47 protein-coding genes and 3 pseudogenes (1 of these 50 running past the window's edge) are annotated in these 57671 nt (G+C 70.1%); 12 read left to right on the top strand and 38 right to left on the bottom strand.

What is annotated here, in order from left to right; translation table 11 throughout:
- The 3 genes in view from AC27LF_RS39185 to AC27LF_RS39175 are tightly spaced (at most 29 nt apart) and all read right to left on the bottom strand, a layout consistent with a single transcriptional unit that may run on beyond the window.
- Nucleotides 1–764, bottom strand: the 5' portion of a protein-coding gene (locus AC27LF_RS39185; RefSeq protein ID WP_479664137.1) for a condensation domain-containing protein. Its footprint begins 961 nt before the window's first position; 764 of the gene's 1725 nt are visible here — the first part of the coding sequence; the start codon lies at nucleotides 762–764; its stop codon lies beyond the left edge, outside the window.
- 29 nt (nucleotides 765–793) lie between these two features.
- Nucleotides 794–5305 carry an amino acid adenylation domain-containing protein gene (locus AC27LF_RS39180; protein ID WP_479664136.1) on the bottom strand — a complete coding sequence of 1504 codons (4512 nt, stop codon included), beginning with the start codon at nucleotides 5303–5305 and terminating at the stop codon, nucleotides 794–796.
- Nucleotides 5271–6800 (bottom strand): acyltransferase domain-containing protein, encoded by a 1530-nt coding sequence (locus tag AC27LF_RS39175; RefSeq protein ID WP_479664135.1) that lies wholly within the window; start codon nucleotides 6798–6800, stop codon nucleotides 5271–5273. The genes AC27LF_RS39180 and AC27LF_RS39175 overlap by 35 nt, the downstream gene beginning before the upstream one ends.
- 163 nt (nucleotides 6801–6963) lie before the next feature.
- On the opposite strand from AC27LF_RS39175, the gene AC27LF_RS39170 reads away from it, so the two are divergent.
- Entirely contained in the window at nucleotides 6964–8331 is a 1368-nt protein-coding gene (locus AC27LF_RS39170) for an IS4 family transposase (protein ID WP_479664145.1), read from the top strand.
- A 93-nt stretch (nucleotides 8332–8424) separates the two neighbouring features.
- Here the strand turns inward: AC27LF_RS39170 and AC27LF_RS39165 are convergent.
- The 3 genes and pseudogenes from AC27LF_RS39165 to AC27LF_RS39155 all read right to left on the bottom strand — a co-directional run.
- A pseudogene (locus AC27LF_RS39165) lies at nucleotides 8425–9747 on the bottom strand (beta-ketoacyl synthase N-terminal-like domain-containing protein); the annotation flags it as partial.
- Nucleotides 9748–9800: 53 nt separating this feature from the next.
- On the bottom strand, nucleotides 9801–11000 hold the full coding sequence (locus tag AC27LF_RS39160) for an NAD(P)/FAD-dependent oxidoreductase (protein WP_479664134.1): 1200 nt from the start codon (nucleotides 10998–11000) through the stop codon (nucleotides 9801–9803).
- Between the two features lie 69 nt (nucleotides 11001–11069).
- A complete protein-coding gene (locus AC27LF_RS39155) occupies nucleotides 11070–12320 on the bottom strand; it encodes a DegT/DnrJ/EryC1/StrS family aminotransferase (RefSeq protein ID WP_479664133.1) in 1251 nt (416 codons plus the stop codon).
- A 208-nt stretch (nucleotides 12321–12528) separates the two neighbouring features.
- Here AC27LF_RS39155 and AC27LF_RS39150 point away from each other — a divergent pair, with 208 nt between their 5' ends.
- Entirely contained in the window at nucleotides 12529–14397 is a 1869-nt protein-coding gene (locus tag AC27LF_RS39150) for an AMP-binding protein (RefSeq protein WP_479664132.1), read from the top strand.
- Nucleotides 14398–14463: 66 nt separating this feature from the next.
- On the opposite strand, the gene AC27LF_RS39145 is transcribed toward AC27LF_RS39150, so the two are convergent.
- Genes AC27LF_RS39145 through AC27LF_RS39125 form a run of 5 tightly spaced genes read right to left on the bottom strand, consistent with a single transcriptional unit; the run spans nucleotide 14464 to nucleotide 21292 of the window.
- On the bottom strand, nucleotides 14464–15156 hold the full coding sequence (locus tag AC27LF_RS39145; RefSeq protein WP_479664131.1) for an alpha/beta fold hydrolase: 693 nt from the start codon (nucleotides 15154–15156) through the stop codon (nucleotides 14464–14466).
- 38 nt (nucleotides 15157–15194) lie between these two features.
- The gene (locus AC27LF_RS39140) at nucleotides 15195–16313 is read right to left on the bottom strand and encodes an FAD-dependent oxidoreductase (protein WP_479664130.1); all 1119 of its coding nucleotides are present in this window, start codon (nucleotides 16311–16313) and stop codon (nucleotides 15195–15197) included.
- A gap of 58 nt (nucleotides 16314–16371) precedes the next feature.
- Nucleotides 16372–18075: an ABC transporter ATP-binding protein gene (locus tag AC27LF_RS39135; RefSeq protein WP_479664129.1), complete on the bottom strand. Its 1704-nt coding sequence runs from the start codon at nucleotides 18073–18075 to the stop codon at nucleotides 16372–16374.
- A gap of 56 nt (nucleotides 18076–18131) precedes the next feature.
- Nucleotides 18132–19985, bottom strand: coding sequence for an ABC transporter ATP-binding protein (locus AC27LF_RS39130; protein WP_479664128.1), 1854 nt, complete (start codon nucleotides 19983–19985; stop codon nucleotides 18132–18134).
- Between the two features lie 38 nt (nucleotides 19986–20023).
- The gene (locus AC27LF_RS39125; RefSeq protein ID WP_479664127.1) at nucleotides 20024–21292 is read right to left on the bottom strand and encodes an MFS transporter; all 1269 of its coding nucleotides are present in this window, start codon (nucleotides 21290–21292) and stop codon (nucleotides 20024–20026) included.
- A gap of 222 nt (nucleotides 21293–21514) precedes the next feature.
- Here AC27LF_RS39125 and asnB point away from each other — a divergent pair, with 222 nt between their 5' ends.
- On the top strand, nucleotides 21515–23326 hold the full coding sequence (gene asnB, locus AC27LF_RS39120; RefSeq protein ID WP_479664126.1) for an asparagine synthase (glutamine-hydrolyzing): 1812 nt from the start codon (nucleotides 21515–21517) through the stop codon (nucleotides 23324–23326).
- Between the two features lie 59 nt (nucleotides 23327–23385).
- Here the strand turns inward: asnB and AC27LF_RS39115 are convergent, their stop codons facing one another.
- Both AC27LF_RS39115 and AC27LF_RS39110 read right to left on the bottom strand, forming a co-directional pair.
- Entirely contained in the window at nucleotides 23386–23811 is a 426-nt protein-coding gene (locus AC27LF_RS39115) for a MerR family transcriptional regulator (protein WP_479664125.1), read from the bottom strand.
- Between the two features lie 530 nt (nucleotides 23812–24341).
- Nucleotides 24342–24551, bottom strand: a complete 210-nt coding sequence (locus tag AC27LF_RS39110) for a hypothetical protein (protein ID WP_479664124.1) — start codon at nucleotides 24549–24551, stop codon at nucleotides 24342–24344.
- Between AC27LF_RS39110 and AC27LF_RS39105 the strand changes: the two genes are divergently transcribed.
- Nucleotides 24540–24839, top strand: a complete 300-nt coding sequence (locus tag AC27LF_RS39105; RefSeq protein WP_479664123.1) for a hypothetical protein — start codon at nucleotides 24540–24542, stop codon at nucleotides 24837–24839. The two genes, AC27LF_RS39110 and AC27LF_RS39105, sit on opposite strands and share 12 nt — an antisense overlap.
- An 81-nt stretch (nucleotides 24840–24920) precedes the next feature.
- Here AC27LF_RS39105 and AC27LF_RS39100 read toward each other — a convergent pair whose 3' ends face one another.
- The 4 genes from AC27LF_RS39100 to AC27LF_RS39085 are packed head-to-tail and all read right to left on the bottom strand — an operon-like array spanning nucleotide 24921 to nucleotide 29867.
- Entirely contained in the window at nucleotides 24921–26459 is a 1539-nt protein-coding gene (locus tag AC27LF_RS39100) for an ABC transporter ATP-binding protein (RefSeq protein ID WP_479664122.1), read from the bottom strand.
- On the bottom strand, nucleotides 26456–27313 hold the full coding sequence (locus AC27LF_RS39095) for an ABC transporter permease (RefSeq protein WP_479664121.1): 858 nt from the start codon (nucleotides 27311–27313) through the stop codon (nucleotides 26456–26458). Before AC27LF_RS39095 ends, AC27LF_RS39100 begins: the two co-directional genes overlap by 4 nt.
- Nucleotides 27310–28320, bottom strand: coding sequence for an ABC transporter permease (locus tag AC27LF_RS39090; RefSeq protein WP_479664120.1), 1011 nt, complete (start codon nucleotides 28318–28320; stop codon nucleotides 27310–27312). Before AC27LF_RS39090 ends, AC27LF_RS39095 begins: the two co-directional genes overlap by 4 nt.
- Nucleotides 28317–29867: an ABC transporter substrate-binding protein gene (locus AC27LF_RS39085; RefSeq protein ID WP_479664119.1), complete on the bottom strand. Its 1551-nt coding sequence runs from the start codon at nucleotides 29865–29867 to the stop codon at nucleotides 28317–28319. The genes AC27LF_RS39090 and AC27LF_RS39085 overlap by 4 nt, the downstream gene beginning before the upstream one ends.
- 301 nt (nucleotides 29868–30168) lie before the next feature.
- Between AC27LF_RS39085 and AC27LF_RS39080 the strand changes: the two genes are divergently transcribed.
- Genes AC27LF_RS39080 through AC27LF_RS39060 form a run of 5 tightly spaced genes read left to right on the top strand, consistent with a single transcriptional unit; the run spans nucleotide 30169 to nucleotide 36084 of the window.
- Nucleotides 30169–31164, top strand: coding sequence for a TauD/TfdA family dioxygenase (locus AC27LF_RS39080; protein WP_479664118.1), 996 nt, complete (start codon nucleotides 30169–30171; stop codon nucleotides 31162–31164).
- A 29-nt stretch (nucleotides 31165–31193) separates the two neighbouring features.
- Complete coding sequence (locus AC27LF_RS39075) at nucleotides 31194–32219, top strand: ornithine cyclodeaminase family protein (RefSeq protein WP_479664117.1); 1026 nt, start codon at nucleotides 31194–31196, stop codon at nucleotides 32217–32219.
- Entirely contained in the window at nucleotides 32210–33583 is a 1374-nt protein-coding gene (locus tag AC27LF_RS39070) for a type III PLP-dependent enzyme domain-containing protein (RefSeq protein WP_479664116.1), read from the top strand. Before AC27LF_RS39075 ends, AC27LF_RS39070 begins: the two co-directional genes overlap by 10 nt.
- 39 nt (nucleotides 33584–33622) lie before the next feature.
- A complete protein-coding gene (locus AC27LF_RS39065) occupies nucleotides 33623–34651 on the top strand; it encodes a cysteine synthase family protein (RefSeq protein ID WP_479664115.1) in 1029 nt (342 codons plus the stop codon).
- A 5-nt stretch (nucleotides 34652–34656) separates the two neighbouring features.
- Nucleotides 34657–36084: an MATE family efflux transporter gene (locus AC27LF_RS39060; protein ID WP_479664114.1), complete on the top strand. Its 1428-nt coding sequence runs from the start codon at nucleotides 34657–34659 to the stop codon at nucleotides 36082–36084.
- A gap of 25 nt (nucleotides 36085–36109) precedes the next feature.
- Here AC27LF_RS39060 and AC27LF_RS39055 read toward each other — a convergent pair whose 3' ends face one another.
- The 13 genes and pseudogenes from AC27LF_RS39055 to phnG all read right to left on the bottom strand — a co-directional run bounded on the left by AC27LF_RS39055 (nucleotide 36110) and on the right by phnG (nucleotide 46121).
- Nucleotides 36110–36484 carry a PLP-dependent transferase gene (locus AC27LF_RS39055; RefSeq protein ID WP_479664113.1) on the bottom strand — a complete coding sequence of 125 codons (375 nt, stop codon included), beginning with the start codon at nucleotides 36482–36484 and terminating at the stop codon, nucleotides 36110–36112.
- 388 nt (nucleotides 36485–36872) lie between these two features.
- Nucleotides 36873–37094 carry an aminotransferase class V-fold PLP-dependent enzyme gene (locus AC27LF_RS39050; protein ID WP_479664146.1) on the bottom strand — a complete coding sequence of 74 codons (222 nt, stop codon included), beginning with the start codon at nucleotides 37092–37094 and terminating at the stop codon, nucleotides 36873–36875.
- Nucleotides 37095–37162: 68 nt separating this feature from the next.
- A pseudogene (locus AC27LF_RS39045) lies at nucleotides 37163–37324 on the bottom strand (cysteine desulfurase NifS); the annotation flags it as partial.
- Nucleotides 37325–37424: 100 nt separating this feature from the next.
- Nucleotides 37425–37828: pseudogene (locus AC27LF_RS39040) on the bottom strand (ISAzo13 family transposase); the annotation flags it as partial.
- Between the two features lie 684 nt (nucleotides 37829–38512).
- Nucleotides 38513–39706 (bottom strand): phosphonate metabolism protein/1,5-bisphosphokinase (PRPP-forming) PhnN, encoded by a 1194-nt coding sequence (phnN, locus tag AC27LF_RS39035; RefSeq protein WP_479664112.1) that lies wholly within the window; start codon nucleotides 39704–39706, stop codon nucleotides 38513–38515.
- Nucleotides 39703–40875 carry an alpha-D-ribose 1-methylphosphonate 5-triphosphate diphosphatase gene (locus AC27LF_RS39030; RefSeq protein WP_479664111.1) on the bottom strand — a complete coding sequence of 391 codons (1173 nt, stop codon included), beginning with the start codon at nucleotides 40873–40875 and terminating at the stop codon, nucleotides 39703–39705. Before AC27LF_RS39030 ends, phnN begins: the two co-directional genes overlap by 4 nt.
- Nucleotides 40872–41585, bottom strand: a complete 714-nt coding sequence (locus AC27LF_RS39025) for a DUF1045 domain-containing protein (protein ID WP_479664110.1) — start codon at nucleotides 41583–41585, stop codon at nucleotides 40872–40874. The genes AC27LF_RS39030 and AC27LF_RS39025 overlap by 4 nt, the downstream gene beginning before the upstream one ends.
- Nucleotides 41582–42301, bottom strand: coding sequence for a phosphonate C-P lyase system protein PhnL (phnL, locus tag AC27LF_RS39020; protein ID WP_479664144.1), 720 nt, complete (start codon nucleotides 42299–42301; stop codon nucleotides 41582–41584). The genes AC27LF_RS39025 and phnL overlap by 4 nt, the downstream gene beginning before the upstream one ends.
- 2 nt (nucleotides 42302–42303) lie before the next feature.
- Nucleotides 42304–43083: a phosphonate C-P lyase system protein PhnK gene (phnK, locus tag AC27LF_RS39015; RefSeq protein ID WP_479664109.1), complete on the bottom strand. Its 780-nt coding sequence runs from the start codon at nucleotides 43081–43083 to the stop codon at nucleotides 42304–42306.
- Nucleotides 43080–43943 (bottom strand): alpha-D-ribose 1-methylphosphonate 5-phosphate C-P-lyase PhnJ, encoded by an 864-nt coding sequence (locus AC27LF_RS39010; protein ID WP_479664108.1) that lies wholly within the window; start codon nucleotides 43941–43943, stop codon nucleotides 43080–43082. The genes phnK and AC27LF_RS39010 overlap by 4 nt, the downstream gene beginning before the upstream one ends.
- Entirely contained in the window at nucleotides 43940–45025 is a 1086-nt protein-coding gene (locus tag AC27LF_RS39005; RefSeq protein ID WP_479664107.1) for a carbon-phosphorus lyase complex subunit, read from the bottom strand. Before AC27LF_RS39005 ends, AC27LF_RS39010 begins: the two co-directional genes overlap by 4 nt.
- Nucleotides 45025–45651, bottom strand: a complete 627-nt coding sequence (phnH, locus tag AC27LF_RS39000; protein ID WP_479664106.1) for a phosphonate C-P lyase system protein PhnH — start codon at nucleotides 45649–45651, stop codon at nucleotides 45025–45027. The genes AC27LF_RS39005 and phnH overlap by 1 nt, the downstream gene beginning before the upstream one ends.
- Nucleotides 45648–46121 (bottom strand): phosphonate C-P lyase system protein PhnG, encoded by a 474-nt coding sequence (gene phnG / locus AC27LF_RS38995; protein WP_479664105.1) that lies wholly within the window; start codon nucleotides 46119–46121, stop codon nucleotides 45648–45650. Before phnG ends, phnH begins: the two co-directional genes overlap by 4 nt.
- 157 nt (nucleotides 46122–46278) lie before the next feature.
- Between phnG and phnF the strand changes: the two genes are divergently transcribed.
- Both phnF and AC27LF_RS38985 read left to right on the top strand, forming a co-directional pair.
- Nucleotides 46279–47046, top strand: coding sequence for a phosphonate metabolism transcriptional regulator PhnF (gene phnF, locus AC27LF_RS38990; RefSeq protein WP_479664104.1), 768 nt, complete (start codon nucleotides 46279–46281; stop codon nucleotides 47044–47046).
- Between the two features lie 63 nt (nucleotides 47047–47109).
- Nucleotides 47110–47970 (top strand): endonuclease/exonuclease/phosphatase family protein, encoded by an 861-nt coding sequence (locus tag AC27LF_RS38985; RefSeq protein WP_479664103.1) that lies wholly within the window; start codon nucleotides 47110–47112, stop codon nucleotides 47968–47970.
- A gap of 154 nt (nucleotides 47971–48124) precedes the next feature.
- On the opposite strand, the gene AC27LF_RS38980 is transcribed toward AC27LF_RS38985, so the two are convergent.
- The 5 genes from AC27LF_RS38980 to AC27LF_RS38960 all read right to left on the bottom strand — a co-directional run bounded on the left by AC27LF_RS38980 (nucleotide 48125) and on the right by AC27LF_RS38960 (nucleotide 54185).
- Nucleotides 48125–49009, bottom strand: a complete 885-nt coding sequence (locus tag AC27LF_RS38980; protein ID WP_479664102.1) for a MurR/RpiR family transcriptional regulator — start codon at nucleotides 49007–49009, stop codon at nucleotides 48125–48127.
- A gap of 60 nt (nucleotides 49010–49069) precedes the next feature.
- Entirely contained in the window at nucleotides 49070–50755 is a 1686-nt protein-coding gene (locus AC27LF_RS38975) for an ABC transporter ATP-binding protein (RefSeq protein ID WP_479664101.1), read from the bottom strand.
- Nucleotides 50752–51645, bottom strand: coding sequence for an ABC transporter permease (locus tag AC27LF_RS38970; RefSeq protein WP_479664100.1), 894 nt, complete (start codon nucleotides 51643–51645; stop codon nucleotides 50752–50754). Before AC27LF_RS38970 ends, AC27LF_RS38975 begins: the two co-directional genes overlap by 4 nt.
- A complete protein-coding gene (locus AC27LF_RS38965) occupies nucleotides 51642–52643 on the bottom strand; it encodes an ABC transporter permease (RefSeq protein ID WP_479664099.1) in 1002 nt (333 codons plus the stop codon). Before AC27LF_RS38965 ends, AC27LF_RS38970 begins: the two co-directional genes overlap by 4 nt.
- A gap of 81 nt (nucleotides 52644–52724) precedes the next feature.
- A complete protein-coding gene (locus AC27LF_RS38960) occupies nucleotides 52725–54185 on the bottom strand; it encodes an ABC transporter substrate-binding protein (protein ID WP_479664098.1) in 1461 nt (486 codons plus the stop codon).
- Between AC27LF_RS38960 and AC27LF_RS38955 the strand changes: the two genes are divergently transcribed.
- The gene (locus tag AC27LF_RS38955) at nucleotides 54169–54324 is read left to right on the top strand and encodes a hypothetical protein (RefSeq protein WP_479664097.1); all 156 of its coding nucleotides are present in this window, start codon (nucleotides 54169–54171) and stop codon (nucleotides 54322–54324) included. The two genes, AC27LF_RS38960 and AC27LF_RS38955, sit on opposite strands and share 17 nt — an antisense overlap.
- Nucleotides 54325–54354: 30 nt before the next feature.
- Here AC27LF_RS38955 and AC27LF_RS38950 read toward each other — a convergent pair whose 3' ends face one another.
- The 3 genes from AC27LF_RS38950 to istA form a co-directional block, all read right to left on the bottom strand.
- Entirely contained in the window at nucleotides 54355–55173 is an 819-nt protein-coding gene (locus tag AC27LF_RS38950; protein WP_479664096.1) for a YmdB family metallophosphoesterase, read from the bottom strand.
- Nucleotides 55174–55714: 541 nt separating this feature from the next.
- The gene (gene istB / locus AC27LF_RS38945) at nucleotides 55715–56545 is read right to left on the bottom strand and encodes an IS21-like element helper ATPase IstB (RefSeq protein ID WP_479664095.1); all 831 of its coding nucleotides are present in this window, start codon (nucleotides 56543–56545) and stop codon (nucleotides 55715–55717) included.
- Nucleotides 56545–57671, bottom strand: a 1127-nt coding sequence (gene istA / locus AC27LF_RS38940) for an IS21 family transposase (protein WP_479664094.1), incomplete at its 5' end; no start/stop codon positions are given. The genes istA and istB, both read right to left, overlap by 1 nt.

Here is a 57671-nt window from a genome sequence, read left to right as displayed (position 1 = left end):
ACGGCCGGCTCGACGGCGGACAGGTCCAGTTCCACGAAGCCGTGACTGGGCTCGCCCGGCGCGGGTGGCTCCCCACCGAGTTGCAGCGGCTCCGGCGGGGTGAACGCCGCCAGTTCGTTCGTCCAGAAGTCCAGGCTGTCCTTGCCGTCCTGGCCGCGCCACCAGGCCACATAGTCGCGGTAGGGCCGCATCGGCCGGAAGTCCGGTTCGTGGCCGAGGCACAGCGCCTGGTAGCCGGCGATGAAATCGGTGACCGCGAGGCCGAAGGACCAGCCGTCCATCAGCAGATGGGACAACCGCCAGGCGAAGACCCAGCGCTGCGCCTCGGTGCGGATGACGGACAGCCGCATCAGCGGTGCCTTCGCCAGATCGAACCCCTCGACCCGTTCTCGGTCCAGCCAGGCGGTGATCCGCCGCTCCTGATCGCCGGGCGGCGTGTCCCGCCAGTCCAGCACCTCAAGCGGCAGGTCGGCATGCCGGTGGACCACCTGCAGCGGGGTGCCCTCCGGCCGCCAGTGGAAGGAGGTGCGGAGGATGGGGTGACGGTCGACGACCATCTGCCAGGCACGCCGGAAGGCCTCCGGGCGCAGCGTGCCGTCGAAGGTGAGCAGCAACTGTTCGATGTAGACGCCCGCCTCGGGACGGGCCTGTTGTTCGAACAACAGGCCCTGCTGGATGGGTGTCAGCTCGTAGAGATCCTCGATGCCCTTGGCCGCGGCGGTCCGGGTGTGCACGCCGTGCTCGGCCGTTCGGTCGTTGCCCATGTGCTGGTGCCCTTCTCTCGGACAGATCGTCAGTGGCCTTCGAGGGAACCGAGGAACGCGCTCAGCTCGTCGCCGTCGAGTCCCGCCAGCGGGAAATCCGACGGCTCGTAGCTGCCCGAGCGGACCGTGCGGCAGTGCTCCACGATGCTGCGGACCGCTTCGGGGAACGCTCGGGCGAGTGCGGCGACGGCGGCGGCCGGCTCGGCGCCGTCCGGGTGCTGCCAGCACAGCCGCAGTTCACCCGCGACCACCGCGCCCGCCACCGTGGCGAGCGTGCCGGCAGGGGCCGAGGTCAGGCGCGGCCCGGGGAAGCCGGCGGGCGCCGGCGTGCCCGCCACCGGGAGCCAGTCGTCCTCCGCGACCTCCCGCAGGGTCACCCGGGGCCCGTCTTCGTCGCCGGCCGCGGCGTGCCGGAGCGCGCGTTTGACGGCCGGCAGCACCGAAGCCAGGTCCTCGGGCGACTCCGGGACATCGAGGGGCACCTGTTCCGTGTACCGGCCCAGTGCGCCGTCGGCCGACGCCGGTCGCAGGGACCGCTCCACGTTCAGCGCGGTCCCGCCGAGCGTCTGCCGCGCCGCCAGGGACAGTGCGACCGCGACCGCTTCCCCGAGCGTGAGGTGGTAGGCCGCGGACGATGTGTCCCGCAACTCGGACACCGTCTCCGCCGTCAGCACGGTGACCTGTTCGCCGGTGAGCGCGACAGTCTCGTGCGCCGCGGCCGCAGTGGTGGGCGGCGTACCGGCGGCCCAGGCCGGGAAGGAGCCCGTTCGGACCGGCCAGTCGACGCGCTCCTGGCCCGCCGCCAACTGCCGGTAGGCGTGGGCGAAGTCGACGGTGAGGGCCCGCCAGGAACTGTCGTCGAGGACGGCCGCCGCGGCGACCCACACCAGCCGGTCGGGGCAGGTGCCCGTACGGGCGAGGGCGAGCTTGACCGGGGTGTCCGCGAAGGGGGCGTGTTCGGCCGTCATCTCCTCGATGATCTCGGTGAGCGCGTTCTCCCGCCGGTCCTCGGGTATGCCGGTGAGATCGATCTCGGAGACCATGACGTCGTCGGTCGCGCCGCCGTCGAACTGGCCTGGCCTGCCGTCGTCCAGGGAGGTGAACCGAAGCCTGAGCGCGGAGTGCTGGGCCGCAGTCGCCCGCAGCGCCCGCGTGGCGACGTCCAGATCGACACCGGTGTCCAGGGCCGTGACCAGCCATGCCGTGATGCCGTCGGCGGCGAGCGCGGACTGGTGCGCGGTGAGCGGCACCGCAGGCAGGAGGGTCGCGCCGCTGGTCTCGGTCTGCGCCACCCGCCGCGCGAGGGCGAGGAACGAGTCGCTCTCGAAGAGGTCCTGTGGGGCGATCAGCATGCCCTGCGCACTGGCCCGGCTGACCAGTTGGATGCCCATGATCGAGTCGCCGCCGAGTGCGAAGAAGTTGTCCGTGGGCCCGGGTCCGTCCACGCCGAGCACCTCGCTCGCCAAGGCCAGCAAAGCTGTGACGGCGGGGCGCAGGTGCTCATCCGTCCCGTCCGCGGCGCCGCCGGCTCCACCGGCCCGGCCGCCGACGCGGTCGGGGGCGGGCAGGGCAGCGCGGTCCACCTTTCCGTTGGCGCTCAGGGGGAGTTCGGGCAGGGTGACGATGTCCGCGGGCACCAGGTAGGCGGGCACGGTCGCGGCCAGGTGTTCGCGCACGGATCCGATCAGATCCGCCGGATCCGCGTCGGCGTGGGCCGCGACGACGTACGCGACGAGGCGCTGCTGTGTTCGTCCGCCGAGTGCGGTGGCGACGGCCGCGGCCACGTCCGGGTGCTGGGCGAGGGCGTGCTCGACCTCGCCGAGTTCCACCCGGAAGCCACCGATCTTGACCTGGAAGTCCTCCCGGCCCAGGAACTCGATGGCCCCGTCGGGCAGATAGCGTCCGAGATCGCCGGTGCGGTACAGACGTTCGCCGGTGCTCGGATGGGCGATGAAGGACTCGGCGGTTCGCTGCTCGTCGTTCCAGTAGCAGGCAGCGACCCCCGCGCCGCCGATGTACAGCTGGCCGGCCGTCCACACCGGGGCCGGTTCCATGCGGTCGTTGAGCACGTGGAAGCTCTGGTTGCGCAGCGGGAAGCCGTACGGGATCGATGTCCAGTCGGCGGGGACCTCACGGACGGGATACGCGATCGACCAGATGGCCGCCTCGGTGGCACCGCCCCGGCTGACCACATCCAGCCACGGTACGAGGGCGCGGGCCCGGTCGGGGAGGCGTACGGGGATCCAGTCGCCGCTGAGCAGCGCGAGCCGCAGGGGCAGTGTGTCCTGCCCGGGCGTGTTCTCCAGGTGGGTGACGAACATGTCCAGCAGCGCGGGCACCGAGTTCCAGACGGTCACGCCGTGCCGTGTCACCAGCTCGGCCCAGCGGCCGGGGTCCCGTCCGGCCTCGGGTCCGGGCAGCACCAGGGCGCCACCGGCACCGAGCACCCCGAAGACATCGAACACGGACAGGTCGAAACTGAGCGACGACAGACCCAGCACCCGGTCTTCGGAGGTGATACGGAACCGCTCGCAGACGTCCGCCAGGGTGTTCAGGGCGGCGGTGTGCGTCTCGGCCACGCCCTTGGGTGTGCCGGTGGAACCGGAGGTGTAGATGACATAGGCGACGTCGTCCGGGCGGCCGGGGCAGCGCCAGTCCGACACGAGGCCGGCCCGCCAGTCGGGCGCCCCGGACACCGGCAGCGTGGGCACGCCCTGCGGCCAACGGCTCTTGTCCGCGGTCCCGTCGGTCAGGACGCACTCGATCCCGGCGTGTTCGATCAGCCAGGCACGCCGGGCCGCCGGCAGGTCCGGGTCGACCGGCACGTAGGTGCAGCCGGCCGCCGATGCGCCCAGGACCGCGACCACCTGCCGCCAGCCCTTGGCGAGTCCGACGCCGATCACCGTTCCGGGCCCGTGACCGCGGTCCCCGAGAGTGCTCGCCAGTTCGATGGCACGGCCGGTCAGCTCCGCGTGGGTGAGCACCCGACCGTCGGCGAGAACGGCGGGCCGGCCGGCCAGCGCCGGGTCGGTGCCGGCGCGCAGCACCCGCTCGCACAGCAGGCCGGACGGCAGCGGGCCCGCCGTGTCGTTGGCCCCCTCCCGTACCCGCAGCTGCCACTGTGGCAGCGGTACGGCGGGCGGCCGCAGCCAGCCCTCGGGTCCGGCGAGGCTGATCAGCAAGTCCTGATAGGCATCGAACATCTCGGCCATCATGCCGTCGGGGAACAACTCGTCGACCGCATGCCAGGCCAGCTCCAGCACACCGCCGAACTCCAGCACGAAGTGGTCGATGGTGACCTGCGGAGTCTGGGAGACAAAGCGATTCTGCTCACCCAGCCAGGCCACCGGGGAGGGCACGCGTCCCGGATCCTGTTCGGTGGACAGGGCGCTGGTGAACACCACGGGCATCACCGCGCCGCTCGTGTCCCGGCGGACCCGGTTCAGCTCGCGCAGGATGCGCACGCCGCTGATGTGACGGTGCTCGAAGTCCTGCCATGCCTGCCGCTGCAACTCGCTGGCGAGTTCGCCGAAGGTGCCCAGCGCGCGGGTGTCGACCTCCAGCAGTTCGAAGGACGCGAACTCGCCGACGACGCTGTCCACGTCGGGGTGGAAGGGCAGGCGGTTGACCGCGGTGAAGTTCAGCGTGAAGTGCTGGTTCTTGCTCCAGGTACCCACCACCGCGGCGTAGGCGGCGACGAGCGCGCTGGACGGGGTGACCCCGTGCTCGCCCGCCTGCTCCTTGACCCGCGCCCACACCTCGGCGTCCAGGCGGGCATGCCGGCGCACGAATGTCGGCCTGGTCAGCTCACCGGGGGCGACCACAGTGGGAAGTTCCGGCGCGGGCGGAAGGACCCGCACACGCGCGCGCCAGTACTCAAGGGAACGCTCGTACAACGGGGTGTCGTGCAGGGCCTGTTCGGCCAGGGCGTAGTCCCGGAAGGACAACTCGGGCGGCTGCGCCGGGCGGTCGGGGTCTTCGTAGTACTCCCGCCAGGCCGGGAGAATCTGGTAGAAGAAGCTCGCCACATCCGCGCACAGCAGGTCGAAGCTGATGTGGGTCCGCAGCCTGCCGTCGGGGAGCCGACTGGTCCTGATCTCCCACAGGGGCCAGGTGTCGGCAGGCCGCACCTCGCTGCCCATGCAGTCCGTCACCGCGGCCAGCAGCGACTCGGCGCTCGCCGGGTCGCGGCCGGCCAGGTCCAGTTCCTCGAAACAGTAGTCGGGGACGTCTTTCAGGACACGCTGCCGGCCGTCGGGCAGGACGACGACACGCAGCATCTCATGGCGCCGGACCACTTGCTGCCACGCCCGTTCCAGCCGCTGCGGGTCGAGAGTGTCGCTGTCGAACTCCAGATACAGGTGGGGAGCGACGTTCCCCATGTCGAAACTGCCCAACCGTCCGATCCACTGGGCCTGCTGCATCTCCGTCAGCGGGAACGGCTCGTGGCGGTGCTCCAGGTCGGGTACCAGGACCGGCAGATTCTCCACGGCCGGGTCGGCGGGCTCACTCTGCTCCAGCAGGGAGGCGAGCGCGGCCACGCTGGGATGCGACAGAAGAGCGCTCGGAGCCGCCGAGCCTGGAACGCATGCGGTTGAGCATCTGCGTGGCGAGCAGGGAGTGGCCTCCCAGCTCGAAGAAGTTGTCGTGGACGCCGATCGGACCGAAGCCGAAGAACTCCTCCCACAACGCGGCGATGTCGCGCTCCGCCTGGGTGCGGGGCTCGGTGTAGGCGGTCAGCAGGTGCTCGGGCCGGTTGCCGCCGTCCTGCTCCACGTCGGGCCCGGCGGCGTCGGGGATGTCGACGTCCGGGCTGACGCCGGTCACGGCCCGCGGTTCGATCCAGTACCGCCTGCGCTGGAAGGGGTAGACGGGCAACCGCACACGCTGCCGGGCCGGTTCGAGACGGGTCCAGTCGATGTCCCGTCCGGCGAGCCAGAGTCCGGCCACGCCGGTCAGCACCACGTCGATGTCGGGTTCGGCCTGGTCGGGCCTGCGCATCGTGGCGACCACGGCCGTGCCGGCACCGGCGGTCTGCCGGGCCAAGGTGCCGAGCGCGTTGCCAGGGCCGACCTCCATCAGAACGCAGCGGCCCAGGGTCGCCACCGCCTGGTTCACGGCCGCGCCGAACCGCACCGGCACCCGCATGTGCGTACCCCAGTAGCCGGGGTCGGTGGCCCGGTCGGTGCTGATCCACTCGCCGGTGACGGTGGACACGAACGGCAGCGAGGGGGCGCCCAGCCGGACGCCCGCGACTCGTCGGGTGAAGTCCGGCACGATCGGGTCGATCATGCCCGAGTGGAACGCGTGCGAGGTGTGCAGCAGACGAGCGGTGACCTCCAGCTCGGCCAGCCGTGCCCGCAGGGCGGCGATCTCGTCGTGCGGTCCGGAGACCACACAGAGCCCGGGCGCGTTGACGGCGGCGACCGAGAGTCCGGGGGTCAGCAGCGCTGCCACCTCGTCCTCGTCGGCAGCGACGGCGAGCATCGAGCCGGACGGCAGCTCCCGCATCAACGTGCCGCGCGCCGCGACCAGGGCCAGGGCGTCGCCCAGTTCCATCACGCCGGACAGGCAGGCCGCCACGAACTCGCCCAGACTATGTCCGATCATCGCGTCCGGGGTGACCCCCCACGCATCCAGCTGCCGGGCGAGCGCGTACTCGGTGACGAACAGGGCGGGCTGGGCGAGTGAGGTATTCTCCAGCCGCCGGGCGGCCTCCCGCGCGTCTGCGTGCGCGGGGTACAGCGCCTCGCGAAGGTCGGCGCCCAGCAGTGGTCGCAACAGGCCCGCGCAGGCGTCCACGGTTTCTTTGAACACCGGCTCGTCCCGGTACAGGCCGTGCCCCATACCGGGGTACTGGGTGCCCTGGCCGGGGAAGAGGAAGACGGTCTTCACCGGGCCGGGTGGCGCTGCGGCACTCGCCACGCGTGCCGGTTCCGCACCGCCGAGCAGGTGCGCCGCTTCCCGGGTGTCCCGGGCGACGAGCGCGCGGCGGAAGCGCAGCGATGCGCGGCCCGTGCGGGTGGTGTGGGCCATGTCGGCGAACCGGACGGCCGAAAGGGCAAGGCCATGAAGTTAGGGATCGGGTTGGTGGCTGTAGGTGGGGTCTCTTCTGGGGGAATGCCGGACGTGAGAAGCGGAGCCCCGGTAGAACTGGCTGGTCTGCCAAGACAAGCCGTTCACAGCACCGGAGGCTCCGCTGTCGGGTCAGTGTGTCATCAGCCGCGAGATCGCGGTAGCCGATGGTCTTTTCGCTCCGGGTCATCTGGGCGAGCTGACGCAGATCGTCCCGTTCGAGATGGTCGACGCCGCCCTGGCCGAGTGCGGGGCCGTCCAGCAGCGGTTGCGGAAACTCCCGGCCCGGGTGGTCGTCTACCTCCTCCTGGCTGCCGCTCTGTTCGAGGAGTGCGGCTATCCGGCCGTGTGGGCCAGACTGACCTCCGCACTGCACTGCCTGCCGGTCCCGAAGGTCACCGCCACGGCACTGTGGCACGCCCGCGCCCGGCTCGGGGTGCGCCCCGTGCGGGCCCTGTTCGACCTGCTGCGCGGCCCGGCGAGCGCGATCCGCACCACGGGGGCCCGCTGGGCCGGTCTGCTGGTCGTCGCCGTCGACGGCACCTACCTCGATGTCCCCGACACTCCCGCCACCCGCGCCCGTCTGGGCAAAGGCTCCAACCAGTACGCCACTTCGGGCTATCCGCAGATCTGCCTGGTCACCCTGGTCGCCTGCGGCACCCGGGCCGTGATCGACGCGGTCTTCGGCCCGCGTACCAGCGGCGAGAGCACCCACGGCAAGCGCCTGGCCCGCTCCCTGCACGAGGGCATGATCGTCCTGCTGGACCGCGGCCTGTCCTCCAATGCCTTCCTGGCCACGGTCGCGGACACCGGCGCCGCGTTCCTCGCCCGGCTGTCCGCCACCCGCAGACCACCCGTCCTGCACCGCTACGAGGACGGCTCGTTCCTGTCCCGGATCGGCCGGCTGGAGGTCCGTGTCATCGAGTGCGAGATCACCATCGCCACCACCGCCGGGCGCACCACCGGCGTCTACCGGCTGGCCACCACCCTGCTCGATGCCCGCCGCTACCCGGCATTCGAGCTGGTCAAGCAGTATCACGAGCGGTGGGAAGTGGAGTCCGCCTTCTTCGCGATCAAGAAGTCCATGCTCGGCCGCCGGGTCCTGCGCGCCCGGACCATGTCCGGTATCGCCCAGGAGGTCTACGCGCTGCTGACCGCCTACCAGATGATCAGGATCGCCATCGCCGACGCCACCGCGACCCTCCCCGACGCGGACCCCGACCGGGCCGGCTTCAGCATCGCCCTCCAGACCGCCCGCGACCAGGTCGTCCAAGCCGCAGGCGTGATCGCCGACACCACCGTCGACCTCGTCGGAACCATCGGACGAGCCGTCCTGAACCAGCCGATGACAGCACGCCGACTCCGCGTCAGCCCCCGCGCCGTCAAACGACCACTGTCCCGATACGCCTACAAGAGCCTGCGCGTGGACCGACGCACCTACAAAGCCACCATCAGCATCGACATCTTGTTGACAGGACCCAGCAGCCCATAACTTCACGGCCTTGGCCGAAAGGGCCCCGGCGTCCGCTTCCCCGGCCAGGTGATCGGCGAGGTCCGTGGTCGCCTGGTCCAGCGCCTGCGGCGACTTGGCGGACAGCAGGATGAGCTGCGGGGCGCGCCGAGGTTCGGGCGCCGGCCGCGGCAGCGGAGCCTGTTCGAGGATCGCGTGGGCATTGGTGCCGCCGATGCCGAAGGAGCTGACGCCGATGCGGCGCGGGTGGGTGCCGTTCTTCCACGGGATCAGCTCGGTGTTCACGAAGAACGGGGTGCTGTCGAAGTCGATCCGTGGATTGGGGCGCTCGAAGTGCAGGCTGGGGACGAGTTCCGCGTGCCGCAGCTGCAGGACGGCCTTGATGAGGCTGGCGATGCCGGCCGCCGACTCCAGGTGGCCGATGTTGGACTTGACCGAGGAGACCGCGCAGAAACCCCGTTCCCCGGTGTGTTCGGCGAAGGCCCTGGTCAGTGCGTTGATCTCGATCGGGTCGCCGATCCGGGTGCCCGTTCCGTGTGCCTCGACGGCGGTGATGGTGCGGGCGTCGACGCCGCTGGACGCGAGTGCGGAGGCGATCAGCCGCTCCTGCCCGGCCGCGCTGGGAGCGGTGTAACCGACCTTGTCCGAGCCGTCGTTGTTCACTGCGGTGGTACGCAGGACGGCCAGGACCGGGTCGCCTTCGGCGAGCGCGTCGGCCAGTCGCCGCAGCACGACGACACCGACGCCGTTGCCGAACACGGTGCCGCGCGCGGCGGCGTCGAACGGTCTGCAGTGGCCGTCGGGTGAGTGGATCAGTCCTTCCTCGTACAGGTAGCCCACCCGGTGCGGGACGCGGATGCACACCCCGCCCGCCAGCGCGGTGCCGCACTCTCCGCTCAGCAGCGCCCGAGCGGCCTGGTGCACCGCCACGAGCGAACTGGAGCAGGCCGTCTGTACGGTGACTGCCGGGCCGGTCAGGCCGAGCAGGAACGCGGTGCGGCTGGCGAGGTAGTCCTTGTCATTGTGGATCTGCAGCTCGAACACCGCCGGGCTCATCACGATCCGGTTGCCGCCGAGCAGGTTCGACATCAGGTAGGCCGACATGCCGGCTCCGGCGAACACGCCGACGTCGCTGTCGGTACCGGGGCCGCGCCCGGCGTCCTCCAAGGCGTGCCAGGCCGCCTCCACGAACAGGCGCTGCTTGGGATCGAGGAGGGCCGCCTCGCGGGCGGTGATCTGGAAGAAGGCGGCGTCGAACTCGTCCGCGCCGTCCAGCGGCGCGGCCCGCCGGACGTACTCGGGCCGAGAGGACATCTCGGGCGGGATGCCCTCGGCGGCGAGCGTCTCCTGCGACAGGGTGCTGATCGACTCGACGCCCTCGCGCAGGTTGAGCCAGTACCTGTCCAGGTCCGGCGCCCCCGGGAACCGGCCGGACATGCCGGTGATGGCGACGGCTCCGGCGGTGGTGTCGGATGTGCGGCGCGGGTCGGTCACCGGTGTGCCTCCTGCGGTCCGGTCGGCGCGAGACGTGCGATGTCGAAGTCGGTGCGGCCGTCGATGGCCAGGTCGGAGCAGATCCGTCCGATCAGCGGCACGAACTTGAAGCCCCAACCGGAGCTGTAGAGCACGATGTTGCTCCCGCCGGGGACGAGGCCGGCGGCGAGGCCGAGGTAGAACTGGCGGCGTGGATCGGCGGGCAGGACGGCCAAGCAGCTCGATGTGTGCGCGGGTTCCGGGTCGAGTGCCGGCAGGTGGCGCCCCACCCAGGAGCACAAGCGGTCCACGTGGCGGGGATCGGGCCGTCCGGTCGCACCCTGCGCGCTGTCCAGGGGGTGCACCTCGAAGTCCGGTCCGAGCCGGACCAGTTCACTGGGCGACCACGGGTTGCGGCCGAAGCCGTAGAACAGGTTCGTGTCCTCCTCGGTCGGCTGCTGGAAGACGAACCAGAACGGGAAGTCCACGTCGGCCGTGCGCCGGCGCAGTGACACGAGCGCCATCTCGTACAGCCGGATGTCGAGGGTCGCGCCGAGCGGAGCCAGCAGATCGTTGACGCCCGGCCCGTTGGCCAGGACCACGGTGCCGGCACGGTATGTCTCGCGGTCGGTCCGTACGGTGACGCCGTCGGCGTCGGGCAGCAGTTCCAGGGCCGTCTCCCCGCTGCTCAGCACGCACCCCTCGCGCTGTGCGAGGCCGTAGAGCGCGGCCAGAGTGCCCCGCACGTCGATGGTGCCGCCATCGGGTTGCAGGAATCCCTCGTAGTGGGCGGGCAGGTCTGTGAACCCGAACCGGTTCTCGATGTCCTTCGCCGTCAGCCACTGGTACGGCACGTCCAGCCTGTCCATGATCCGTGCGGTCGTCGCGATCTGCCCCTCGTTGGTCTCCACGTCGATGTCTCCGAACCACAAGCTGCCGATGTGGTGCACAAGCCGGCGTTCGGCCAGACTCTCCAACCGCCGCCACATGGGCAGGGCTTCCATGGTCAGCCGGAACAGATCCTCCTGTGTGTACTGGAGCCGCCAGTGCCGTTCCGCACCGCTGGTGCCCGCCTGTTCGTTGAAGAATCCGTACCGGTCCAGGACGAGGGTGCGCCGACCCCGGGCTGCCGCGTGCCACGCCGTCGACAGGCCGACGGGGCCGCCGCCCACGATCACGATGTCGAAGCGGCTGGGGGAGGAGCCTGTGTTCGTCATGTCTTCGCCGTCCTCAGTCGTCGTGTGGAGGGTGGTCCCGCGGTCACTCACGGCGCCGCGGACGCGAACTCACGGGGAGGCGAGCACGGAGGTGCCGGTCCCGACCTCCGTCAGTACCGCTTCCAGCGCTTCCAGCAGCCATGCCACCTGCTGGTCGGACAGCCCGGGCTGGCAGGGAAGGTTGACCTGTTCCTCGAACCACAGCCGCTCGGCGACCGGGCATTCACCGAGGCGGTGCCCGCGCGCCCGCCACTCGGGCATCAGATGCAGCGGGAAGTAGCGCAGCTGTATCTCCACCCCGCGCCTGACGAGCTGGTCGACGAAGGCGTCCCGGCCGATCCCGCAGCCGGGGTCGAGGAAGAAGGTGTACAAGTGGTAGGCGTTGCGCACGCCGTGCGGCTCCTCGACGGTCCGCACGAACGGGTACCGCTTCAGCAGCGCCGTGATCCGGTGCGCGATGTCCCGGCGCCGTGCGACCAGCTCGTCGAGGCGGTCCAGCTGGACGACGCCGACCGCCGCGCTCGGCTCCGGCATGGTGGCGTTGGTCCCGGCGTTGAGCACCTCTACGCAGCCGTGCGTGTAGGCGTTCCCAGGGTGCAGCATCCAGTCGGGCGGCACCTCCCGGCCGCCCAGCGGGTGGGGCGATGGCACGAACACGGCGTCGGAGTCGTTGGAGCGCATACGGTCCAGACGCTCGGCCCACGCGTCGTTCTGGACCGTCACCATGCCTCCCTCGCCGAGGGTGGTGATGTTCTTGCTGGAGTGGAAACTGAAACAGCCGATGTCACCGAGGGCTCCCGGCGTGCTTCCGCGGTACAGGCTGCCGATCGCGTGCGCGCAGTCCTCCACCACGACGATTCCGTGGAGCCGCGCGATGCTCATGATGCTTTCCATATCGGCCGGAAGCCCGCCGTAGTGCACCAGCAGAATTGCTTTCGTCCGCTCGCTCACCAGGGATTTGATGCTGTCCGGGTCGGCGTTCAGGGTGGTCCGGTCGATATCGCAGAACCGCACGGTCACCTGGTGTTCCAGTCGGGGCTGCACCGTGGCCTTGTAGGTCTGCGGAGTCGCGATGACCTCGTCGCCGGGGCGCAGATCGAGCACGCTGATCGCGAGCGCCAGGGCCACGGTGCCGCTGGTCACCGACAGGGCGTGGGCGCTGCCGGTCAGCTCGCGAAACCGCTGTTCGAAGGCGGCGCGGTGGATGCCGGCCGACAGCGGACTGTGCGATCGCAGGACGCGCGACACAGCGGCCAGCTCTGCTTCGCCCAGCACACTGCCGCGGGTGGGATACGGAACGAGATAGCTTCGGGACGACATCTGCAAGCCACTTCCCCCAGTGCATTGTCGGGACCCTGGGAACGCACTCCGGAATCCTGTACGGTCATGTGCCGCCGCAGCTATTGGCCGATGGATGCAGGCCGTTGTACGACCAGAGACGTAATGAGCGGCCCGCCGTCCATGGTTATCGTGGGTCGGAAATTCGGTCGGCACTCTCCGGTGCGACCGGGAGGGGGATTGCGGCGTCGTGGATGAGCTTCGGAAAATCCTTCGGGACATCGGTATCGACGAGGAGGAGATTCAACCGGAACACTTCCTGCGGGCTCACCTCGGACTCGACTCCACGGAAACCGTCGAGCTGGAGTTGAGGCTCAGACAACGCTTCGGCGTCGTCGTCGACCTGTGGGACAAGCACGACTTCACCCTCGCGGAACTACAGGACCGTATCCGGCAGTCGCAGGGCATGGGCGGCCCCCCTCAGGAGCGCATGCGGGCGCTGGCCATCGCGGCCGAGCGGGCCGAACTGTACCGCCGCGGGGGACTGTGGCGCCCGCAGCGCGTCGACGAGATCGTCCTGGCCCACGCCGGGTCACGCGCCGAGTCCTGCGCGCTCGTCTCCGGTGACCGCCGGCTGACACACGCGGAGTTGGACCGGGCGGTGCGGGCGACGGCCGCCCGGCTCGCCGCCCTGGGTATCGGCCACGGCCGGCCCGTGGCCGTGCAACTGCCGAACGACATCGAACTGGTCGTGCTGACCCTCGCGCTGTCCCGGATCGGCGCGCCACCGGTCATGGTCCCCGTGACCCTGCGCGAGTTCGAACTGGAGCACGTCGTCGCCACCGCCCGACCCGTGGCGATCGCCGTGCCGAGCAGACACGGACGTTTCGACCATCTCGCCCTGGCCCGCCGGTTGCGCGACCGTCACCCCGGCGTGCGTCAGCTGCTGGTCTGCGGTGCCGGCCCGAAGGACGGGGCGGACACGGTCGACCTGTCCGCGCTGTGCGCCACGCCCGGGAGCGACCGTGACGAGCCGGTGGCCGAGCCGGAGTTCGCGGCCCTGGACGATCCGGCGGTGTGCCTGCTGTCCAACGGCACGACCGGCAAGCCGAAGATCATCCCACGGCTTCACGAGGCCTACGGTCACCAGCTCCGGCACACCCCGGCGGTGGCCGGCGTCGGCCCCGACTCGGTGTACCTGGCCGTGATGCCCGCCACCCACGGCTTCGTGCTCGGCTGCCCCGGTGTTCTCGGCACGCTGGGCGCCGGCGGCACGGTGGTACTGGGCCCGTCCACCGAGCCCGAGGCGGCCTTCGCACTCATCGAACGTGAAGGAGTCACCCACTGCACCCTCGTGCCCGCACTGGCCGAACAATGGTCGGACGCCGCCCGTGGGTCCGGGCGCGACCTGTCCACCCTCCAGGTGCTCCAGATCGGCGGCGCCCGGCCCCGGCCCCGCCAGATCCAGCACATACCGCACACCCTCGGCTGCCGCGTGCAGCAGTGCTACGGGATGAGCGAGGGCCTGCTGTGCTACACGGCGCTCGACGACCCCGAGGACATCGTGCTGCACACTCAGGGCCGCCCCCTGTCGCCCGCGGACGAGATCCGGGTCGTGGACGACGAGGGTCGGCCGGTGCGGGCCGAGGAGACCGGCGAGTTGCTGACCCGGGGCCCGTACACCGTCGCCGGCTACTATGCCGACGCCGACGAGCGCGCCTTCACGCCCGACGGTTTCTACCGCACAGGCGACCTGGTACGGCTCCACCCGTCAGGGGCCCTGATCGTGGAGGGCCGCACCCGGGACGTGATCAACCGGGGTGGAGAGAAGATCCCAGCCGTGGAGCTGGACCTGCTCGCCGCCGAGCATCCCGCCGTTGCCGCCGCGGCGGCCGTCGCGGCCCCGCACCACCGCTTCGGCGAGATCGTCTGCCTGTACGTCGTCGCCCGCGCCGGGCAACAGGCCCTCGACCTGGGCGGCGTCCGGCGGTTCCTTCAGGACCGCGGACTTGCCCGCTACAAGCTGCCCGAACGCCTGGAGATCGTCGACGAACTGCCGTACCTGGGCATCGGAAAGGTCGACAAAAAGGCGCTGCGGACAGCCGCGGCGCAGGGGTGAGCCGAAGGTGGCTCTCGGAACCGCTGACCCGGTGCGCGTGTGGGAGTCCCCGGGACCGCGGCAGGCTCAGATCCACCCGGTCAGCGACCTGAGGAAGCCGCCGAAGTCGTCGACATGGACGTTGTGTCCCGTACCGGGCACCCTACGGATCTCGAAACCGGCACGCGCGAATTCAGCGGCCCGGGCGGGAGGCATCAGTTCGCTGGGGTCCGGAAGGATCACCAGGGACGGCACGAGCGGGACGACCGGGAGGTAGGCCGTCTCCAGGTAGTCCATACGGGTCGTGTCCGGGTCCCAGTCGGCCAGTTCGGCCATCCGCGCCTCGTAGGAGCCCTGGGCCCAGTGGGGCGAGGCCTGCTGGAGGTCGGTGAGCGCGAGGTCCTTGACGGTCCGTATCCACTCCATGGCGACTCCGAACCCGCCCTCGGTCACATACCAGGACGGGTCCTCGTAGACGGCCCGGGCGGGCCGCAGCCGGTCGGCGATCATGGCCAGCAGGGTGCCGCCGAGTGAGTGCCCGACCGCCAGGCTCGGCTCGGTCGGCAGGTTGGCCAGCAGGTCGTCCGCCCACCGTTCGCGGCTGTAGCGGCCGCGCGGACTCCCGCCGTGCCCCGCGAGGTCGGGTGCCAGGACGCGGTAGCCGCGGTCCGCCAGGGCAGGAGCCAGTTGCCACCAGGTACGCGAGCTGCCGGAGAGGCCGTGCAGCAGGACCGCGGTGCGGTTCCCCTGGCCCCATTCCTCGATGTGCAGGTCGACCATGCGCGTTTCCCCCCGTGCGGTGCTGTTTCGTGTCGTTCTCAGGGCGTTGGTACGTTGCGTGCGGCGTTCAGCGTGCCCTCGGTCCACACCTCGTCCCGCCGTTCCCCCGCCCGCGGGAAGAGGCCACGCAGGGCGTCCAGTGACTCCTGCTGGGTCTGCTCGGTGACCGGGCGGTTGGCCGTCTCCCAGTCGTGCAGCGCGGCGGGGATGTCTCCCGGGCCGGCCGCCGTGACGGCCCTGGCCAGGTTGAGCGCGTTGATCATGGCGGTTCCCGCGCCCTGTCCGATGGTCGGAGGCATGGCATGGGCCGCGTCACCCAGTACGGCCGCCCGTCCCGTGGCCCAGTGGCTCAGCCGTACGATCTCGTAGCGGTCGAAACGCGGCCGGGGCGGCAGGTCGGCAAGGACACTGCGCAGGACGGGGAAGCTCTCGCACCACACGTCCGCGTCGAGGGGGGTGCGCAGCGCTGGGTCGGTGTGCTGGGCGCTCAGCAGCAGATACAGATCCCGGTTGTTGCAGGGGACGTAGAGGACCCGCCGTGCGAGTCGTGTGTTCCAGTAGTTCACGTAGTCGCGCCATTGCCCGTGCCTGCCGGGGGCGCGGCCCAGCGGTACGAGCAATCGGTACAGGCCGATGGGGAACGTGCCGTGCTCGGCTGTCAGCCCGAGCGATGCGCGGACGGCGGACCGTATGCCGTCCGCGCCCGCGACCAGATCCGCGGGCCAGGCGCGTCCGTCCGCGGTGCGCAGCACCCCCTCGGGCTCGGCCGCGACGACCCGGGAACGGGTACGCACTTCCACGCCCGATGCCCTGGCCTGTTCAAGCAGGGCGGAGTAGAGGGTTTGCCGGGTGAGTGTGACCATCCTCAGCCCGTTGGGCAGAGGGAGCGGGCGGGAGCCGATCCGTGTGCCGTCGGCGTCGCGTTCCTGCCAGCCGGGCGCCTCATGGCTGTCGGCCAGGACGGCGTCCGCCGCGCCGAGTTCACCGAGAACCGTCAGACCGTTCTCCCACAGAAAGATGCCGGCGCCGAACGCCCGCAGGTGCGGACCGCGTTCGTGTACGCGTACTCGCCACCCCTGACGGGCGAGCCCTATGGCGAGAGTGAGGCCGGCGAATCCGGCACCTGCGATCTCCGCTGTGCGTCGCGTCTGGGTCACGCCCTCATCCTGACGGTTCCGCCGAGCCGGTCGTATTGGCCGAAAGGCTAGAAAGGGTTTAGTCCCTGTGGCCGACGTGCCACGTGCGGGCCTGGTCGTACTGGTGCCAGATCCGGGCGAAGACGCCGTCCCGGCCGAGGAGTTCCTCGCGGGTTCCGGTCTCTGCGATGCGTCCCTCGTCCAGGGCGACGACCTGATCGGCGCCTGCCAGGGTGGCCGGCCGGTGGGCGATGACGACGACGGTGCGGCCCGGGTCCGCGGACAGACTGGCGACAGCGCGCTGCACGGCGTTCTCGTTCTCCGGGTCCAGAGCCGAACTCACCTCGTCCAGCAGTACGATCCGGGCCTGCTTGAGCAACGCGCGGGCGATGGAGACCCGCTGCCGTTCCCCGCCGGACAACCGGGCTCCGCCCTCACCGACCCGGGTTGCCCAGCCGTCGGGCAGCCGGGCGGCGAGTTCGTCCAGGCAGGCGGCGCGCGCCGCCGCCGCGAACTCGGCGTCGGTGGCCTGCGGCCTGGCCAGCCGGACGTTCTCCTCGATCGTTCCGTCGAACAGGTACACGTCCTGGAAGACGATGGACAGGGACCGCATCAGGACGTCGTGGTCCAGGTCCCGCACATCGGTGCCGCCGATCCGTACGGCGCCGGCCTCGACGTCGTAGAACCGGGCCAGCAACCGGGTGACGGTGGTCTTGCCCGAGCCGGACGGCCCGACCAGCGCCGTGGTGGATCCCTCGGGGCAGCGGAAGGACACCTGCGCGAGCGCGGGCCTCGCCGCGGCTGTGACGTCGCCGGGGCACGGGTAGGAGAAGGTGACGCGGTCGAAGACGATGTCGGTGCCGGACAGGGCGGTGACGGGCCGTGCGGACCGCGGCAGCGGCGGGGTGCGCAGCAGGGTCTCCACCCGCACGAGGGCGTTCTCCATCGCCCGCAACCCGCCGATCAGCCCGTTCAGCGAGCCTAGTTCCTCCAGGTACCGCACGGCCAGAACGAGGAGCACGACGGCGTCCGGGACGGCGAGGGAGCCGTCGAGCAGAAACCGGGCGACCAGCGCGAGCACAGCGACGAAGCAGGCCATGACGACGGCAACGTAGCCCAGGCCCGGCAGCAGAGAACGCCGCAGCCCACGCCGGTAGCGCAGCCGGTGCTCGTCGAGCGCCTCACGCAACCGTTCACCCCCGGTGGGGGCCTGGCCCGCGGCCCGCAGCACGTGTTGCGCCTGGCCGAGTTCGACGGCCCGCCCGGCGAGTTCGGTGGCGGCCTCATCCAGTGCTGCGTTGGCCTCGGCCGCGATCCGGCCCGAGCGGCGCAACGCCGCGACGGCCAGCGGTGCCGCCAGCAGGAAGACGACGGCGATGCGCCACTCCACCAGGGCGGTGACGACGACCAGCGTCGCCGGAACGACGGTGGCGGCGATCATCTGCGGGCCGATCTGTGCCACGAGCCGGCCCAGTTCGCTGGTGGAGCTGGCCGTCGTACGGGCCAGACGCGCCTTGTTCGCAGCGCTGAACCAGCCCAGCGGAAGTGCGGTCACATGCTGTATCACGGTCCGGCGCGCGGCGGCGGTGAGCTGCATGCTCGCCGCGAATCCGACGGGCGTGGCGTAGACGGTCAGCGCCCAGTACACGGCCACCCCGGCGGCACCGGCCAGCAGCCACGGCAGGGCCGCCGTGAGGGCCGGGTGCGGTGTCAGGAGCCTGTGCAGCACAGGGATGAGCAGGGCGAGCAACGCGCCCTGGAGCACGGCCAACGCGATGTGCACGGCTCCCAGCGTGAGCAGCGTCGCCCGATGAGGCCAGAGCCGCAACAGCCGGCGGATCACGTCGTCTTCCCCGTGGACTCGGCCCCGGCTTCGGAGGAGGTCGGCTGCTGGGCCCGCCACATGCGGGCGTACCGTCCCCGGCGGGCGAGCAGCTCATGGTGGGTGCCGGACTCGGCGAGCCGGCCCCGGTCGAGGACGACGATCTGGTCGGCGTCGGTGATGGTGCGCAGCCGGTGCGCGATCACGATCAGGGTCTTTCCTTCCGTGAGTCGGGAGATGGCCTGCTGGATCGCGGTTTCGTTGTCCGGGTCGACCGCCGCGGTGGCCTCGTCGAGGACGACGACGGGCGCGTCGGCGAGGATGGCGCGGGCGATGCTCAGTCGCTGGCGTTCGCCGCCGGACAGCCCGGCCGCCTGCCCGCCGAGGACGGTGTCGTATCCCTGGGGGAGCCGTTCGATCACCTCGTGGATCCGCGCGTCCCTGGCCGCGTCGCGTACCTGCTCGTCGGTGGCGTCCGGCCGCCCCACGCGGATGTTCTCGCGGACCGTGTCGTACAGCAGCGCCACGTCCTGGAACACCAGCGAGATACGGGCGAGCAGGTCGTCGGAGGGGATCGAGCGGACGTCGGCGCCGCCGATCCGGACGGCGCCGGCGGTGACGTCGTAGAACCGGGGCAGCAGCATCGCCAGGGTGGTCTTGCCGGCCCCGGACGGTCCGACGATCGCAGTCGTGGTACCCCGGTGGCAGACCAAGGACACGTCCACCAGCGCGTTGTGCGTGCCGTCGTAGGAGAACGTCACCCGGTCCAGTTCCACCGTGGTGCCCTCCGGCAGCCGGGGCTCGGCCGGCTCGGGCAGGGGCGTGACGGCGAGCAGGTCCTCGATGTGGGCGGCCGCCATGCGTGCTTTGCGCAGCGTCTGGGAGCCCTGGACCATCGGCAGCATCGGCGTAGGCAGCCCGACCCCGACCACGAGGAACGGCAGCAGGGCGGAGACGGTGAGCGAGTCGTGGGCCACGAGAGCGCTGCCTACCGCCAGGACCACGGCCAGCACGGTGACCTCCGACAGCAGCACGCGGCTCGCCGCCGAACTGGCCCTGGTCTCGGCGACCCACAGCCGCATCGCCGCTGTCTGCTCGTCGACGGCTGCGGAGAAGCGGCGCAGGAATCCGCCGCCGGTGCCGAACGTCTTGGCCACGGCGATCCCGTCCGCGTACTCGACAGCGGCGGCGGCGACGCGTCCCTCGGCGGTGATCAGCCGGCGCACATGATGCGGCATCGAACGCATGGACAGGCGGTAACTGCCGACCAGCAGGGCAGGCGCCGCGAGCGTGACCAGGGCCATCCGCCAGTCGACGGTGACCAGGTAGCCGAAACTGACGGTGACCACCGCCGCGGCGCCCGCCATCTCCCCGGTTGCGTGGGCGATGAGGTGGTGCATCTCCTCGATGTCGTCGGTGAGCGCCCTCTTGACCTCGCTGGAGCCCGCGTCACGGAACCAGCCGAGCGGTACCACGCCGAGGTGTCTGACGAGCCGTGACCGGATGCCATGCTGCATCTCGGCGTCGGCGTAGTGCCCGAGGTCGGTGCCGACGGTCGCGGCGACGAGCCGGACGAGCGCGCCGAGGGCCCCGACGAGGACCCACGTCCACACCGTGCCGGCGAGGTCGACGCCCCCGTCCAGTGCGGTTCTGGCGAGTTCGGACACGGCCACGTACGGGGCGAGGCCGGCGGTCGCGCCGACCACGGCCAGGAATGCGGCGGTGATCAGCCTGCCGCGTACCGGGCGCAGCATCCGCGCGGTCGCGCCGGGACGCTGCAGGTGTCCCGTTCCCACGCCGGGCGGGGGAGCGGACGGCGTGGGAACGGGAGGCTTGGGAGGGGACTCGTCCTCCTGGGCGAGGGTGGCCATGCGCAGACGTTCCTCCGTGGTCGGGTGCGGCGGGCGGTTCACGCCGCTGTCGCGATGTCGGTGCCGGTGGAGTCCGCGGCAGCGGACTCGACGAGGCGGAGATGGTGCGTGCGGGCCCAGGCGGTAGCGGCGAGCGTGCCGGCCACGGCGGACGCCGAGGAGACGACGATGAGGGGCAGGTAACCGAGGAGCCCGGCCAGGGCCAGCCCGGTGGAGTTCGCCAGCAGCCGCAGGATGCCCAGGACGGCGACCTGCACGGCGAAGTCGGTGGCTGCCGTACGCGGCCGGGCCACGTCCAACGCAGTGGTGTAGACGGCCGTGTTCGCGGCCGCGTTCAGGGCCTGGATACCGACCACCACGACCGTGGTGACGAGGGCGGCGCCCGCGGCCACCGCCCCGGCGTCGACACCCCGGGCGAGCGGCACCAGGCCCAGCAGCCAGACCGCCTGCGCCAGCCCGAACAGCAGCAGGGCACGGTGCCGGCTCATGCGCCCGATGACCAGTCCGGCCGCGACGGCCGCACCGGTGGCCGCGAGCCCGCCGAACGTGCCCTGTGCCAGCGCGATGCGCGACAACGACCAGTCGGCGTCCACCAGCATCGGAGAGACCACGGCCTCCGCGACGTACACTCCGCAGGTGTAGAGGGGGATGATCAGCAGCATCCAGCGTGCCGCTCCGCGCCTTCGGGGGAACGACAGCAGCGCGTTCGAGGTGCCCGTGCCGCGGGCCCCGGGAGGCGGCGGCTCCCGGAAACGCGCCAGCAGGGCGAGCGGAACCAGGAAGACGGCGGCCAGTGCCGTGACGGTGACCGGCCAGCCTGCAAAGGCGTAGAGCAGCAAGGATCCGCTGGCACCCAGGATCATGCTGACGCTGATGGCGGCCGTCTGCAGGCCGCCGGCCATGGTGCGCTCGTGCGGGGCCAGCAGACGTACCGCGAGCCCGTTGATCGCCACCTCGTGCGCGCCGGAGACGAGCAGGACGAGCGTCATCACGGCCAGCACGACCGGCAGCCGGTGCACCGGGTCCAGTGGAGCCAGGCACAACAAGGCGAGGATCAGGATGAGTTGAGTGCCCATCAGCCAAGCGCGGTAGTGACCGAAGCGCTGCACGGAGAACCGGTCCACGAGGGGAGCGAGCAGGAACTTCCCCGCCCAGGCGAGGCCCAGCAGGTTCATGAGTGCCAGGTGTTCGAGGGAGACTCCGCGGCGGCGGAGGATGACGCCGAGAGCCAGGAAGAAGAAGGAGTACCCGACGTCCTGAACCAGGTACAGGGTGGCCAGCAGCGTCGTCTTGCCGGCACGGCTCACCGCTCGTCTCCTCGTGTCGCACTTGCCTGCCTCTTGCAGATGAGAGCTTTTTGCAACAGCCACCCTGCATCCTCAAGTCGGCTTGAGGTCAAGGGTGTGAGCGGCGCGGATCGTGACTGACCCGATCGGCCGTACCGGGTTTGAGCTCAAGTCGACTTGAGGTGCGAACCTCGCGTTACGGGACAGATCTGGAGCAGTCCCGCACAAGGGAAGCGAGGGAGCATGTGCGGAATCGCGGGCTGGGTCGACTGGGAACGGGACCTGGGAAACGAACACCAGGTACTCGACGCGATGACGGGGACACTTGTCTCACGCGGCCCGGACGACGGCCGTACGTGGCTGTCGCGCCATGCGGCACTGGGCCATCGCCGGCTCGCCGTGGTCGACGTCGAGGGCGGCAGACAGCCGATGACCGCGGCCCGCGACGGCGAGACGCCCTGTGCGGTGACGTTCAGCGGTGAGATCTACAACTTCCGCGAGTTGCGCCGCCTGCTGACCGCCCACGGACACCGTTTCCGCACGTCCTCGGACACCGAAGTCCTGCTGCGCGCGTACCTGGAGTGGGGAGCGGAGTGCGTGACCCGTCTCGACGGCATGTTCGCCTTCGCGCTCTGGGACCCCGGCCGGCGTACGCTGCTGCTGGCCCGTGACCGCCTCGGCGTGAAGCCCCTGTACTTCCTGCCCTACCCGAACGGGGTGGTGTTCGGCTCCGAACTCAAGACACTGCTCGCGCATCCCTTCGCACGGCCCGAGGTCACCCCGGACGGGCTGGCCGCGATGCTGTGCGTCGCACCCGTGCCCGGACAGTCGGTGTTCCGCCGGATCCGCGCCGTGCGCCCCGGACACCTCGTCCTGGCCGACGCCGGCGGCTGCCGCGAACGGCCGTACCGGAGACTGGAGAGCCATGAGCACCCGGACGATTACCCCACCACGGTCCGTACGGTCCGGCAACTGCTCAGGGACGCCGTGGAACGGCAACTCGTTTCCGACGTTCCGATCGGCGCCCTGCTCTCCGGCGGACTCGACTCCAGCGCGGTCACGGCCCTGGCCGCCGACGTGATCGGCCACGAGGGCGTCACCCCCACCTATTCGGTCGGGTTCCAGGACCAGGAGAAGTACTTCACTCCCGATGCCACCCGCCCCGAGCAGGACTCCGCGTTCGCCCACTCGGTCGCGGAGACACTGCGGACCCGGCACACGGAGATCCTGCTGCACACCGAGGACGTGCTGCGGGCACGCTCGGAGGTGTTGCGCGCCCGCGACGTGCCGGGCTTCGCGGACATCAACGCCGCCCAGTACCTGATGTTCCGGGTGGTGAAGAAGGAGGTCACGGTCGTCCTCTCGGGCGATGCGGCGGACGAGTCGCTGGGCGGCTACCCGTGGTTCCACTCGCCCGCCGCCCGCGCGACGCACGCCCTTCCCTGGGCGGCCATTCCCCAGTCCGTCTGCCCTGTCCTCGACGGCGACCTGAGGCGGCGGATCGCCCGGCGTCTGGCCGACGACCATGCACAGGCGATGACCGAGGTGCCCCGGCTTCCCGGGGAGGATCCGCTGGGCACCCGGATCCGTGAGCTGTTCCACCTGAACCTCACACGCTGGCTGCCGCTGATGCTCGACTTCACCGACCGGACGAGCATGCGCGCGGGCCTCGAAGTCCGGGTCCCTTTCTGCGATCACCGGCTCGTCGAATACCTGTGGAACACGCCGTGGCACCTCAAGTCGCCCGGCGGCCGGGTCAAGGGACTGCTCCGCGACGCCATGGCCGGCGCTCTGCCCGACCCTGTCCTTGAGCGCCGCAAGACATCGTTCCCCGTGAACGTGCACCCCGACTACGAGGCCGGCCTGCGCGAGCAGATGCGGGCTGAACTGTCCGACCGCAACTCGGCTTTGTCGCCCCTGGTCGATCGTGCGGCACTGCTTGCGCTGCTCGCCCGTCCCTGTGACAGTCCCGGCATGTGGCGGGTCCGGGACACCCTCGCCCTGCTCCTGCAGACCGCCGAGTGGCTGCGCGCTTATCGCGTCGTGCTCTGCTGAGCCGGTGCCGCGCGCGTGCGACGACCGTCCGGTGCGGGCGCCCGGTGGCCGGGGTGTGGTCAGGCATCCTCGTCGCCGTTGTGGCGCAGATCCTCCGGGGTGACCGGGTTGCCTCTCATCCGCTCCGCGACCGCCTTGCGCAGGTACTCGCACTCGGTGGCGGGAGCGTCACGGGGACACGTCAACAGGTGTTCCAGATGTGCCTGGCCGACCCGCAACCGGTCCATCTGCTCCTGGATCGCCCGTACGCGTCCTTGCACCGCCTCGCGCCAGTCGCCCTCGCCGCCCAGGGCGACGGCGATCTCGTCCACGCTCATCAGCCCGGTCTCCCGCCACATCTGGATCAGACCGATGCGATGCAGCTGATCGGGGCCGTAGTAACGGCGCCCCCCACGCCGTTCCGTCGCGTGGATCAGGCCGCGCTCCTCCCAGTAGCGCAGGGTCGAGACGCTCAGCCCGAAGCGTCTGCCGGCTTCACCGATCACCACAAGCTCGCCTTGATCACGTGGCTCAGACATCATGGGAAGATCCTGAAGTACGTCGCACCCGCACTCAAGTCAGCGTCCGCGCACCCGAGCCCGCCCGGGCCGCCCGAAGGGTTTCACTCGCGTTCGCCGTTGTGGCCACCCATGCGAGCGCGGACACGGGCCGGCCATACCCGGGCGTCCGCGGTCCGTGACCAGCGGGAAGGATCACCGACCGCGGGCATCGTCACCACCGCATGCCGGATGGCGAAGGCCACGGCCTTGTCGTACGGGCGAGAGCGGAAGGGCCGTTGCGGCTCCCGACTCGCGTTGGGCGCCTGGTGGGCAGGCCAGGCTCTTCGGGGCGACGGTCATGAACGCGCGGCCTCGCGCGCGGCGAAACCAGTGAGACCGACGCCGACGGACACGTCACGACCCTCCGCTGCCTCCCGCCTCCAGCGGCGTGGGCGGCTCGGCGGGCGCCTCCGCGCGGCGTCCTCGTGGCCGGCGCGCTCCGGTCGCCCGGACCCGGTTCCGCAACGCCTCCGGGTTCACCCCCAGGTCTGCGGCGCGACCGACCTGATCGTCGCTTCCGGCCGTGACTCGTACAACGCGACCGCGTCCGCTGTGAACTCCGGCGCGTAGACCGGGAAGCCGGGCTCGTGCGCGGCGGCCCGGATCGCGGGAGCGGCGACATGGGCGGGCTGGGCCGAGCCGATCCGCGGTGGGTGGAGATGGCCCTGGAGATCGTGGCAGAGCACGGGAAGGACTCGAAGCCGCCCCGTGGGAAGGTGATCCGCTCGGTCGGCCCGGGCCTGGAGGCCCGCTATGGCGAGGGCGAGGTGAAGCTGCCCGGTCGCGCGACGGCATACCGGTGGCCCGAGGAGCTGGAGCGGCAGCTGCAGACCTTCCGGCTGAGTACGAAGCGCAACCGGGCCATCGCCACCCGGCCACCAGGCGCCTACGGGAAGCTGCACGTCGTCGCACCCACGGGAAAGCCGTCCCGGTGGCATGGGGGAATACCACCGGGCCGGCTCGGCTCAGCATAGGCACGGCAAGATCAGCCCGTGGCCCCTTTCGGGGGCTTTACGGCGTTGTCGAAGCACTGACCGACACGGTCATGGACCGGATCACATCGCGCGCAGAAGCTCGGCCGTGGGGCCGCTGGTGGTGATCCGGCCGGTGTCCATCAGGTGCGTGGTGTCGGTGTAGCGGGCGATCAGGTGGTGTTCGTGGGAGACCACGACGAGGGTCGTGCCGTGCTCTGCGCGTAGCCGGGTGAGGAGGTCCATGACGGCCGTGGCGGTGGTGGTGTCCAGGGCGGAGGTGACCTCGTCGCAGAGCAGGATGTCCGGTCCGGCAGCCAGGGCGCGGGCGATGGAGACCCGCTGGCGCTGGCCGCCGGACAGCTCACCGGGGTAGCGGTCGGCGAAGTCGCCCGGGAGTTCCACCTGTTCGAGGAGTTCGGTGATCCGCTTGGGCATCTCCTTCGCCGCGAGGGTGGTGTGGAGGCGCAGGGGGCGGGTCAGTTGGTGTCCGACGGTGTGCCGGGGGTTGAGTGCGGCGAGCGGGTTCTGCGGGACGAGCTGGATGCGGCGCTGCTGTGCACGGGTGCGGCGGCGGGCCGTGGCTGCCAATTTCGCGCCGTCCAGGGTGAGATGGCCGTTCGTCGGCGGATGCAGTCCGGCGAGGACGCGCAGGAGGGTGGTCTTGCCGGATCCGGAGGGGCCGATTACTGCGGTGGCGGAGCCGGCCGGTGCCGTGAAGTCGATTCCGGCCAGGGCGGGGCGCCGGTTGCTTCCGGCGCGGAAGGAGACCTCGACATCGTGGGTGGACAGGGCCCGGCTGGACGTGTGCTCGGGTACGGCCGCCGGTTCCGCCGTGCGCGGCGCCGCAGTGGGCGGCCGCGTGCGGGGCGGCGTGAGCTGGACGGTGTGGTGGGCGCACGCCTTGACCAGTGTGGGGTCGTGCGTGGCGATGGCGATGGCGAGGTTCCTGTTGGTGGCGAGGCGGCGCAGCAGCTCGGCGATCTCGTCGCGCAAGGTGGAGTCGAGGCCGGCGGTGGGTTCGTCCAGGAGGAGGATCTGCGGGGTGCGGGCGAGGGCGCGGGCGAGGGCGACGCGGCGCTGTTGTCCGCCGGACAGGGCGGTGGGCCGTCGGTCGAGGAGATCGGTGGGGAGCCGGCACTCGGTCAGCAGGGTGCGGATCGAGTCGGTGGAGGCGTCCGTGGCCAGTTCGGCGACCAGGCGGTGGACGGTCATCCGGGGGTTGAGTGCCGAGCCGGGGTCCTGGCCGACGTAGGCGACGCGGGTGCGGCGCAGGAGTCGTAGTGCGTCGGGGGCGAGGGTGTGGGGCTGGGTGCCGAGGACGTCGAGGGTGCCGGCGGTGATCGCAGCCCCGTCGGGGAGGCGGCCGATGAGTGCGCGCAGGAGCGTGGTCTTCCCGGACCCCGAGGCGCCGGTCAGGGCGGTGACCTGGCCGGGGCGGACGGCCGCGGAGGTGGCGGGCAGCAGGACCGTGCCGTCGGGCAGGGCGATCTCCAGGCCGGTGACGGTCGCCACCGGCTGCACCGACTGCACCGACTGCACCGGCTGTACCGGGTCGGCTGCCGGGCCGGCCGGGTTGTCGGGCCGGGTGCGGGCCTGGTCCTGGTGGGCGAGGTCGCTCACGAGCGGGTCACCGCCTTCTGCGTGGTCTCGGGGGCCAGTGCCCGCGTGGCGAGGTTGACGGTGATGGCGATGGCGGCGATGGCGAGGCTCGGGGCGACGACGGCCCAGGGGTTGAGCAGGATGCCCGCGGCGTTCTCGCGGACCATCAACGACCAGTCGGAGGCCGGGGGTTGGGGCCCGATCTGGAGAAAGCCGGCCATGGATATGACGTAGACGGCTTCGACGAACCGCAGGCCGAAGAGGGTCAGGACCGTGGCACGCAGGTTGGGCAGGAGCTCGCGCAGCGCTATGTAGGCGGTGGACTCGCCGCGGGTGACGGCCGCTTCGACGTAGCCGGCGGTGGCGAGCGGGGCGGCGGCAGCGGCGACGACCCGCACGGCGTAGGGGATGCCGAGGACGACCGCGGCGGCGATGACGGCCCAGCGTCCGCCGCCGGGCCAGGCGAGGCCGATCAGCATGATGCCCAGCAGTGGTGGTAGCAGGATCGCGATGTCGGCGCAGCGTTCGACGGCTCGGCCGAGTGCGGGGCGCAGGACGGCGAAGCAGCCGATGAGGGTGGCGGCCGCGGTGACCACGGCGGCCACGAGTAGCGCGCCGACGACGAGGAGGGTGCCGCCGTGCAGGAGGCGGCCGAGGACGTCGCGGCCCAACTGGTCGCCGCCCAGCGGGGCGTCGGCGCTCGGTGCGGCGAACGGGGCAGTGGCCGGTGAGGCGAGGGAGTGCGGGGCCAGCAGAGGACCGGCGACGGTGAGGACGAGGGGCAGGGCGGCGACGGTGGTCAGCACGAGGGTGCGGGTGCGTCCGGCACGTCCTGTGCGTCGGGGTTCGACCGCCGGGGCGGCGGTGGTGGTCATGTGCGCTCTCCCAGGGTGGCCTCGCGGATCAGGTCCGCGGCGAGCAGGACGAGGCTGATGACGGCTCCCGCGCAGGCGACGACTCCGGCGATCAGCGGAGTGTCGCGTGAGGCGACGGCACCGGCCAGCAGGTTGCCGATCCCGGGGTAGTTGAAGAGGGTCTCCACAACCACGGCGCCGCCGAGCAGCATGCCGGTGGTGGTGGCGAAGCTGGTGGCGATGGCGGGTACGGCGCCGGGCAGCTGGTGGCGCAGCATTACCCGGTGGACCGGCAGTCCGTCCAGGTGGGCTGCCTCGACATGGGGGGTGGCGGCCTGGTCGGCGAGGGCGCCGCGTACGATCCGCACGTTCCAGCCGGTCTGCGGGATGACCAGGGCGATCACCGGCATGATCAGCATGGTCCACTGGGCGGGACGGCCGTCGCTGCCGGTGACGGTGACCGCGGGCAGCCATCCGGTCCACTGCGACAGCACCAGCAGCAGGACGACGGAGATCACGAACTCGGGCAGGGCGAACGCGGCTGTGGAGAGGTGGCCGATGATCCGGTCGGCCGGCCTGCCCGGACGGGCGGCGGCCCAGCAGCCGATCAGCAGGGCGAGGACGACCGTGAGGGCGAACGCGGTCAGGCCCAGGATCAGGGTGTTGGGCAGTGGGTCCGCGAGCAGGGCGGTCACCTTCTGGCCCTGGGCGGAGGTGCCCAGATCGCCTGTCGGAAGGGCGGTCATCCACTCCCAGAAGCGTTCCCACACCGGCCGGTCCAGGCCCAACTCGTGCCGGCGGGCGGCGATCTCGGCCGCGGTGGCACCGCGTTCGGAGCCGGCGCTGGCCGCGTCCCCGGGCAGCAGCTCGACAGCGGCGAAGACCACGGCCAGCAGCACGACCAGCATGAGCACCCGGTGGGCGATCGCGGTGGCGACCCGTATGGCCCAGTGGCGCGGGCGACGCGGCGCGGTGGCCGTTTCCGCATGGGGAGCAGCCACCGCACCGGTCTCGGTGAGGGGGCTCAACTCAGCCACACACCTTCGAGCTGGACGCGTCCGTAGCCGGCGAGCTTGGGCAGGTTCCGTACCTTGGCGGCGGCCAGGTCGATGCCGTCGGCCATGCCCCACAGCAGATAGCCGGAGCTGTCGTACTCGATCTGCTGGAGCTGCTTGAGGTAGCCGGCGCGCCGGGTGGCGTCCTTGGTGCCGATGACCTTGCGGTAGGCGGCGTCGAACTCCTTGTCCGCCCAGCCGGATTCGTTCTGCCCGGCGCCGCTGGCCAGTACCTTGGAGGCGAAGAAGACGACGGAGTCGTTGGTGCCCCAGTAGGTGGTGTAGAAGTCGCCGGCCTTCCAGGTCTTCTGCCAGAAGGCGCCGGACTCCTGCTTGACGACGTTCACCTTGATGCCCGCCTCGCGGGCCTGGTTGGCGAACAGGGTCGCGGAGTCGGCGAGGCCCGCGATGTCGTCCGTGGTGACCAGGTCGTAGGTCTTGGACAGGTCGAAGCCCGCCTCCTTCAGCAACTGCTTGGCCTTGGCGAGGTCCCGGGTGCGCTGGGGGATGTCCTTGGCGTAGTCGGGGTCGCCGGTGCCGAGGATGTCGTTGGCGACGGTGCCGTAGCCGGACAGGACCTGCTTGACCATCGCCTCGCGGTCGACGGCCAGGCGCATCGCCTCGCGCACCCGCGGATCGGTGAACGGGCTGCCCTTCGAGGTGCGCATGACGATGGGCATCGCCATGTCGTTGGGGCGGCGCAGGATCTGTACGTCCTTGCGGGTGGCCGCGGTGCGCCCGGCGACGGCGCCGGCGTTGGAGGCGAGGTCGATCTGCCCGGCGAGCAGGGCGTTGGCCATGGCCTGCGGGGTCTCGAACATGGTGACCTCGATGGCGTCGAGGTGCACGGTGGGGCCGTACCACTTGTCGTTCTTGACCAGGCGGGCGTTGCCGCCGCGGTACCAGTCCAGCTTGAACGGGCCGGTTCCGGGAGCCTTCGCGATCTCCGAGTCCTTCGTCCCCTTCTTCAGGACGAAGGTGGTGAACCGGGTCAGGACCGGGAACTCGGCGTTGGCGTAGTCGGAGACGAGTACCACCGTGTCGGTGCCCTCGGCGGTGATGTTCTTCGCCTGGATGCCCGGCAGGCGGGCCTCGCCCGAGGGGGTGTTGCGCAGCCGCTTCAGCGACCACACGACGTCCTCGGCGGTCACCGGCGTGCCGTCGTGGAACACCGCATCCTTGGCGATCTTGAACTTCCAGGTCGTCAGGTCGGCCGACGACTCCCATGAACTGGCAAGACGGGCAACGGTGTTGGACTTGACGCCGGGGACGGTGAGGGTGTCGTAGACGAGGGCGATGATCAGGTAGTCGCTCTCGTTGGCCTGGGTGCCGTGCGGATCGCGGGTGATGGCGCTCGCCCGGCCCAGCGCGCCCACCCGCAGCGTGCCGCCGCTCTTCGGCTTGCCGCCGCCCGCGGCCGCGTCGGAGGAGGTACCGCCGCCGGAGGAGCAGGCGGCGAGGAGGGTCGTCGCACCTATCGCTCCGCCGGCCCACAGCACTTGGCGCCTGTTGATGTTCACGTACGTCCTCGTTCCACGAAGCCTCAGAGTTGCTTAGGTTTGCCTATCCTAATGACATCCACCTTCGCAAGGGCGCACCTCGTGAGCAGGATTCGGACCCCAAGAGTAAACGACCGATGAGTTAGGTGTGCCTAACCTAAATTAGGTGCTAGCGTCATGGCGTACCGAGGATCCGCGGTGCGCATGTCGCCTGAACGGCCGTTCAGTTGCAGCCCGTTGCACGCCTTCTTGCCGCGGTCGCGCGCCCGCGCCAGGAAACCGTTACCCCTCATACCTCCCGACGGAAACGGACTTCTTCGCCATGAGCACGGCAGCCGCACCTGTCCGACAGCTCGATGCCCCCACCGTGGGCGAACTCCGTGAGGCAGCTGGAAAACTGCTCGCCGAGTTCGGTACGTCCGCCACCAGCCCCGAACTCCTCGCCCGCGTACGGGAGACCGCTGACGGGTTCAGCGACACCCTGCGCCACCACTGCCGCCCGGTCGACACCGCCGACGGCCTGTTCGTCCTGCGCGGCCTTGACGTCGATGACACCGAGATCGGCCCCACCCCGGTCGGCTGGGCCGGCGCCGGCGACAGCGGCGCCCTCTACGACATAGCCCTGCTGCTCCTCGCCACCGTGATGGGCAACCCGATCGCCTGGGAGGGCCAGCAGGACGGCCGGTTCGTGCACAACATCGTGCCCTCGCCAGGACATGAGACCGAGCAGACTGGCGCCTCGTCCACGGTGCTGCTCAGCCCGCACACCGAGGACGCTTTCCACCCCGGCCGGGCACACCTGCTGATGCTCGGCTGCCTGCGCAACCACGACCGCATCGCCACCACCGCCGCCGGCGTCCGAAAGACCCGCCTCTCGGATGCCGACATCGGTCAGCTCACCCGCTCGGTGGTGCCGATCCTGCCCGACGACGCCTACGAGGCCGCACAGCACTTCACCGACCAGGCCCCGCCGGCGGTGCCCACGCTGTACGCCACCGACGAGGGCATGACCCTGCGCTACGACCCCGCCTACACGCCCCTGGACGATGCGGACGAGGAGTACCGGGCGGCGTACGGGCGGCTCTCGGACGAACTCGCCCGCGTCTCGGTGGCCGTCAGCCTGAGCCCCGGCGAGGTGCTGGTCGTCGACAACGACCTCGTCGCGCACGGCCGGGTCCCCTTCCGGGCCCGGTACGACGGCACCGACCGGTGGCTCAAGCGGGCCTCCGTCCGCGTCCCCGGCCGGCACACCCGCCCGCCGGCCGAAGCGGCCGAGCACGGGTACGGCCAGGCCGCCATCGAAGCGCACGCGAGCTGAACACCCGCACCGCACCGGAGGAATCAACCATGACCGACACCTCGGCCGCTCCCGCCCGTACCCCGGTGTCCGGCGGCGACAAGCACCTGCGGATCCTGTCCACCAGTGACCTCGCCGGGATCGTGATATCCCTGGCCGACGTGGTGGAGACGGTGGAAGGCGCCTACCGCACCCTCCACGCCGGCCGGTCCGACAACCCCCGCAAACTCACCGTCAAGCCCGAGGACGGACACTCCGTCTCCTACGCCATGCTGGGCCGAGACGGCTCCCGCAACGTCGTCGCGATCAAGACCTCGTACAAGCACGGCCTCGACAAGGGCCGCGAGGACCAGCATTACTACACGACCCTGGCCCTCTACGACGACGTCACCGGACTGCCGGTGGCGATGATGGACTGCTCCCGCATCGGCTCCCTGCGCACCCCGGCCGTCTCCGCGCTCCTCGCCCGCGAGTGCGCCGCCCCCGGCGCCCGCACCGCCCTGATCATCGGCACCGGCACCCAAGGCCGCCTCGCCCTGCCCTTCCTGCTCACCACGGTCCCCGGCCTGGACCGCCTGATGGTGTCCGGCACCCACCCCGAGGGCATCACAGCGGTCCGCGAGCAACTGCGCGCCCACTTCCCCGACCGGGACATCGAGATCGTCACCGATGTGCGGGAAGCCGCCGCAGAGGCCGACATCGTCGTCGCCACGGCCGGTGCCCACACCCCGGCCGCCGTCGAGGCGAGCTGGCTCAAGCCGGGAGTGCTGTCCATCCTCGTCGGACACGGACTCGGGCCGTCCACCCTGCACCGGGCCGACCGTGTCATCGCCACCAGCGAGGCCCAGATGCACGTCACCGGGACCGACATGGCTGACGCCGACGGCGAATTCCCCGCTGTCGACGCCGAGTTCCCCGCCGTGATCGCCGGCATCACCGCGGGACGGTTCAGCGAGAGCGAGCGGATCTTCGCCTACAACAGTGGTCTCGTCGTCACCGACATCGCACTCGGCCATCGTTTCGCCCAACTGGCCATCGCCCAGGGGCTGGGCACCGAGGTGCCGCTGTGGCAGTGACCACCACCGACGCCGGCCCCACCCTTCCCGCACTGCCCGACCCGGCCACCGACGCGGTCGTGGCCAGCGGCCTGCTGCCCGAACTCGCCCACGCCCTCGGCGGCCCGTTCCACTTCCTGTTGCCCGACGCCTTCGACGCCAACGTGCACGGCATGCGGGACGCCCTGGCCACGGCAGGTGTGGACGGCTTCGTGTACTACGCGAAGAAGGCCAACAAGGCGGCCGTGTTCGCCGAACGCGCCGCCGCCCTGGGCGCCGGAGTGGACGTCGCGTCCGTCGGGGAGCTGCGCGAGGCGCTCGGCCACGGCGTGCGGGGCGAGCACCTCGTGGTGACCGGGCCCGCGAAGGATCCTCGCCTGCTGCGCCTGGCCGTACAGCACGGCGCGCTCATCGCCGTCGACGCGCTCGACGAGCTGGATACCGTCATCACCATCGCGCTGAGCGGGCGGGTACGCCCCGCCCGGGTCCTGCTGCGGGTCCTGCCTCCCGTCCAGCCGCACTCCCGCTTCGGCATGACCGAGCAGGAGCTGACCACCGCCGTGGACCGCTGTGTGCAGGCGGGCGACGCGCTGCGCATGGAGGGCTTCAGCTTCCACCTGTCCGGCTACGCCCTCCAGCCCCGCGCCGACCTCGCCGCCCGCCTGGTCGACCTGTGCCTGAGCACTCGCGTGAAGGGGCTGGATGCCGGGCGGATCAGCATCGGCGGCGGCCTGCCCATCAGCTACACCGACGCCGACAACTGGCACACGTTCCTCGCCACACAGCGCCCCGCCGACTACCACGCCGGAAAGACGTTCCGGACCGGGGACTACTACCCCTACCATTCCCCACTCGCTGGAGCCGACGCGCTGGCCGCACTCCTTGCGACCCGGCCCGAGAACACCGCCGCCACCCTGGCCGACGTCCTGCGCGACGCCGGAGTGGAACTGCTCCTCGAACCCGGGCGCGCCCTCCTCGACCGGGCCGGTGCCAGCGTCTTCACCGTCCAGGGCGTCAAGGACCGCGACGGCTACCAGCTCCTGACTGTCGACGGCACCAGCCTCAGCCTGTCCGAGCAGTGGTTCAACAGCGAATACCTGCCCGACCCGCTGCTGATCCCGAAGGACCCCGCCGCACCCGCAGGAACGTTCCCGGCGAGCGTCGGCGCGGCGACCTGCCTGGAATCGGACATGCTCACCTGGCGCAAGATCGCCTTCAACCGGTGCCCGCGCCCCGGCGATCTCCTGCTGTACCCCAACACGGCCGGATACCAGATGGACTCCAACGAGTCCCCCTTCCACGACCTCCCCCTGCCCCCGAAGATCGTCATCGACCGGACCGACTGCCCACGGCCCCGCTGGCGCCTGGACCATCACTTCACCTGACACCGTGCACCCCGCCTGCCGCCTCCACAGGAGCATTCGATGCCCGGAGCCCTTCAGCGCCCCGCCGTGGTCTCCCGCATATCCGACCTCATCGGTTACACGCCCCTCCTCGAACTCGCCACGACCGAGACCGGCAGCCGCCTGCTGCTGAAACTGGAGATGTTCAACCCCACCGGAACCGCGAAGATCCGCATGGCCCGCGCCATGGTCGACGCCGCCGAAGCCGCCGGAGAACTGCGTGCCGGAGGCCGGATCATCGAGTCGACCTCCGGCAACACCGGCCTCGGCCTGTCCGTGATCGCCGCCGAACGCGGCTACACCTTCACCGCCGTCGTCGACCACCACGCCGCCCCCGACAAACTCCGCGCCATGAAGGCCCTGGGCACCGAACTCGTCTACGTCGTCGACGACGGCACCGAGGAACTCGCCACCGCCGCGCGCGAGGAACTCGCCGAGAACATGGCGCGCGGCCAGGACAACACCATCTTCACCGAGCAGCACAACAACCCTGCCAACGGCGTCGGTTACTTCCCCGTCGCTCACGAACTCCACCAGGCCCTCGACGGCAGGATCGACGTACTGATCGGCGCCGTCGGCACCGGCGGCGGACTGTGCGGCACCGGACGCGAACTGAGCAAACTGATATCCGGCGTTACCGTCATCGGAGTGGAGCCCAAGGGATCGATCGCTTTCGGCGGCCCCGCCCACGACTACTACCAATCCGGCACCGGCACCCCCGAGGGCGCCGAGATCGGCGCTCTGGTCGACTTCGACCTGATCGACGAGGGCGTCAAGGTCGGTGACATCGAGGCGTTCGCGACCTGCCGTGCCGTCGCCCGCACCGGCCTGCTGATCGGCGGCTCGGCCGGCGGCGTCGTCTACGAGGCATTGACCCGCCTGCCCGGCCTGCCGCCGGGCACGACTATGGTCGCACTCGTCAACGACGGTGGGGAGAAGTACATGGAGACCGTCTTCAACGACGACTGGATGAGCGAACGAGACCTCCTCAGCCCCGACACCGAGCGGGAAGTCGACGAACTCCTCACCAAACTCCGCAGGAACGGGTAGACCACATGCTGACCACCCTCCTCCGCGACAGCCGTGCCCTGAGCGTGCTCGCCATCCCGCTCATCCTCACCCAGCTCGCCCAGGTCGCCCTGACGACCACCGACACGGTGATGATGGGACTGCTCGGCACCACCGAACTCGCCGCTGGCGGCCTCGCCATCGTGATCTTCAACCAGATCCGCACCATGGGCGTCGGCCTCGTCACCTCCGTCGGCAACCAGGTCGCCGCCGCCGCGGCCCGCGCCGAACAGGCGGCCGACGCGACGGACGGAACAGACAGCACGAACAGCGCGCTGGAGCCGACGAGTCCGGGGCAGGGCGACGTACGGGCCATTGTCCGGGCGAGCCTGGCCGTCGCCACCCTCGCCGGGGTGGTCGGCGCCGTGGTGATGGTCGCGATCGGGCACATGCTGACCTGGCTCGGCCAGGAGGCGGACGTCGTCGCCCTCACCCGGAAGATGCTCTACGCACTCGCCCCCGGCCTGCTGCCCTGCCTGTGGTTCCAGGCCGTCCGCCAGTTCACCGTCGGCATGCGCCGCCCCCAGGCCCTCCTCCAGATCACCCTCGCGTCCATCGCCGTCAACGCGGGCCTCAACTGGATCCTCATCCACGGCACCTTCGGGCTTCCCCGCCTGGGCCTGACCGGCATCGGCATCGCCACCACCACCGTCTACCTGCTGTCCTTCCTGGCCCTCTACACCGCCGCGAAGAAGGACACGACCCTCGCCCCGTTCCTCACCCTCGACATCACCCGCACCGACCCGGCCGTCCTCAAGCAACTCCTCGGCCTCGGCGTCCCCATCGCCGCCACCTACGGCTCCGAGGCCGGCTTCTTCTCCGTCACCGCCCTGATGGCCGGCTCCTTCGGCCCCGACGCACTGGCCGCCCACACCGCCGTCAACCAACTCGTCTACATCGTCTTCCAAGTCGCCGTCGGCCTCTCCCACGCGGCATCCATCAACGTCAGCCGCGAACTCGAACTCGGCCACCACGACGCCGCCCGCCGCATCAAGAACACCGCGCTCGCCTGCGCCGCCGCCGTCATGGCCTGCATCGGAGTCCTCTACCTCACCCTGCCCCGGCTGGTCCTGGCCCCCTTCCTCGAAACCGGCTCAGACCGCGCCCTCACCATCGCCACCCACCTCCTGCTCGTCACCACGTTCCTCCAGTTCTTCGACTGCGCCCAGAACATCGGCGTCGGACTCCTGCGCGGCCTCCACGACACCAAGAGCGGCTTCCGCATCACCGTCATCGGCTACTGGATCGTCGGCCTCCCCGCCGCCTGGCTCCTCGCCTACGCCCTGGACCTGGAAACCGTCGGCATCTGGCTCGGCCTCCTCACCGGCCTCGCCGCAACCGCGATGCTCCTGCTGCGCCGCTACAACACTGCCCTCACAGCGGCAGCACAGCCGCTGATGACTACAACCGCCTGACGTGCCGTACGAGGAGAGACGGGATCTACCGCGGCTGGTATGCCGTGGTCACCGGGATGGCTCCCAGCAGCTGGGACCCACAGGTCTTCGCTCCTGCCATGAGGGTGCCGTCACAGAACCCGTGCGTCGCGCCGGCGAGGTAGTGGGCGAGGAATGTGGCGGCTTCGGCGGCCATGCCGGAGGAGAACGCCGGGGCCTGCTCGCCGCCTTCCAGGTCGGCGAGCTTCGTCTCGGTCGAGCGGATGGTGGGGTTGAGGCCGTAGCGGGTAGAGATCGCCGCTCTTGCGGCCTTCGACGACGTCGAGGAGGTCGGCCGTGGAGCCGAACGCGAACGTGGAGCGGTTGTAGAGCGGGGTGTGGACGGCTCCCTCGACGTCGCGGCGTTCGCCGGCGTGGACACCGAGGGTGGACATTCCGTGCTCGGCGGTCTCAGCCATGCCTCTCCTGCTCATCGTCGATTCCTCTGCGCCGGGCTGGTCGGCCCGGTCACTACGCGGCAGCCGCCCGGATGAGGGCCGTTGCCGCCGTCTCGATGTCACGGGGGCGGTCCAGCGGCCCAGAGACAGCCGCAGCGCGCCGAGCGCGCGGGCTGGTCCGACGCCCATGGCGGTGAGCACGGGGGAGGGGGCGTGGGTGCCGCTGTGGCAGGCCGAGCTGGTGGAGGCTGCGATCTGGTCGGCGGCGGTTAAAAGGGCGTGGCCGAGGACGCCGTCGATGCTGACGTTGAGAGTGTTCGGCAGGCGCCGCTTGTCGGGACCGTTGAGGTGGACGCGGCCCGGGAGATGCTGTCAGCCGCTGGTGGAGGTCGTCGCGCAGGGCCGCGATCGTGCCGGACAGTTGTCGGCGAGTTCGGCAGCCACGATCTGGGCGGTAGTGCCAAGCGTGACGGCCAGGGCGACGTTCTCGGTGCCAGCGCGAAGGCCGCGCTCCTGGCCACCGCCGTAGACGACCGGATCCAGCTGGACGCCGTCGCGCACGTACAGCGCGGCGCTGCCCTTCGGCGCGTACATCTGAACGCGGCGGACAGGTCGGCCACCTGGGCGCGGGCCTCGGCCAGTGCCCGGCGCGGGGTCTCGGCGTAGGGGCGACTGCTGGAGGGGTTGCCGAAGAAATCGGTGAGGTACGGTGCCGTCGCCCGGGCGACGCGCGGGTCGATGGGGGTGGTGGCGTTGTAGTCGAGGTAGACCGGTCCGTCGGCCAGTCGCGGGTGCGGCGGGAGGCCGCCGTCCGGGCCGCTCACGTCAGGTCCGCGGCGTCGACGGGCAGCTCCGACAGGCGCCACTCCAGCATGGGACTTGATTCTGAATAACTGTCAGGGTTGATCTTCCAGGTGGTCCTCGTCAGGCAAGCGACCTCGAAGCTGTTCGAGGGTCCGGGCGGGCGACCCAGGCAGCGGTGTGACGGCGATGCGGTGCAGGTCCAGGAGCCGGTGCCCGTCTTGGAACTGGTTGGAGAGGTTGGTGCGGGTGACGCCCAGCAGCTGGGCCAGGAGGGTGGTGGTGATAGCCCTGCGTCGGCGTAAGAGCGCTGCGAGGAGGCGGTGGTAGTGGTCCAGGCTGCTGGTCTGAGGGTGGCGGTAAGTGCGCGGTCGGTGGAAGCGTCGCTGGAAGGCTGCTTCGGCCAGGGCGTCCCAGTACGGCTCGGAGACTGCCACCAGGCGTTCGAAGTCGGACCGCGGCATGCCGGTCAGGGCCGGATTGCTGAGCATCGTGGTCAGGTCGGGGTCGATTCGCCGGGCGGTCGCCGCCGATGCAAGCACGTAACACCGTCGTCCGGGGTCTTGCCGCTGCCGGTCTCGTCGTGCTGCGGACCCACAGTGGGCGTCCGATGCCTGGCCCGGTTCCGGCCGCATCCTCATCCACGTGGCGAGCCTCGGGCGCCGTCCTGAGAAGGTGAGCGGTGCGGCGGACCGGCCGAATGTCGGTGCTAGGTGGGCGGAAAAAAAAGGGGCGGCACAGGTGGGACGGCCGGGGCCATCGAGCTCAAGTGGCGGAGGTTCGGCGACTCCTGACAGCTTGTCGTGCCCGGCCCCCGCACCTGAGCGGGCACCGAGGACGACACCACGCGCTGAGCTGGTCGAACTGGCGCCGCCGACGCCAAGCAGTGGCCCGCCGCTGTCACTATCTGCGGCGGTGCCGCACGATCGAGGGGCGGTCTCCGTGAGACCGCCCCCGCACGATCGACGTCCCGCTACACTCCCGCCACCCAGCGAAAGACCGGGTCAGACAGCGAAATCCTGCTGGAGTAATACTGTAGGGGTGTAGGTGAGGCAGAGGGCGACCTGGGCGTTCTCGATCCGCTCGGCAGTTCTGGTGTGCTGGCGTCGTCGCCAGGTGGCCGCTACCGTTCCCGTGCCGGTTCCCACCAGTACGCGCTCCGATCCTCGTGCGGCTCCGGTCCGTAGTCGCTGAGCCGGCCGCGCCAAGCATCAGAACTCGTAGCAGTCAAGGAGATCGACCGCGTTCAGTGTGCGGAAGTCGCCGAGCCGCTCGCGGAGCGTGGCGTGGTCCCAATCCCACCAGGCGAGCCGCTGCAGCCGCTCCGCGATCTCGGGCGGCTGCCGGTACCGGATGACCCGCGCCGGCACGCCTGCGACGATCGCGTACGGGGGTACGTCCTTCGTGACGATCGCGCCCGACGCGATCACCGCCCCGTTCCCGACGACGACGTCCGGTTTCACCTGCGCACCGTGCCCGATCCACGTGTCGTGCCCGATCGTCGTACGGCGGGAGCGACGCTGCGCGAACCACTCCGCGTCGTCCTCGGCGTCGGGCCAGTACTTCGCGGAGCGGTACATGAAGTGGTGCAGACTCGCCCGGTCGAGCGGGTGGTCGGTCGCCCCGATCCGTACGAAGCTCGCTATGTTCGAGAACTTCCCGACGGTCGTGTTCGCAAGGTCGCAGTACCGGTCGCAGTAGCTGTAGTCACCCAGCTCGACGTCGGCGAGCCGAGAACCCTGACCGACCTCCGTGTACCGGCCGAGCGCGCCGGCGACGACGGTCGAGCCCTCGTGCACGATCCCTGCCGCCGGCAGTGCGCCCGGTCCGACGGCCGATGCGGAGGTGCGGCGCGCAGTTGTCCGGATGACGCGCAGTAGAGCGGCGGCGCCGGCCTCGATGGTTCCGTCGTTGTGGATCTCCGCGTCCACCGCGTAGTCGGGGGCGGGGTCGGGACGGTGGAGCCGTCGGGCGATGTCATCCGCGTCCTCCCGGCCCCTCGTCCGCAGGCGGCTCGCCCGGACGGCGTCGGAGACCGTGACGCGGACGACGACAACGTGCTCGTAGCGTGCCGCCAGCTCGGCGAGCACGGATCGGGACACGTTCGCGACGACGGAGCGGCCGTCCCTGATGTCGTCGTCGATCTCGATCGGAATTCCATACCGCAGGCCATGGGCGTTCCACTCGATCGCGAAACGGCCCGCCTCGGAGGCGATGCGGAACGTGCGCGCGGACACCGGAAGGTGGTCTTCGCCCGGCCCGGGTGCACGCGTGATGTGACGCCGTGGCAGGGATACGTCCGGACCCGCATGGCGTCGGACCTCCGCGATCAGCGCGTCCTTGCCGACGCCGCTCGCCCCGACGACCGCGACGAACCTGCCCGGACCGATCTTCTGGGGTGTCATGCGACGCGCACTCCCTGCCGGTACACGGTGCGGACGACCGGCACACTCAGCCCCGCCGGGTGCTCCCGGGTGCCGGGCAGCATGTGTGTGCGGACGCGGACGAGGTCACCGCGCTTGCCGACCGTGATGTCACCCCGGTCGTCCAGACCGACGGCCTTGGCGGGATTGGTGCTGATCAGCTTGACGGCATCCTCCAGACGGATCGTCCCGTCGGTGACGAGCTGGAACGCGGCCTGCAACGGGCTGGCGGGCACGTAGTCGGACGACAGGACGTGGAGCAGTCCGCGTTCGAGGAGCGCCGACGCGGCGACATTTCCGGACTGGCTGCCGCCGCGCACGATGTTCGGCGCGCCCATGACGACCGACAGGCCATGGGCGACGGCGGACTCGGCGGCCACGATCGTGGTGGGGAACTCGGCAATGCTCACTCCGAGTCCGGCGGACTCCTCCACGTGCTCGGTCGTCGCGTCGTCGTGCGCCGCGAGGGCAATGCCACGCCGGCGCGCCGCCGCGGCGACGGCGTGGCGGTTGCGGTGGGCGTGGCGGCGCGCCTCGCGCAGGAGTTCGTCGGCGTAGGCGTCGACGTCGCTCTCGGACACGAGCCCCTTGCCGATGTAGTACCTCTTGAACGTGGCCAGGTCCGCGAACTGACGCTGGCCGGGGGTGTGGTCCATCAGGGACGCGAGTCGCACGAGCGGGTTGTCCGCGAACTCCTCGAACCGGTCCAGGCAGTCCTCGCCGGAGACCTCGCACCGCAGGTGGATCGCGTGGTCGGCGCGGAACGCTCCGGCTGTTGCCGCGGCCGTGATGGCGTCTGTCAGTCGCCGGGCCGACCGGGTCACCGTCTCGCGGTTGCTCGGCTCCGATCCGAGCCGGACCGCGTCGAGGACAGTGGTGGCACCGGCGGTCGTCATCTGGGCGTCGTGCGCGAGCACGGCGGGCATGGCCTCCCAGTGCACGCCGGGCCGGGGACGCAGATGGTACTCGGCGTGGTCGGTGTGCACTTCGACGACGCCGGGCAGCAGGTAGTCGCCGTCGAGGTCGTCGCCCGCCGGCACGGTGCCCGTGCTGATGTCGGCGATCCGGCCGTCGCGAGCGACCACCGAGCCGAGTATGACCTCGTCGCCGAGGACCAGGCGGGCATTGGTCAGTACGAGTTCCTTGGTCATCGGGTGCCTTCCAGCGGGTGGAGCGAGTGGATGCGGAAGGGTGCGCCGGGTTCCGTCTCCACGAAGACGGCGAGCGCACCGAGGCCGACGTTCCGGTCGAGGCAGTCGCGGAACCAGTGCCGCAGCGTCTGTTCGACGTGGTCCTGCCGGTCGTCCGGCACGCGATCGGTGAGGGTGAGGTGGAAGCGGAACTCATCGAGCACGTAGGGGTATCCGAAGTCGGTGAGCAGGGTCCGCTGGCGCTCCGTGAGCGTGTGTGGATTTCGCCGCGCGATCTCCTCGGGTGTCGCCGGCGCCCGGAACTGGTCCAGTTCCGTCACGACCGACGCGGCAAGCGCGTCAAGGGCCGGCGCGTCCTCGCCAGGGGTGAGCGCGTAGAAGTGGCCGATGCGGCTGAGCGTGAGCCGCGGAATCGTGACGTGTGCGGTCGATGCGGCCAGTCGCGCGGTGGCCGTGGCGACGTCGTCGACGGTGTGTCCGGGGGCGAGGCGGAAGGGTGGTTTGAGGGTGCCGTGGAAGCCGTATCGGCGCGCGTCCTGAGTGATCCGGTCGACGGCCGTACGCGTCCATCCTTCCGGCACGCCCCGGGGGGTGGCGCGGCCGGTGACGCTTCGCCCGAGCCAGGATTCCGCGCGCTCACGGAGAAGCACCTCTGTGGCGTCGGTGCTTCCCACACCCGGTGCGGCGTAGATCGCGTACCGGTGACTCACGCCGCCACCTTGCTCATCGGGGTGAAATCCTCGACCGGCACGACGCGGTCCGCGACGGCTTCGCGAACGTCCGCGTCGTGGAAGATACCGAGCATTGCGGTGCCCGCTTCGATCTTCTCGGCGATCAGCTCCACGACCACGCGGCGGTTGCGGGCGTCGAGGGAGGCGGTGGGCTCGTCCAGGAGCAGCATCGGCAGATCGGCGATGAAGCCGTGCGCGATGTTCACCCGCTGCTGCTCGCCACCGGAGAACGTCGCCGGCGGAAGCCCCCACAGACGATCGGGAATGCCGAGGCGGGACAGCAGCTCGGCGGCACGCTCACCCGCCTCCGTGGCGTCGACGCCACGCGCGACGAGCGGTTCGGCAACGACTTCGAGGGCGGGCACACGGGGCACACAGCGCAGGAACTGGCTGACGTATCCCATCGCGTGGCGACGGGCGGCAAGGATCTCTCTGGGGTTCGCGGTCGCGATGTCGACATCGATGTTCCCGGCGCGAAGGCGGACACTGCCGCGATCAACGGCGTAGTTGCCGTACACCATCTTCAAGATCGAGCTTTTGCCGGCGCCTGACGCGCCACCGAGGACGACGCACTCCCCGGCGTGCACGTCGAAGTCGAGCCCGCGGAGCACGGCGAGTCGCTGCCCGCCCTGCAGATGCATGGTGAAGGTCTTGTCCAGGCCGGAGACGGCGAGGGTCGGCTGGTCGGTGGTCATGGTCACCCTTGCAGGATTGAGGAGACGAGCAACTGCGTGTACGGGGCCTGCGGATCGTCCAGTACTCGGTCGGTCAGACCGGACTCGACGACCCGGCCGTCCTTCATCACAAGAGTTCGATGAGAGATCAGGCGGGCGACGGCGAGGTCGTGCGTGACGATGATGACGGCCAGTCCCAGGTCGCTGACGATCGAACGGATGAGGTCGAGCAGGCGTGCCTGCACGGACACGTCCAAGCCGCTGGTCGGCTCGTCCATGAACACCAGCCGTGGCGAGACGACGAGGTTTCTGGCGATCTGCAGCCGCTGCCGCATACCACCGGAGAACGCGGCGGGGGTGTCGTCGACCCGGTCCCGGGGGATCTCGACGCGTTCGAGCCAGTCAGTCGCTTCCGCGCGGATGCGCCCGTAGTGACGCCATCCGTTGGCCATCAGCGGCTCACCGACGTTGCCGCCGGCACTGACGTGCATGCGGAGCCCGTCCGCCGCGTTCTGGTGCACGAAGCCCCACTCGCTGCGCCAGAGCCGGCGCACCGCACTTTCGCTGAGTTCCGCGAGGTTCGCGACGTCGCCATCGCCGAGCCGGTACCGGATGGTGCCCTCGCTGGTTTCCAGGCGCTGCGAGAGTGTGCCGAGCAAGGTCGACTTCCCGGACCCGGATTCGCCGACGACCGCAAGCACCTCGCCCGGCCACAGGTCGAAGTCGACGCCGCGGCAGCCGAATCGGTCGCCGTATCGATGGCTGACGTTGCGCACTTCCAGGAGCGGACACTCGTTGCTCATGCGGTCGCCTCTTCGTTGTCGGCGCGAGCGGCCGCCCGCTCACAATGATCGCTGTCCGAGCAGGCGTACATGGCGCCGCCGGCGTTGTCGGTGATGATCTGGTCCAGATACACGCCGGTGGACCCGCAGATCGCGCACGGCTGGTCGAAGTTCTGCGGTTCGAACGGATAGTCCTCGAACCCGAGGCTTTCGACGTCGGTGTGCGGAGGGATCGCATAGATACGCTTCTCGCGGCCGGCTCCGAAGATGTGCAGTGCCTGGCTCTGGTGCAGCTTCGGGTTGTCGAAGCTCGGCGTCGGCGACGGCGCCATCAGGTACCGGTGGTTCACCAGCACCGGGTAGTCGTACGTCTTGGCGATGTGCCCGTACTTGGCGATGTCCTCGTACAGCTTGACGTACATCAGCCCGTACTCGTTGAGGGCGTGCATGCGCCGGGTCTCGGTCTCGCGGGCCTCAAGGAATCGCAGCGGCTCCGGGATCGGCACCTGGTAGACCATGATCTGCCCTTCGCCGAGGGGCGTCTCGGGGATGCGGTGCCGAGTCTGGATGATCGTCGCGTCCTCGGTGCGGGTCGTGGTCGGCACGCCCGCCACCAAGTTGAAGAAGGCACGGATCGACACTGCGTTCGTGGTGTCGTCGGCGCCCTGGTCGATCACCTTGAGCACGTCACCGGAGCCGATGATCGCCGCGGTGAGCTGCACGCCGCCGGTGCCCCAGCCGCGGGGAAGCGGCACCTCGCGGGAGGCGAAGGGGACTTGGAACCCGGGGATCGCGACTGCCTTGAGCAGCACCCTGCGGATCATCCGCTTGGTCTGCTCGTCGAGGTAGCCGGTGTTGTACTCGATCTGCTGGGCGCTCACGCGTTCGTCTCCTGCGTGCTTCCGGCGTGGTCGTGGAAGTCGCGTTGCAGCCGCCGGATGAGGTGCAGCTCGGCCTGGAAGTCGACGTAGTGCGGGAGCTTCAGGTGCTCCACGAAGCCCGCGGCCTGCACATTGTCGGCATGGCTGAGCACGAACTCCTCGTCCTGCGCGGGGGCGACGACCCGCTCCTGGAACTCGTCCGCTCGCAGGGCACGGTCGACCAGCGACATGGACATCGCCTTCCGTTCTCCGCGCCCGAACACGAGCCCGTAGCCGCGGGTGAACTGAGCGGGGGTGTCCGCGTTACCGGTGAACTGGTTGATCATCTGGCATTCGGTGACCTCGATCCGCCCGAGCGGCACCGGGAAACCGAGCTCCGGTGCGTCGAACTCGACCTCGACCTGCCCGACGCGGATCTCACCGGCGAACGGATGTGTGCTCCCGTACCCGCGCTGGGTGGAGTACCCGAGGGCGAGCAGAAACCCTTCGTCGCCGCGAGCCAGTCCCTGGAGGCGCTCCGCCCGGGTCATCGGGAACACGGTGGGTTCGCGCGTCAGGTCGGCCGGTTCCGGGTCCGCCCAGTCCGCGGCGCGGTCCGGCTCAAGGAGAGCATCGGAGCCGAGCAGGTCGGACACGCGCGGCATCGGCGTGGCGTCGGTGTCGGCGTCCGTCGGGCCGTCGCCGGTGGGGTCGGCGAACAGCCGGTGCGTGTAGTCGAACGTGGCCCCGAGTTGCTGCCCGCCGGGGATGTCCTTGAACGTCGCGGACACGCGGCGCTGCGGGGCGAGCCCGGCCGTATCGATCGGTTCGCAGTAGCCGAACCGCGGCAGAGTGGTCCGGTAGGAACGCACCAGCGTGATCGCTTCGAGCACGTCGCCCTGGCACTGCAGGATCGCTCGCGCCGCGAGATTCGGGTCGTAGAGCGACCCTTCGGTCATCACCCGGGACACCAGGACCGGGAGCTGGCCGGCGACAGCGTCCTGGCGGATCGCCGGGATGCCGGGATCACCGCGACCTTCCTTGGCGAGCAACGCGTGCGCATTCGCGATCGCCTTCTCTCCGCCCTTGACTGCGACGTACATCAGGCCTCCTGATCCTGATCGGACACCGCGCGCAGACGCGTGGTGCGAGGGAGCGCGACGACCGAGTCGTCGCTCATGACGAGCAGGTCGACGCCGCGAGGGAACAGCGCGCCATTGCGGCTCCACGCGGCCGAGAACCCCTCAGGTGCCCACGGGGCCTCGATCTCGACCCGGCCGTCGATGCCGGGGCCCGTCGCGGTGAAGCGCGCCCCGACGCCCGGGGTCCGCGCGTCGAGGACGATGGTCGCCGACTGGTGAGGTACCTCATCGGTGCCGAGCGCGAGCGCATCGAGCGCCGGGAGCGTGTCCGGGGTGGCGACGACGAAGTTCGCCGACCCATGCTCGTTCGTCACCCGCGCGCCGGTGTGGAACACCAGGTACGAGGTCACGTCGGGGTCTTCCGCCAGCGCCCTGTGCAGCCACACCGACACCTCCTCGTCGAACAGAGTCAGTGAGACGGCCGCGAGCGCAGTGCCGAGCGCCTTCGGCGCCTGAGCCGGACCGGCGATCCGATACGAGCGGCCGGGGTGGGCGAGCGCGTCGAGGACGGCGCGGAACACCCGCTGTCCTTCCCCCGTCGGATCGGCGAACCCGGGCGCCGGCGCAGTGGTGGACGTGGTGTTCATTCGTGTTCCCTCGCGACCGTGAAGAAGTCGACCTTGGTGCTGCGTGCTTCGGCGTGCCGGGCCTCGTCGTAGGCCGCCTGGCTACGCTCCAGCGGCGCGACGACATCGGTGAGCACCCGTGCGCGCAGTTGCTCGTCCGCCAGCAGACCGTCGAACGCTGCCGCGAACCAGGCGTGCTTGAGGTCGGTCCCGAGCACGTACGCGCTTCCGACGGTGTCCGCCGCAAGCGGGGCGCCGTGCAGTCGGAGTGTGGCGCGGGTCACCGTCGCCTCACCGAGGTTGAACCGGTCCCCGCCGGCACCCACACGACCACGGACCATGACCAGCCCTGCTTCGGGGCCGCGGATCGCCTCGATCTCAGGCTTCGCTTCCCAAGCACCCCAGGCGCCGGCGAGCTGACGGGGCGACGCCTGCGCGAGGGTTCGCATCCACCGCCTTCGCGCCGCCCAGGCCTCAGTCGGACTCGTCACTCCAACCTCCAAATTTGTCTGGCTCTTTGGACGAATCGAACGTAACGAGCCACCCGAGATTTGTCCACCTAGCTAGACGACTATCGGATGGACGCGCGGTGAACTCGCGGCCGGCTTGGCTGCGAGGTGACAGGCAGGCGGTAGTGTTCGGTGCACTATGCCTCGCGTCACACGTTCTGCCACGGGTTACTCGACGTGGCGCCTCATCGCCGACCAGCTCCGCAGCGAAATCGTGGACGGCTCGTTCCCGCCCGAAGCGAAACTGCCCACCGAGGGCGAACTCGCCGACCGATTCGGCGTACACCGCAACACCGTGCGCCAGTCCGTCGCGGCTCTCGCCGCCGAAGGTCTCGTGGCGACGCGCCAGGGCAGCGGCACGTTCGTCGTCCCGCACACGCTCCTGGTGCACCGGATCAGTCTGCGCACGCGCCTCAGCGACAGCATCGGCCAGGCGGGCACGGCGTCACACCGACCGATAGCAGCGGAGATCGTGGCAGACCCACCACACGAAGCAGCCACCCGTCTGCGACTCGACGGACGGCCCGCGCTCCAGGTCGAGACAGTCGCCGACGTGAACGGGACTACGGTCGCGCGGTCGACCTCCTGGTTCGACGTCGCACTGACGCCGGACCTCGACATCCATCTGCGGCAGACCCGGTCCATCACCAAGGCGCTTCGCGCAGTCGGCATCGACGACTATGTCCGTACCTGGAGCGCGGTCAGCTCCCGCATCGCGAACGGCACCGAAACCGAGGACATGAACCTTCCGGCGGGATCGATCGTTCTGGTCGTACGGTCTGTCAACACGCTGGTCGACCGCACGCCGCTGCAGTACACGAGCACACGCTTCCGCGCCGACCGCGTCGAGCTGGACATCTACTTCGACGAGCTCGACAACCCGAGCGGGCACGGACAAAGCCGCTGAACCTGTTTCCATCGTTTATTTATGGGTGGAAGATTGTTCACCCCAGGCTCCTAGGGTGGCGACATGGCCAAGAAAATGAACCTCCGCGTACTCACCCTCAACATCTGGCTGGACCCGCGGGACCGTGAGAAGCGGGACTCCCTCCTGCTGGAGGGCCTGCGCAGCTACGACGCCGACATCGTGTTCCTTCAGGAGGTGGTGCGCACCCCGGAACGTGACGCGTTCAAGCTCGTGTCCGACAACTCACCCCTGCACTGGCACCACGCCTCCGACTACACCCAGGCGGGCTGGCCCGCCTGGGGCACCGCCGTCGGTACCCGCTGGGCGCCGAAGAGCATCGACGTGCACCGGCTCCCGGCTGAGGACGGCCCGTACGTGTGGGAGGCGGTCGTGCCTCTCCCGATCGGCGTGGACATGCTCTTCCTCGGCGCCCGGCCGAGCTTCAAGTTCACCCGCGAGGCAGCCCGCGTCGAGCAGGCGCTGTTCATCACCGAGTTGGAGGAGAGGCGGCGCCAGGCGGCGCCGACGATCCTCGCCGGCGACTTTGACGCAGCCCCCGATCAGGACTGCATCCGCTTCTACACCGGCAAGTCCGCGATCAACGGCCGCAGTGCGGCGTTCCGCGACAGTTGGGCGATCGCCGGGGACGGCACCCCCGGGTACACCTGGACGACCGACAGCCCGTGGGTCGCACGCAGCGTCGTCGATGCGCAGGGCATCGTCCCGAACTACTGGGTACAGGAGCCGCACCACCGCCGCATCGACTACGTGTTCGCCGGTTCGACGGAGAACCACCTTGAGGTGGAAAGCGTGATCAACGACAGCAAGGTCGTGTTCAACGAGTACCCGACCGCCAGCGACCACTACGGCGTGCTCGCCGAGTTCGAGTTCAACGCACTCGACAAGCCCACTGCGTGGGCGTAGGCGTCAGCCTCGACCGACGGCGCGGTCCCCTTGTCCCTGGGCCGCGCCGTTTCGCTGCGCATCGGCGCCCGACGCACGGCGCATGGCGCATGGCGCATGGCGCCGACGAAAACGCTCCCGCTCCCGGCACCGGCCGGGCAGCGGGAGCGAGCGGTCAGATGCGGTGCGTCTCTTCGGCGCGCGCGGTCAGAGCCGCGCCGCGCAGGGTGCGTTCGGCGTTCTCCGCGGTCACCGCGGAGTAGAGCGCGTCCAGGACCGCGAGATGGATGAACCGGCTCATCATCGCCTCGATCTGGAACCGGGTCTCCCCGGAACCGGCGACGAGGGTCACCGATGAGGCCGCGACCAGCGGTGAGCGGAAGAAGCTCGTCACCGCGACGACCGTCGCGCCGGCATCACGGGCCGCTTCCGCCGCGGCCACCGTCTCGCGTGTTCTGCCGGTGTGGCTGATCGCCAGGCACACGTCCCCCCTGGTGAGCATCGACGCGGAGATGTGCTGCGAGATCGGGTCCGTGGGATTCTCGATCGGCAGACCGACGCTGCGGAACCGCAGGGCGGTGTCCATCGCCAACGGCGCGGACGGGCCGGTCGAGACGAGCAGGATCCGCTGGGCGGCGTCGAGCGCGTGGACCGCGCGCTCGAACTCCTTTGCATCGATGCTCGATTGGGCCGCCGCGATCGAACGGGACGTGGACTGGAACACCGACGCGATGATCGAACTCGGTGTTCCGTCCTGTGCCTCGTCGTGATGATCGGCGTCGGCCGATGCCTCCGACGCGAGTTGCAGCTTGAACTCGTGGAACCCCTTGAGGCCGAGGTCCTTGCAGAACCGCACTACGCTGCCCACGGAGCTGCGGGACACCGTGGCGAGGTCGCTGACCGTCATACGGACGACACCTGAAGGGTTCGTCAGAACGACGTTCGCGACGGCTGTCTGGGTGGGTGACATCGACGGCAGGAGCGCCCGTATCCGTGCGATGAGCGTGCCGCGATCGAGGCTTGAGTGCGGCGCCGGTGTCAGGTCAGCGGACATGGTCATATCCAAGCATTGTCGCCACTGGGCGCGCGAACGCCGCGCTCGGTCCAGTTCGGTTCACGGCTACACGTCGGTCGGTTCCACCGCGCGGGCCCTAGTTCGCGGGTCCGCGTCCGGACCGGGGGCGACGTTCGGTGCGAGCCAGGGGTTCGCGGACACCAACTGCCGGGTGTAGGGATGGTGCGGCTGGAAGAGGACCTGGTCGGTCGGACCGGCCTCGACGATGAGCCCCTGTTCCATCACCACGATGGTGTCGGAGAGATGGGAGATCACCGCCAGATCGTGCGAAACGACGACAAGGCCGAGTGGACGCTGCGTGGTCAGCGTGAGCAGCAGGTTCACGATCTCCGCCTGCACGGACAGGTCCAGCGCCGACGTCGGTTCGTCGGCGACGAGGACGGACGGATTCGCAGCCAGGGCGCGTGCGATCGAGACGCGCTGGCACTGCCCGCCACTGAGACGGCCCGGTCGCCGGTGCAGGAGATCGCCGGTGATGCCGACCGCCTTGAGCAATTCGAGGGCGCGTTCGTGCGCTGCCCGCCGCGATGTCTTCTGCACCGTCCGGCATGCCTCTTCGACGGACGCGAGCGCGGTCTGTGTCTCGGTGAGGGATGCGAACGGGTCCTGCAGGATCAGCTGCACCTCGTGCCGCTCCGGCTGCCGGCTGCCGAAGCGACGCCACGGCTTGCCGTCAACGGTCACCTGGTCCGAGGGGAGGACGCCGGTGAGCAGCCGGGCGAGCGTGGACTTTCCGCTGCCGGACTCGCCCACGATCCCGAGCCGCTCGCCGGCCCGGACGCGGACGGAGATGTCGTGCAGGATCTGCCGGTCGCTGTAGGAGAAGTCCAGCCGACGAGCCTCGACCGTCGACACCTTCCCGGTCGGCACCGCTCGGGCCGGAACCCGTACGTACCCGCCGTCGGTGACGGCCTCCGAGACCTCGCCCGAGCGGCGCGCCAGCAGGTAGTACCCGCGAGGCGTGCGTTCCGGAAGCGCACTGACGAGCGTCTGCGTGTACGGATGCTGCGGGTTCTCAAGCACCTCGGCGGTGCGGCCGGTCTCGACCACCCGCCCCTCGTTCATGACCACAACGCGGTCGGTCGCGGACGCGATCGCGTTGATGTCGTGCGAGACGACCACAAGCCCGAGCTGACGCTCGAACCGCAGCTCGGTGAAGAGGTTCAGCACACTGGAGCGGACGGATGCGTCCAGAGCGGTGGTCGGCTCGTCGGCGAGAAGCAGCCGCGGTTCGGACGCGAGCGCGAGCGCGATCATCACCCGCTGCCGCATCCCACCGGAGAGTTCGTGGGGTCGCGAGCGCAACAGCACTTCGGTCGGGGTGAGCCGCACCGCCTCAAGCGCTTGGCGGACATCGTCGTCGGTCGCCCGGGTGCGCCGGGTCAGCTGCAGGGCTTCGCGCACCTGACTGCCGATTCGCTGCAGCGGGTCGAGGCTCGACATGCTCGCCTGCGGCACCATCGACACGATCCCGCGGAGGGTGCGCTGCCGGCTCCGCAGGGACTCACGGGTCACGTCGCGGCCGTCGACGTGGATCGCGCCGGACTCGATCCGGCCGCCGACCGAGGACAGCAGCCCCGTGATGGCGCGCAGGGTCATGGTCTTTCCCGAGCCGGTCTCACCGATGATGCCGAGCGCTTCGCCGCTGTCCAGCGCGAGGGACACGTCGGTGAGCACCTTCGTCCGTGCGATGGTGACGTTGATGTCGCGTACGTCGAGCAGGGCGGTCATCGGGAGTTCCTTCCACCGGCGGAGTCGGCCATGAGGGCGAAGCCGACGCCGAGCACGAGCACGACAAGGCCGGGAATGATCGGCGCCCACCAGGCGATCGGCAGCAGGGCGATGTTGTCGGCCATCATCTGACCGAGTTCGGGTGTCGGCGGGGCGATACCGACGCCGAGGAACGCGAGCGAACCGACCAGCGCGGTCGTCGCGACCGCCTGCGTCGCGGCGTAGGACAGGTTCATCGACACCAGCGCCGGAGCGATATGCCGGAACAGGATGCGCATCGGTCCGTATCCGAGGACGCGGGCGGCGACGACGGAGTCCCGCTCGCGCAGCAGGATGGCGCGGGACATGGTCAGCCGGGTGTAGGGGGGCCAGCAGGCGATCACGATCGCGATGCTGATCGCGGCGGCGCCGCGCGGCAGGCCGGGTATCAGCTCACGGTTGCCGAGCGTTGCAGCGAGCCCGATCACGAGCACGATGTACGGGAACGCCATCGTCGCGTCGGTGATCCTGCTGAGCACGGCGCGGCCCATGGCCGGAAGGTAGGCGGCGATCAGGCCGAGGAGCGCCCCGCCGACTGCCGCGGCGGTGATGCTGACGACGATGAGCCCGAGGTCGATCCGGCCTGCTTCGAAGGTGCGGACGAAGATGTCCCGGCCGAGTTGGTCGGTTCCGAACGGATGGTCGGCGCTGGGTCCGGCGAGCGGCATCGAGGCGATGTCGGAGGATGACACCGGGCTGACCATCGGAACGATGACGAAGGCCAGGGCGAGGATCAGCACGAGCGTCAGCCCGACCAGCCGCTCCGCGCGGATGTTCAGCGTGCGACGGCGAGGGGAGGAAGCGGGCTGGGGCTTCGCCGTCACGTCGGGCGGCTCGATGACGGCGGTCACCGGGCGGTCCTCGGGTCGATCACGCGCGAGGCGATCTCGGTGATCAGGTTGAGCATCACGACGACTGCGCCGGTGAGGAGGACGATGCCCTGGATGACGGGAAAGTCCAGCGCTCCGACTGCGGTCGTCATCGCCCGTCCGATGCCCGGGAGACCATAGACGATCTCGACGATGACCGCACCGCTGATCAGATAGCTCAGGCTGACGCCGATGACGGCCAGCACCGGACCGGCGCAGTTCGGGGCGACGTGGCGGAGCATCAGCCGTGCCCGCGACATGCCGCGCGCCGCGGCGGCTTCGGCGAAGGGTTCGTGCAGCACCTCGCCGGCACGTTCGCGCACTGCACGGAGGATGATCGGGGTCAACCAGAACGACACGGTCACCGCGGGCAGGATGAGGTACTGGAAGTTGTCGGGGTAGCCGCTGCCCCACCCGCCGGTGGGGAACAGCCCCCCGCGGAGCGCGACCGTGAGGATGAGTACGAGCCCGACCAGCGCGCCCGGTGCCGCGAGACCGAGCAGCGAGAGCACGCGGATGATGTTGTCGAACACCGGCCAGTTGCCGCCCGCGGCGAGCAGCCCGACGCCGATGCCGACGACGGACGAGATCAGCAGCGTCACGCCGACGAGATCGAACGTGACCCCGGCACCGTTCATGACGACGCTCGCGACGGTGGTGGTCGGGTGCTGGAAGGAGTTGCCGAGGTCGCCGTGGAGGAGACCGGTCGCGTAGTCGAGGAACTGGGCCAGGAGCGGCTTGTCGAGTCCGAGTTCGGTGCGGAGGGCCGCCATCCGCTCCGGGCTCGCGCCGGTGTTCCCTCCGATCATGACGACGGCCGGGTCACCGAGCAGCGTCCGGATGAGGAAGAACGTGATGATCATGACGAGCAGGGTCACAACGATCGCCTGGACGATCGGACTGACCGTGGCGGCCAGGCGCTTGCCTGCGCGGCTACCGGTCCGGCGGGCCGCCGGACCGGGCCAGACTGCTGAGGACATCTGCGGTGCTTTCTCTCGGGAACGGTAGGAGCCGTGGGGAAGGGGGCGGGAGGGGCCCGCTGTGCGGGCCCCTCCCGCGGGTTACGGCAGGACCAGGTACGAAGCGCCCACGCTGTGGATGACGTCGCTCGGGAACCGGGACACCCCCACGTAGCTGAGGGTCGTCAGCGGGATCGACGGAAGCTCCTTCGCGTACTCCTCGTTGATCTTCTCGACCAGGCCGGGCGCCTCACTGGGGGAGGCGGTCTTCAGCTGGTCCGACAGTTTCTTCAGCTCCGGCATGTCCGGTTTCGTCGGCAGCGTGCCCCAGAAGTTGGCGTTGCTGGCCGATGTCGGGTCGCCGTAGATGTAGCCGCCGAGGTAGCTCTGGGTGTTCTCGTAGTAGCCGATCCACCGGGTGAACAGCCCCCAGTCGCCCTGCTTGAGACGGTCGCCGACCTGGTTGAAGGGCGTGTTCTCGATCTCCAGCCGGATGCCGATGGCCTTGAGCTGCTGCTGCACGACCTGCGCGACGAGCGGCACCTGCCATGCGGAGTCGGTGACGGTGACGAGTGGGATGGTGCACCCGTTCTCACACTTGGTGCCCTTGAGCTTCGCCTTCGCCGCGGTGATGTCCTGCTTGGTGGCCTTGGCGTTCGGCGACGTGTCGTCCTGGTTCCACGGGATGCCGTAGAGCGGCAGCCCGACGCGCTCGCCGCCGAGCGCCGAGTCGGCGATCTGCTGACGGTTGACGGCGAGCGAGATCGCCTGGCGGACGCGTTTGTCACCGGCGATGGGGTTGTTGAAGTTGACCGACAGCGCCATCTGGCCGCCGTTCCATTTCGCCGTATCGAGCGTGAGCGGGCTCTTCACCTGCGACAGCAGGTTCCCCGGGATGTTGTCGGCGTAGTCGACCTGCCCGCTCCTGAGCTGCGCGAGACGTGTTGCCGCGTCGGTGACGGAGACAAAGTTGATCTTCTTTACCTTGCGCGGCGTGGTGTCGTAGTAGTCGTTGTTCGCCGAGAGGGTGAACGTGCCGTTGGTCGTGTCGAGGGTATCGAACTTGAACCGGCCGGCCGAGACCGGGTGCTTCCAGAAGCTGTCGCCCTTCGCGATGCCCGACGCCGGCAGGATGACCATCTCCGGCACCGAGAGAGCGGCCGGCATGCCCGGATAGGGACGGCTCATCGCGAGCGACACGGTGTCGTCGTCGGGCGCGGTGACCTTCTTGATGCTGCTCATCGCGGGGCCGATGAAGTTGTCACCGGCGACGTTCGGAGTCGACAGGATCCGGTCGAGCGACGCGGCGACGTCCTTGGAGGTCAGGGCGGATCCGTCGGAGAACTTCAGCCCGGAACGCAGCTTGATCGTCCAAGTCAGACCGTCGGAAGAGGCGATGACCGACTTGGCCAGCTGCGGGGTGCCGCTGTCCTTCCCGTCGGAGTAGTTCGTGAGGTAGCCGCCCCACAGGAAGGTCAGCTGCGTCACCTCGTAGGACGCCGAGTTCATCGGATCCAGCGACTGCGGAATCGCGTGGTCCGCGATCGTGATCTCATCGCTCAAGGCGTTCGACGCGCTCGACGCGTTCGACGCCGACGAGCACGCGCTCAGGGCCAGCGCGGCGGCTGCCGCGGTCGCGGCGACTGCCGGAAGCCGCCGCCGTCGGCGCACGGAGGAGATGGACATCATGACTGCTCTCTGACGAGGGGTTCGAGGAGGAGAGGAATGCTGATCAGCCGGCATCGACGCGGATCACCGACGTGGTGCGCCCGTCGACGATGTCGAAGATCGCCGCGCCCAGGGTGAAATCACCGGTAGCGAGCTGGAAAGGCGGCAGTGCGGAGGTGTCCTCACCGCGGAACTCCTTGACGAAGTGGATCGGGTCGAACCCGTACCCGCTGAAGCCCAACCGGCCGGCCATACCGAGTTCCGCGACGAAGCCGGTGCCGCCGGGCAGCAGGTGCGCGAGCTGTGTCCCGTCGTGGGTATGTGTCCCGACGACCGCGGCGACCTGCCCGTCGACGGCGCCGGAGAACCACGCCTTCTCCCCCGGCGCCCCGCTGTGCAGGTCAACGACGACCGCCCCCTGGAGCACACCGCCCTCGACCAGTTCCGTCCACGCGTCCCACAGGCCGGTCGGCTTCGGGGCCAGGCATCCCTTGCCCACCGCGCCGGGGCTCAGCAGGTTCACCACCGTCAGCGTCTTGTCGCCCTCACCGATCGTCAGGACACCCTTCCCGCGCGTCTCCGGCACGTTCAGAGGGCGGACGACCTGCGGGTACGCGAATGACTCCGCGACCTCGGGACCGTCCCACGAGTGGTTCCCGCCGGTGATGACGTCGGCGCCACCGGCGATGAGGACGTCCAGTTCCTTCCGGGTGGTACCGAATCCGTTGTACGGCAACGGGCCGGTGACGGCCGCGTTTTCAGCGTTCACCACGATCCAGTCGAGCTGGTGCTCGGCACGGAGTTCTGGGAGGCGGGCGCCGAGCCACGCGGCCGCTTCGGGACCGACGACGTCGCCCACGGTCATCACACGCATCTGATTCATGGTGCGACCGTAGAGCTCCCGATGGAACAAAGTTCACTGCGGTCGATGAACGAATGATGAATCATCCATCGGGCTTCGTCCTGGAACTTTCTTCACCGGTTGGTGTCCCAGGAACAGACCGGAGCAGAGACGTGAGCGGCCACCACGGCGTCCGCAGCACGCACGTACAGGAGCCGCTTCTGCCGGTCGCGGTGACGACGGCCAGGCCTGGAAGGAACCGTCTCAATTGGCGCAGGGGAATTCCGCGAGTCGCGATGAGTCCTGCGGCGTCCGGCGGTCGCAGTGTCGAACCCGTTACCTAGGAGGACTTCTGATGCGCAGCGTGACCTATTCGAAGAACGTCTCACTTGACGGCTAGTACTCCAGCAGGATTTCGCTGTCTGACCTGGTCTTTCGCTGGGTGGCGGGAGTGTAGCGGGACGTCGATCGTGCGGGGGTGGCCCCACGGAGACTGCCCCTCGATCGTGCTGTCGGCGGCGGCTGAATTTTGACCCATTTTGGGCGGTTGAAACGTGACCCCCGTGTCGTTGGTTGCTGTCGGTCAGTCGGTTTCGGTCGGGGCGGTGGGGACGCGGCCGAGGCTGCGGCCTTTCATGCGGTAGGAGTCGCCTTTGAGGGAGTGGACCTCGGCGTGGTGGACGAGGCGGTCGATCATGGCGGCGGCGACGGTCTCGTCGCCGAAGACCTCTCCCCAGCGTCCGAAGGGCTTGTTGCTGGTGACGATCACGGACGCGCGTTCGTATCGGTTCGAGATGAGCTGGAAGAACAGGTTGGCGGCTTCGGCTTCGAAGGGGATGTAGCCGACCTCGTCGACCACGATCAGCGGGTAACGGCTCAGCTTGGTGAGCTCGGCCTGGAGGCGGCCGGTGTGGTGGGCGGAGGCCAGGCGGTCGACCCACTCGGCGGCGGTGGCGAACGCGACGCGGTGGCCGGCCTGGCAGGCGCGGACCGCAAGCCCGATGGCCAGGTGTGTCTTGCCGGTGCCCGGCGGGCCCAGGAAAACAGCGTTCTCCTTACCGGTGATGAAGTCCAATGTTCCCAGATGCGCGAGCTGTTGGCGCGTCATACCGCGCAGGTGGGTGACGTCGAGTTCCTCGATCGTCTTGAGCGCGGGGAAGCGGGCGGAGCGGATGCGGGCCTCGCCGCCGTGCGATTCGCGGGCGGCGACTTCCCGCTGCAGGCAGGCCACCAGGTATTCGGTGTGGGTCCATGCTTCGGTCCGGGCGCGCTCCGCGAGGCGTTCGGCGGCGTCCAGCAGCGCGGGGGCTTTCATGGCGCGGGAGTAGAAGGCCAGGTCGGAGGTTGTCTGCTCGCCGGTGCGGCGGCCCGCCGTGGTGCTGGTGGTGGCCTTGGCTGCGGTGGTGGACGGCATCAGGAAGCCTCCGCCCCGTCGTGGCCGGCGCTGTCGCTCTGGCCGCCGTCGATGACGGTGAACATGCGGTCGTAAGCGGTCAGCGCGCGTTGTTCGACCTCCACTTCGGCGGGTGCGGTGTGCGCTGCGGCGGCGGCTCTGGCGTGGAGGAACTCGCCGCGCAGCAGGCGGGCGGCCTCGGCGTGTGCGGGGTCGGTGAGGGTCTGGTGGCGGGCCCAGCAGCGTGGGTGCCAGGCCACCTGTGTGCCGTTGCAGGTGGCGGACACGGTCTGGGTGTCGACCCGCACCGTCACCTTGTGGCCGATCGCGCGCGGGTGGATGGAGTAGTCGCAGGTGCCCACGCGGACGTAGTGGTCGCGTCCCAGGCGCAGGGTCAGCTGCCACCAGGCGGGCGGGTCGATGGGCGGCAGGGAGAGCATCCCGGCCCGGTCCGCCTCCCAGCGGTCGGCCGGGCGGGCGTCGATGGTGCGGTGGCGGCGCCGGTTGGCGACCTTCAGCCAGCTGCCGAGCTGGGCGTTGAAGTCGGCCGGCCCGCTGAAGGTGCGGCCGGGCAGGAAGCTGGTCTCCAGGTAGCCGTTGGCGCGCTCGACCAGCCCCTTCGCCTCCGGATCGCGGGGGCGGGTCTGGAAGATCCGCACGCCCAGCAGCCCGGCCAGAGCGGCGAACTCAGCCGTCAGCTTCCCGCCCCGGCCCACCGCGCCCTCGTTGTCCCACACCAGCATCCGCGGGACCGCGCCCCACTCGGACAGCAGCCGCCAGTGCCCGTCGATCAGATCGCCGGCCTGCCGGGAGGGCAGCAGACGGGCGGCGATGACCCGCGAGTAGCCGGCCACCACCACCAGGACCGGCGGGGAGGCGGCCTGCCCGTAGCCGAGTGGGATCTCGGCCGGCGGGAACCACAGGTCACACTGGGCGATCTCGCCGGGCTGGTAGACGGTGCGCGAGACCGGGTCAGCGGGCAGATACGCGGGCCGCAGCTCACGCACCCGCTCCTTGAGCACGGTCATGCCCCGCTGCCAGCCGATCCGCTCGGCGATGACGGTGGCGGGCATGGTGGGGGTGGCCTTCAGCAGCTCGCGGATCGCGGGTTCGAAGGAATCGACCGCGGAGCCTGCCGGGGCACGGG

It is taken from the genome of Streptomyces diversicolor (genome assembly GCF_057537855.1).
This window is presented reverse-complemented; position numbering and strand designations above follow the sequence as displayed.

Coding starts and splice junctions, on each gene's coding strand:
- AC27LF_RS39175 (WP_479664135.1), bottom strand. CDS start 6,800: ATGGCCCACACCACCCGCACGGGCCGCGCATCGCTGCGCTTCCGCCGC.
- AC27LF_RS39160 (WP_479664134.1), bottom strand. CDS start 11,000: ATGACGAACACAGGCTCCTCCCCCAGCCGCTTCGACATCGTGATCGTG.
- AC27LF_RS39155 (WP_479664133.1), bottom strand. CDS start 12,320: ATGTCGTCCCGAAGCTATCTCGTTCCGTATCCCACCCGCGGCAGTGTG.
- AC27LF_RS39145 (WP_479664131.1), bottom strand. CDS start 15,156: ATGGTCGACCTGCACATCGAGGAATGGGGCCAGGGGAACCGCACCGCG.
- AC27LF_RS39130 (WP_479664128.1), bottom strand. CDS start 19,985: ATGGCCACCCTCGCCCAGGAGGACGAGTCCCCTCCCAAGCCTCCCGTT.
- asnB (WP_479664126.1), top strand. CDS start 21,515: ATGTGCGGAATCGCGGGCTGGGTCGACTGGGAACGGGACCTGGGAAAC.
- AC27LF_RS39095 (WP_479664121.1), bottom strand. CDS start 27,313: ATGACCACCACCGCCGCCCCGGCGGTCGAACCCCGACGCACAGGACGT.
- AC27LF_RS39080 (WP_479664118.1), top strand. CDS start 30,169: ATGAGCACGGCAGCCGCACCTGTCCGACAGCTCGATGCCCCCACCGTG.
- AC27LF_RS39075 (WP_479664117.1), top strand. CDS start 31,194: ATGACCGACACCTCGGCCGCTCCCGCCCGTACCCCGGTGTCCGGCGGC.
- AC27LF_RS39065 (WP_479664115.1), top strand. CDS start 33,623: ATGCCCGGAGCCCTTCAGCGCCCCGCCGTGGTCTCCCGCATATCCGAC.
- AC27LF_RS39060 (WP_479664114.1), top strand. CDS start 34,657: ATGCTGACCACCCTCCTCCGCGACAGCCGTGCCCTGAGCGTGCTCGCC.
- AC27LF_RS39050 (WP_479664146.1), bottom strand. CDS start 37,094: ATGTACGCGCCGAAGGGCAGCGCCGCGCTGTACGTGCGCGACGGCGTC.
- phnN (WP_479664112.1), bottom strand. CDS start 39,706: ATGACACCCCAGAAGATCGGTCCGGGCAGGTTCGTCGCGGTCGTCGGG.
- AC27LF_RS39030 (WP_479664111.1), bottom strand. CDS start 40,875: ATGACCAAGGAACTCGTACTGACCAATGCCCGCCTGGTCCTCGGCGAC.
- phnL (WP_479664144.1), bottom strand. CDS start 42,301: ATGACCACCGACCAGCCGACCCTCGCCGTCTCCGGCCTGGACAAGACC.
- phnK (WP_479664109.1), bottom strand. CDS start 43,083: ATGAGCAACGAGTGTCCGCTCCTGGAAGTGCGCAACGTCAGCCATCGA.
- AC27LF_RS39005 (WP_479664107.1), bottom strand. CDS start 45,025: ATGTACGTCGCAGTCAAGGGCGGAGAGAAGGCGATCGCGAATGCGCAC.
- phnH (WP_479664106.1), bottom strand. CDS start 45,651: ATGAACACCACGTCCACCACTGCGCCGGCGCCCGGGTTCGCCGATCCG.
- phnF (WP_479664104.1), top strand. CDS start 46,279: ATGCCTCGCGTCACACGTTCTGCCACGGGTTACTCGACGTGGCGCCTC.
- AC27LF_RS38985 (WP_479664103.1), top strand. CDS start 47,110: ATGGCCAAGAAAATGAACCTCCGCGTACTCACCCTCAACATCTGGCTG.
- AC27LF_RS38980 (WP_479664102.1), bottom strand. CDS start 49,009: ATGACCATGTCCGCTGACCTGACACCGGCGCCGCACTCAAGCCTCGAT.
- AC27LF_RS38975 (WP_479664101.1), bottom strand. CDS start 50,755: ATGACCGCCCTGCTCGACGTACGCGACATCAACGTCACCATCGCACGG.
- AC27LF_RS38965 (WP_479664099.1), bottom strand. CDS start 52,643: ATGTCCTCAGCAGTCTGGCCCGGTCCGGCGGCCCGCCGGACCGGTAGC.
- AC27LF_RS38950 (WP_479664096.1), bottom strand. CDS start 55,173: ATGAATCAGATGCGTGTGATGACCGTGGGCGACGTCGTCGGTCCCGAA.
- istB (WP_479664095.1), bottom strand. CDS start 56,545: ATGCCGTCCACCACCGCAGCCAAGGCCACCACCAGCACCACGGCGGGC.